Origin of the sequence: Kitasatospora sp. NPDC056327 (assembly GCF_042261735.1) — a bacterium.
Taxonomy (GTDB): Bacteria; Actinomycetota; Actinomycetes; order Streptomycetales; family Streptomycetaceae; genus Kitasatospora.
Genome location: NZ_JBHJRC010000003.1, coordinates 1 through 57671, shown reverse-complemented (window position 1 = coordinate 57671; position 57671 = coordinate 1). Strand labels below are relative to the sequence as shown.

General features: G+C 76.6%; 26 protein-coding genes (1 of these 26 running past the window's edge). 7 read left to right on the top strand and 19 right to left on the bottom strand.

Features of this window, described 5'->3' with window-relative positions; all coding sequences use genetic code 11:
* From ACFCX4_RS00780 to ACFCX4_RS00760, 5 genes are all read right to left on the bottom strand, one after another.
* Window positions 1–143 carry the 5' portion of a hypothetical protein gene (locus ACFCX4_RS00780; protein ID WP_376137706.1) on the bottom strand. It extends 451 nt beyond the left edge of the window, so only the first 143 of its 594 coding nucleotides appear in the window; its start codon is at window positions 141–143; its stop codon lies off the left edge, out of view.
* On the bottom strand, window positions 140–1462 hold the full coding sequence (locus ACFCX4_RS00775) for a hypothetical protein (protein ID WP_376137705.1): 1323 nt from the start codon (window positions 1460–1462) through the stop codon (window positions 140–142). Before ACFCX4_RS00775 ends, ACFCX4_RS00780 begins: the two co-directional genes overlap by 4 nt.
* Window positions 1463–1534: 72 nt before the next feature.
* The gene (locus ACFCX4_RS00770; protein ID WP_376137704.1) at window positions 1535–2347 is read right to left on the bottom strand and encodes an ATP-binding cassette domain-containing protein; all 813 of its coding nucleotides are present in this window, start codon (window positions 2345–2347) and stop codon (window positions 1535–1537) included.
* Between the two features lie 73 nt (window positions 2348–2420).
* Window positions 2421–3281: a zf-HC2 domain-containing protein gene (locus ACFCX4_RS00765; protein ID WP_376137703.1), complete on the bottom strand. Its 861-nt coding sequence runs from the start codon at window positions 3279–3281 to the stop codon at window positions 2421–2423.
* On the bottom strand, window positions 3278–3808 hold the full coding sequence (locus tag ACFCX4_RS00760; RefSeq protein WP_376137702.1) for an RNA polymerase sigma factor: 531 nt from the start codon (window positions 3806–3808) through the stop codon (window positions 3278–3280). The genes ACFCX4_RS00765 and ACFCX4_RS00760 overlap by 4 nt, the downstream gene beginning before the upstream one ends.
* Before the next feature lie 211 nt (window positions 3809–4019).
* On the opposite strand from ACFCX4_RS00760, the gene ACFCX4_RS00755 reads away from it, so the two are divergent.
* The 3 genes from ACFCX4_RS00755 (at window position 4020) to ACFCX4_RS00745 (ending at window position 7085) form a co-directional block, all read left to right on the top strand.
* A complete protein-coding gene (locus ACFCX4_RS00755) occupies window positions 4020–4598 on the top strand; it encodes a TetR/AcrR family transcriptional regulator (RefSeq protein ID WP_376137701.1) in 579 nt (192 codons plus the stop codon).
* A gap of 181 nt (window positions 4599–4779) precedes the next feature.
* Window positions 4780–5817, top strand: coding sequence for an agmatine/peptidylarginine deiminase (locus ACFCX4_RS00750; protein WP_376137700.1), 1038 nt, complete (start codon window positions 4780–4782; stop codon window positions 5815–5817).
* 53 nt (window positions 5818–5870) lie between these two features.
* Entirely contained in the window at window positions 5871–7085 is a 1215-nt protein-coding gene (locus tag ACFCX4_RS00745; protein WP_376137699.1) for an agmatine deiminase family protein, read from the top strand.
* 84 nt (window positions 7086–7169) lie between these two features.
* Here the strand turns inward: ACFCX4_RS00745 and ACFCX4_RS00740 are convergent, their stop codons facing one another.
* Entirely contained in the window at window positions 7170–8345 is a 1176-nt protein-coding gene (locus tag ACFCX4_RS00740) for an agmatine deiminase family protein (RefSeq protein WP_376137698.1), read from the bottom strand.
* A gap of 203 nt (window positions 8346–8548) precedes the next feature.
* Window positions 8549–9607, bottom strand: a complete 1059-nt coding sequence (locus tag ACFCX4_RS00735) for a LysR family transcriptional regulator (protein WP_376137697.1) — start codon at window positions 9605–9607, stop codon at window positions 8549–8551.
* A gap of 133 nt (window positions 9608–9740) precedes the next feature.
* On the opposite strand from ACFCX4_RS00735, the gene ACFCX4_RS00730 reads away from it, so the two are divergent.
* Together ACFCX4_RS00730 and ACFCX4_RS00725 are read left to right on the top strand one after the other, a co-directional pair.
* Window positions 9741–10901 (top strand): iron-containing alcohol dehydrogenase, encoded by a 1161-nt coding sequence (locus tag ACFCX4_RS00730; protein WP_376137696.1) that lies wholly within the window; start codon window positions 9741–9743, stop codon window positions 10899–10901.
* A 102-nt stretch (window positions 10902–11003) separates the two neighbouring features.
* The gene (locus ACFCX4_RS00725) at window positions 11004–13193 is read left to right on the top strand and encodes an HAD-IIB family hydrolase (RefSeq protein WP_376137694.1); all 2190 of its coding nucleotides are present in this window, start codon (window positions 11004–11006) and stop codon (window positions 13191–13193) included.
* 52 nt (window positions 13194–13245) lie between these two features.
* Here ACFCX4_RS00725 and ACFCX4_RS00720 read toward each other — a convergent pair whose 3' ends face one another.
* Window positions 13246–15945 carry an AAA family ATPase gene (locus ACFCX4_RS00720; protein ID WP_376137743.1) on the bottom strand — a complete coding sequence of 900 codons (2700 nt, stop codon included), beginning with the start codon at window positions 15943–15945 and terminating at the stop codon, window positions 13246–13248.
* Window positions 15946–16347: 402 nt separating this feature from the next.
* Here ACFCX4_RS00720 and ACFCX4_RS00715 point away from each other — a divergent pair, with 402 nt between their 5' ends.
* Window positions 16348–16650 carry a hypothetical protein gene (locus ACFCX4_RS00715; RefSeq protein ID WP_376137693.1) on the top strand — a complete coding sequence of 101 codons (303 nt, stop codon included), beginning with the start codon at window positions 16348–16350 and terminating at the stop codon, window positions 16648–16650.
* A gap of 129 nt (window positions 16651–16779) precedes the next feature.
* Here ACFCX4_RS00715 and ACFCX4_RS00710 read toward each other — a convergent pair whose 3' ends face one another.
* The 7 genes from ACFCX4_RS00710 to ACFCX4_RS00680 all read right to left on the bottom strand — a co-directional run bounded on the left by ACFCX4_RS00710 (window position 16780) and on the right by ACFCX4_RS00680 (window position 23157).
* On the bottom strand, window positions 16780–17466 hold the full coding sequence (locus ACFCX4_RS00710; RefSeq protein ID WP_376137692.1) for a hypothetical protein: 687 nt from the start codon (window positions 17464–17466) through the stop codon (window positions 16780–16782).
* A gap of 132 nt (window positions 17467–17598) precedes the next feature.
* Entirely contained in the window at window positions 17599–18384 is a 786-nt protein-coding gene (locus ACFCX4_RS00705; RefSeq protein WP_376137691.1) for an ABC transporter permease subunit, read from the bottom strand.
* Window positions 18374–19261 (bottom strand): ABC transporter ATP-binding protein, encoded by an 888-nt coding sequence (locus tag ACFCX4_RS00700; protein WP_376137690.1) that lies wholly within the window; start codon window positions 19259–19261, stop codon window positions 18374–18376. Before ACFCX4_RS00700 ends, ACFCX4_RS00705 begins: the two co-directional genes overlap by 11 nt.
* A 20-nt stretch (window positions 19262–19281) precedes the next feature.
* The gene (locus ACFCX4_RS00695; protein WP_376137688.1) at window positions 19282–19767 is read right to left on the bottom strand and encodes a GbsR/MarR family transcriptional regulator; all 486 of its coding nucleotides are present in this window, start codon (window positions 19765–19767) and stop codon (window positions 19282–19284) included.
* Between the two features lie 87 nt (window positions 19768–19854).
* Window positions 19855–20643, bottom strand: coding sequence for a thioesterase II family protein (locus tag ACFCX4_RS00690; RefSeq protein WP_376137687.1), 789 nt, complete (start codon window positions 20641–20643; stop codon window positions 19855–19857).
* Window positions 20644–20716: 73 nt separating this feature from the next.
* Window positions 20717–21208 carry a hypothetical protein gene (locus ACFCX4_RS00685; RefSeq protein WP_376137685.1) on the bottom strand — a complete coding sequence of 164 codons (492 nt, stop codon included), beginning with the start codon at window positions 21206–21208 and terminating at the stop codon, window positions 20717–20719.
* Window positions 21209–21270: 62 nt separating this feature from the next.
* The gene (locus ACFCX4_RS00680) at window positions 21271–23157 is read right to left on the bottom strand and encodes a non-ribosomal peptide synthetase (RefSeq protein WP_376137684.1); all 1887 of its coding nucleotides are present in this window, start codon (window positions 23155–23157) and stop codon (window positions 21271–21273) included.
* Window positions 23158–23349: 192 nt separating this feature from the next.
* Here ACFCX4_RS00680 and ACFCX4_RS00675 point away from each other — a divergent pair, with 192 nt between their 5' ends.
* Window positions 23350–24105 carry a thioesterase II family protein gene (locus ACFCX4_RS00675; protein ID WP_376137682.1) on the top strand — a complete coding sequence of 252 codons (756 nt, stop codon included), beginning with the start codon at window positions 23350–23352 and terminating at the stop codon, window positions 24103–24105.
* A 65-nt stretch (window positions 24106–24170) separates the two neighbouring features.
* Here ACFCX4_RS00675 and ACFCX4_RS00670 read toward each other — a convergent pair whose 3' ends face one another.
* From ACFCX4_RS00670 to ACFCX4_RS00655, 4 genes are all read right to left on the bottom strand, one after another.
* Window positions 24171–25271 (bottom strand): MupA/Atu3671 family FMN-dependent luciferase-like monooxygenase, encoded by a 1101-nt coding sequence (locus ACFCX4_RS00670; RefSeq protein WP_376137681.1) that lies wholly within the window; start codon window positions 25269–25271, stop codon window positions 24171–24173.
* 5 nt (window positions 25272–25276) lie between these two features.
* The gene (locus tag ACFCX4_RS00665) at window positions 25277–39472 is read right to left on the bottom strand and encodes an SDR family NAD(P)-dependent oxidoreductase (RefSeq protein WP_376137680.1); all 14196 of its coding nucleotides are present in this window, start codon (window positions 39470–39472) and stop codon (window positions 25277–25279) included.
* The gene (locus ACFCX4_RS00660; RefSeq protein ID WP_376137679.1) at window positions 39469–51876 is read right to left on the bottom strand and encodes an SDR family NAD(P)-dependent oxidoreductase; all 12408 of its coding nucleotides are present in this window, start codon (window positions 51874–51876) and stop codon (window positions 39469–39471) included. Before ACFCX4_RS00660 ends, ACFCX4_RS00665 begins: the two co-directional genes overlap by 4 nt.
* Window positions 51877–51878: 2 nt before the next feature.
* Window positions 51879–57671, bottom strand: a 5793-nt coding sequence (locus ACFCX4_RS00655) for a beta-ketoacyl synthase N-terminal-like domain-containing protein (protein ID WP_376137678.1), incomplete at its 5' end; no start/stop codon positions are given.

The following is a 57671-nucleotide window of genomic DNA, read 5'->3' as shown; positions in this document are numbered from 1 at the left end:
AGCCCGACCGCGTGCGCGGTCCCCGGGTCCTGCGCCCGGTAGCCGGCCGCGGTGAAGGCGGCGGCGGCCAGGAAGACCAGGCCGGTCGCCGGGATCGACCGGCTTCGCAGGTGCAGCACCACGCCGCGCAGGGCCGGGCTCATCGGGCGGCCCCCTCACCGGTCAGCGGGGCCATCGGGTCGCCGCAGGTCAGCCCCGCCCTGCGGGCCTCCCCGATCCGACGGTTGCGCTCCTCGGCGGGAAGCGCCCGCAGGGAGTCGTGCACCGCGCGGGCCTCGGGAGCCAGCCGGTCCACGGACCCGCCCAGGAGCAGCGCGGTCACCGCCTGGCCGGCCGCGTTCGCCCGGGGCTGCCCCTCCGCGCCCTCGGCATAGCAGCGGTCGTCGAGGAAGGCGGCCCGGGCCAGGATGTCGCGCACGGTGTCGGGCTCCCACCGGATGCCGCCCTCCTGGGTCCGGTAGGAGATCCCGAGCAGCACCGTGTCGGGGTCCCCCGTGCCGGGTGCGCCGCGGCCGTCGTCGAGCATCCAGCTCATCCGGTCCTCCTGCACCCGCTTGGGCCCGCCGGGCACCGCCGCGTAGGCGTCCAGCACCGTGCGGCCGGGGCCCAGGAGGTCGGGCAGGGCCCGGCGGTGCACCCGGGTGACGCAGACCCGGGCGTCCTCCGGCGCGCAGACCAGCGCGGTCGCCCCCGGGGCGGGGGCGATCCCGCCCGTCGGCGCCACCAGGAACCCGATCCCCAGTCCGGCCGCGGCCGGGATCGCGGCCAGCACCCTGGTCCGGGTGGTGGCCGCGACGGCCAGCAGCACCCCGGTCACGCCGAGACCGGCGAACCAGACGATCTGGGCGAAGGACAGCGAGGGCAGCACCCGGTGGAAGCCGTCCGTCACCGGCAGCATCGGCAGCACCAGGTCGACCAGGCGGTTCGCCGGCCGCCCGTTCCGGGCCTCGCTGACCACCAGGACCAGGAACAGCAGCACCGCGCCCAGCGGCGCCGCGACCGGCGCCGGCGCCAGCCGTCCGATGCCCAGACCGAGCAGGGCCACGGCGGCGAGGACGAGCAGGCCCACCGCGAGGCCCAGCGGCCACTGGCCGTCGTCGAACGTCGCCTTGCCGGAGACGCCGACCGCGGCCCACCCGGTCACAGCCGCCACGGCGAGCACCGCCGCACCGGCCAGCACCACGAAGGCGGGCAGCAGCCGGACCGGGCCGGACCGCGGGGTCGCGGCGAACAGCTCGCTGACGCCGCTGCGCCGCTCCCGGCCGCCGTGCCAGATCCCGGCGGCCAGCACCACCGGCAGGCCGGTCAGGGCGGTCGACCTCATCGAGTGGAGCAGGGGTGTCCAGGCGGCCGCCCACTCCTGGACGTCCATCCAGAGGAAGACCCTGGTCAGGGCGGCCAGCACCAGGAACAGCGCCAGGGCGACGGAGCGCTTCGCCTCCAGGCGCAGCATGCGGAACATTTCGACGTCTCCAGTGGTCGGGGAAGCGGGGTCGGGGAAGCGGGGTCGGGCGGGTCCCGGCGGGGCCGGGCCTCAGCGCCGGGCTCCGGCCTTCGCCTCGTGGTGCCGGCGCAGGACGGCGGAGTAACCGCGCTCGATCTCGCTGTCGCCCGGGTCGGTGTCGGTGCCCGCGGCCCGGAGCCGGTCGACGTGGCCGGCGAAGACAGCGGTGCCCTCGTCCATCAGCACCACGTTGGTGCAGGCCGCGGCGACGTCCTCGACCAGGTGGGTGGAGACCAGGACGCAGGCCTGTTCGCCGATGTCGCGCAGCAGGGCGCGCAGCTCCAGGCGCTGGGCGGGGTCGAGACCGACCGTGGGCTCGTCGAGCAGCAGGATGTCGGGGTCGTTGACGATCGCCTGGGCGATGCCCGCGCGGCGCAGCATGCCGCCGGAGAGCGAGCCCATCCGGTCGTCGGCCCGGCCGGTCAGGTCGACCCGGTCGATGGCGTGCTGCACCGCGTCGGCGGCCCGGCGGCCCGGCACGTCCTTGAGCCAGGCCATGTACTCGACGAACTCCCTTACCGTGAACCGCCGGTAGTGTCCGAACGCCTGCGGCAGATAGCCCAGCCGGCGGCGCAGTTCGCGCAGTTCGCCGCGGCTGCGGCGGGTGGTGCCCAGGAGTTCCAGCTCTCCGCCGTGCGGTTCGAGGACGGTGGCGAGGGTGCGGATCAGGGTGGTCTTGCCGGCCCCGTTGGGGCCGAGCAGGCCGTGCACGCCGGTGCCGAGGTCGAGGTCGACGCCGTCGACGGCGAGCCGGCGGCCGCGCCGGACGGTCAGTCCGCGGGCCCGGATGTGGTGGGCGTAGCCGGTGGGGGCGATGTCGCTCGCGGCGATGGTTGCGGGCATGGCGGATCTCCTCGCGGTGCGGGTGAAGGGAAGTACGGGTGGCAGGCGGGGCCGGCGCAGGACGGACCGGCCGTCAGCGGTGCCGTGCGCGGGCCTCGCGCGGGTGGAGGTAGGTGTCGCGGCACAGGACGACGGCGAGGCCGAGGGCGGCGGCCGCGACGGCCCAGCCCGGGGCGGCGGAGGCCTGGAGGTAGGCGGGCACGGTGTGGCCCTCCGTCGCGGGGACGACCACGATCGCGGCCCATCCGGCACCCAGCGCGGTGGCGGCGCGCTGGATGCCGATCCTGCTGCCCAGGGCCAGGGCGGCGCAGGTCAGGGCGAGGGCGGGCAGCACGACCAGGACGGGTGCGGTGCCGGTGAGCAGTCCGCCGACCGCCAGGGCGGGGACGACGAGGGACAGCACGGCCGCGGTCCTGCGCAGCAGGAGGCCGAGCCCCGCCCTGGGGGTGGTCGCGACCAGTTCGTGGACCGGGTCGGAGTGCGACCCCCAGCTGAGGGCCACGCCCAGCAGCGGCATCGCGGGGGCCAGCAGTTGCAGGGCCGGGGACTCGTGCGTGACGGCCGACGACAGGATCAGGGCCCCGAGCACGACCAGCACCAGCGCGGCGACCCACGGGCCGAGCGCCGGGGCCGCCCACCGGGCCAGTTCCGCGCGCAGCCGGTGCCACCGCCGCCGGCGGACCGGCACGGTCGGCAGCACCTCGGTGAGGCGGTCCCGGACCTGCCGCACCAGCGCGGTGTCGGCGGGGCTGTGCGCCCGGGAGACCTCGGCGAGCCCGGCCCGGCAGTGGGCGCACCCCTCCAGGTGCGCCTCCACCGCCCACAGCTCGCCGGCGGTCGGGGCGGCGGCTCCCGGCGCGGGAACCCCGTCGGCCGGAGTGTCCGGACCGAGGACGTAACGCAGCAGCAGCTCGCGCGACAGGTGCGCAGTCATGACAGGGCCTTTCGCAGGTCGAGGCGGGCACGGCGGGCGCGGGTCTTGACGGTTCCCTCGGGGATCCGCAGCAGGGCCGAGGTCTCCCGGACCGTCAGCCCGTCGAGCACCATCGCGGTGAGCACCTGGTGCAGCTCGGGGGCGAGCCGGTCCAGGGCGGCGCCCAGGTCGCCGCCGATCGCGGCGTCGAGCACCTCGTGCTCGGCCGACGGCACCGGGCCCGGGGCCATGGACAGCGGCGGGAGCGCGCCGTGCCGGCCGCGCACCCGGAAGGCGTCGACCAGCCGGCGGGCCGCGATCGTCCACAGCCAGCCGCCCGCCTCCTCCCCGCGCATGCTGTCGGCGTAGGAGCCGGCGGCCCGCCACACCGCCAGGTACGTCTCCTGGAGGACCTCCGCGATGATCTCGTCGTCCGCGCAGCGACGGCGCAGCCGTGCCGTCAGCCAGGGGGCGCTGCGGCGGTACAGCTCGTCGAAGGCCGCGGTGTCCCCCCGGGAGATCCGCCGGACCAGCTGGGCTTCGGTCATCGAGGCCGGTGAACGTTTCACGCCCTGGTCTGACGGCCGGCGGAGCGCCGTGGTTTTCCTTCGGGCCGTGATCCACGTCACACCGGCCGCGACGCCCCGTTTCGGACCCGGCCGGACCGGCCGGACCCGCTCCACCTGCCGGAACGTCACCCGATGGGCCTTTCGGCCCGGGGCCGGGCCGCCGATCGGGCCCCGGGTAGGGTGGTGCACCGTGGCCAGTCGTAAAACGTCGATCCTGGAGGCAGCCGCGCGGGTGATCGCCCGGCGCGGGGTGCGCGGACTGCGGGTGGAGGAGCTCGCGGCCGAGGCGGGCGTGTCCACCGCGCTGATCTACTACCACTTCAAGGACCGCACCGGGATCCTCCGCCAGACGCTGGAGTTCATCAACGACCGGGCGGAGCGCTACACCACCGACCGTGCCGCCGGCGCGCCGCCGGCCACCCCGCGCGAGGAGCTGGAGCAGACGCTGCTGCTGGAGCTCCAGGACAGCGTGACGGTGCGGGAGAACAGCACCGCCTGGGGCGAGCTGCGGGCGAGCGCGGTGTTCGACGAGACGCTGCGCGAGGACCTGTCGCGGGCCACCCGGGTCTGGGTGCAGGAGGTCGCCGAGCTGCTGGGCGACGTCCGGCCGATGTCCTCGGCGGTGGCGCTGTCCGGGGCGGCCGAGCGGCTGACCGCGCTGCTCGAAGGGCTGAGCATGCGCTGGCTCAGCGGCAGTCTGCCGCTGGCGGACGCCCGGACGCTGCTGACCGACGCCATCGGCGCCGAACTGGCCCGACTCGACGCCTGATCCCGCGGGCCCGATCCTGCGGGATCTTGGGGTTTCGTCACGCTCCGCAGCCGTTCACCGGCACGGAGTACGGATCCGCCGCCATATTTGACTGATTTTTCAGTCAGTGTGAGCCTGGACGAGCAGCGGGGCGCTCTTCCGGGCCCCCGCGCGGCACCCCTCGTTCGATCTGGAGACCCTCATGAGCCACTACCGCGACGACCGCTCCACCGGCCCGTACCCCCGGGTTCCGGCGGACGACGTCCCGCACGCGCGGACCTGGATGTCCTGGCCCGCCCGCCGGGGCGTGTGGGGGCTCCGGCTCGGCGGCATCCAGGAGGACATCGCACTGATCGCCCGGACGATCGCCGAGTTCGAGCCGGTGGTGATGTGCGCCCCCGACGACTGGACCGCGGGCAAGGCCCGGGCCCGGTGCGGCTCCGGGGTCGAGGTGATCACCGCCGTCCCGACCGACGACCTGTGGATGCGCGACATCGCGCCGGTGTTCCGCCGCGACGGCCGCGGCGGCCTGGACGCGGTGGTCCTCAACTTCAACGGCTGGGGCGACAAGCAGGTGCACCACGACGACGCCCGGGTCGCCGAACTGCTCGCCGTCCACCGGGGCCTGCGCCACACCTTCGCGGACTTCGTCGGCGAGGGCGGCGCGATCGAGACCGACGGCGACGGCACCGTGATGGCCACCGAGAGCAGCCTGGTCAACAAGAACCGCAACCGCGGGATGAGCCGGGACGAGATCGAGGACGCCGTCCTGGACGCCTACGGCGCGGACACCATGATCTGGCTCCCCGGCATCAAGGGCCGGGACATCACCGACGACCACGTCGACGTCACCTCCCGCTTCGTGCGCCCGGGCGTGGTGATGGTCCAGCTGCCGCCCGCCGACCGCGACGACGTCTGGGCGCGCGACGCCCGCGAGCAGTTCGCGATCCTCTCCGCCGCCACCGACGCCAGGGGCCGCCGGCTGCGGGTGATCCCCGTGCACGGGCCGGACACCGTCCGCTCGCGCAGCTCGAAGTTCGTCGACTCCTACCTCAACTTCCACGTCGTCAACGGCGGGGTCGTCACCGCGCAGTTCGGCGACCGGTACAGGGACGCCGCGGCGAAGGAGGCGCTCGCCGCCGCGTTCCCCGGCCGCGAGGTGGTGCAGATCGACGTCGACCGCCTGATGACCGGCGGCGGCGGGATCCACTGCTCGACCATGCAGGAACCGCTGCCGTAGCCGCCTCCCGCCGCCCGCTGCCCGCACCGCCACCCTCACCCTGGAGCACCCGGATGACCGCCGCCCCGTCCCGCCGTACCGTGATCCGTTCCCTCGCCGCCGCCGGAGCCGGCGCCGGCGCCCTGACGCTCGGCCTCACCGCCTGCGGCCCCGCCGGCACCGGGGAGACCGGCGCCACCGTGCCGCCCCCGCCGCCGGGCACGGCGGGAACGACCCCCGACGGCACCGCACCCACCGGCACCCCGGCCGGTGGCGCCCCGGGCGGGCGCCGGTTCCCGGCCGAGTGGGAGACGCACCTGCGCACGGTGATGTCCTGGCCCGCCTCCGAGGCCGTCTGGGCCGAGGACCTGCCGGCCGTCCGCCGGGACGTCGCGGGCCTCGCCAAGGCCATCGCCGACCGCGAACCGGTCGTGCTGATGGCCCGGCCCGAGCACCAGGAGGCCGCCCGGAAGGCCTGCGGACCGGCCGTCGAGGTCGTCCCGATCGCCGTCGACGACCTGTGGGCCCGGGACACCGTGCCGGTCTTCGTCGAGGAGGGCGGAAAGGTCAAGGGCGTCGACTTCAACTTCAACGGCTGGGGCGGCAAGCAGCGGCACGGCAACGACGGCAAGGTCGCGAGGACGGTACTGGCCCGGTACGGCTTCGAGCGGATCGGGACCCGGCTGGTCGCCGAGGGCGGCTCCTTCGAGACCGACGGCCAGGGCACCCTCCTCGTCACCGAGAGCTCCGTCGTCAACGACAACCGCAACCCGGGCATGAGCCGGGACCAGGTCGAGGCGGAACTGAAGCAGGCCCTCGGCGTCACCAAGGTGATCTGGCTCGCGGGCGTCCGGGGCGAGGACATCACCGACGCCCACGTCGACTGCCTGGCCCGCTTCGCCGCCCCCGGCGTCGTCCTCCTCGACCGGGCCTTCCCCGGCAGCCCGGCCGACGTCTGGTCCCGCTCCGCCGACCAGGCCCGCACCGTCCTCGCGGAGGCCACCGACGCCACCGGCCGCAGGCTGCAGGTGGTCGAGCTCCAGCAGCCGGACCCGGACCGGATCACCGGACACGGCGACGCCTTCGTCTCCTCCTACATGAACTTCTACATCGGCGGGAAGGGCGTCTACCTGCCGAGGTTCGGCGACGCCCGGGCCGACGAGCGGGCGCAGCAGATCATGAGGCAGTACTTCCCGGGCCGGGAGATCGTCCCCGTGCGGATCGACGCCGTCGCGGGCGGCGGCGGGGGCATCCACTGCGCCACCCACGACATCCCGGCACCGGCCTGACGGCGGCCCCACGGCACCCCGGGCACCCGGGCGCGCAGGGCGCGAGCGCGACGGCCGGAAGCGTGCACGGCGGAAGGGCGACGGTCACGCGCCGCCGGTGGCCGGCTGCTGCTGGGTGGCGCAGTGGATGCCCCCGCCGCCCGAGGCGATGTGGTTGATGTCGACCTGGACGACCTTGCGCCCGGGGTGCAGCCCTCCGATGATCCCGGCCGCGGCGTCGTCGGCCGCCGGGTCCCCGAAGCGCGGGACGAGAACGCCGCCGTTGCAGACGTAGTAGTTGATGTACGTGCCGAGGAAGTCCTTGCCCGCCCCCTCGATCAGCTCCAGGTCCGGTTCGGGGAGGTCGACCACCTTGAGGGTGCGTCCCCTGGCGTCCGTCGTGGACGCGAGGACCTGGAGGGCCTGCTCGGTGGCGGTGGTCCAGACGTCCGGCGGGGTACCGGGGGCGGGCCGGTGCAGGACGACGGTGCCGGGCTCGGCGAAGCGGGCGAGCGCGTCGATGTGGCAGTCGGTGATGTCCTGCCCGGCGACGCCCTCGAACCAGATCACCTTCTCGACGCCGAGCAGTTCCTTGAAGCCCGCCTCGATCCGGTCGCGCGGCACCCCGGGGTTGCGGTTCTCGTTGACCCAGGAGCTCTCGGTGGCCATCAGCGTGCCCTCGCCGTCCACCTCGATGCCGCCGCCCTCGCCGGTGATCGGTGCCTGGATCCGGGTGATGCCGTAGTGGGCGAGGAGGTTGCGGGCCACCTGGCCGTCGTCGGCGTGGGTCTGCTTGCCGCCCCAGCCGTTGAAGCCGAAGTCGACCCCGGCGAGCCCCTGCGGGCCGGTGACGAAGGTCGGGCCGGTGTCCCGGGCCCACAGGTCGTCGACCATCAGATCGAGCACCTCGACGGAGGGGCCGCAGGCCTGACGCGCCTGCTCGGCCTGGTCGGGGCGGGCCAGCAGCACGACCGGCTCGAAGCCGGCGACGGCGCGGGCGAGGCCCGCGATGTCCCGGCGGACACCGGGCAGCTGGTCGCCCCAGACCTCCTCCAGCGCCGGCCAGGCCATGAAGGTGCGGGTGTGCGGGCGGGACTCCGCGGGCATCGCCCGGCCGGCGGCGGAGGGGGCGGCCGACGTCACCGGGGCCGCCGGGGCCGTGCCGGCCGGGGCGGGGGTCCCGTCGCCGCCGGAGGAGGAGCACGCCTCGGTCATGGCCAGCGCGGCGAGCGCGGCACCGGAGCGCAGCAGCGTGCGGCGGGACGGCCGGGGGTGAGCCATGGGACCTCGTTCCGGTGGGCGCGGGGGCACGGGGTGCCGGAGTACGGATCCGCACGCTACGGAAGGAAAGGCCGCGAACCGGCGCACCGAGTACCCGCCAACGGGGTGAAACCGCGGCCCCGCGGGCCCCACCGCCCGCCGGGCCGGGGACGACAACGCCCTGTGCCGCCGTGCCCCGTGCACGGTCGGGCCGGGCGCCGGGGTCACCCGACGCTTCGGCCTCCCGGGGGGCCGGGCCGGGCCGGCCGTCGCGGGAGCAGGTCGCCCGACCGGTCGGCGACCTCCCGGTGCAGGGCGTCCCGGACGGCCCGGACGGCGGGCTCGGTCACCGCCTCCCGGCGGACGGCCAGGGTGATCGGGAGCCGGATGTCGACCTCCTCCGGCAGCAGGCGCCGCAGTCCGGCCCGCTCGGCGAGGAAGGCCGGCAGTACGCCGATCCCGGCCCCCAGCCTGGTCGCCTCGACCTGGGCGAAGACGTTGGTGGAGGAGAACGCGGGTGTGACGCCCGGCAGATGGCGCTCGATGTCGAGGTCGCCGACCTGGAGCATCGACTCGATGTAGAAGACCAGCGGATGCTCCCGCAGGTCGGCCGCCGACCCCGGGGACCCGCACCGCGTGAGGTACTCGTCGGCGGCGTACAGCCCCAGGGCGTAGTCGGTGAGGTGCTCGGTCACCAGTCGGCTGCGCGGCGGCCGGCCGATCGCCAGGGCCAGGTCGAAGCCGGCCGGGTGGAGGGTCAACTGGCGTGTCGCGGTGATGAGTTCGGCGCGCAGCCGGGGGTGCTGCCGACGCACCCGGGCCAGCGCGGGGGTGGCGAAGGCGGTGCCGAAGCCGTCCGGGGCGCTCACCCGGACGGTCCCGTGCAGCGACGGCTCGTCCTGCCCGGAGACCGCCTCGACCACCCGGACCAGCGCGTCCTCGACCGAACGGGCGCTCTCGGCGACGGCCTTCCCGGCGTCCGTCAGGGCCCAGCCCTCCGTGCCCCGTTCGATCAGCCGCACGCCGAGTCCCCGCTCCAGCGCGGCGATCCGGCGGGACACCGTGGTGTGGTCCACGCCGAGCGCGTCGGCCGCGGTGACCAGCCGCCCGGTGCGGGCGACCGCGAGCAGATAGCGGAGGTCGTCCGCGCGCAGCCGGCGCGGGTCCGGCCCGCCGGGGCCGGCCGCCCCGGCGGGCCCCGGCTCCCCCGCACCCGCACCCGCACCCGCACGGGCAGGCGCGCGGGAACCGGACCGGGGGCGGGAACGGGGGCGGGGCGGCATCCCGTCAGCGTATCTGCGTTCGCGCACATCCCGTCTGCACGTTTGGCGCTTGAACGCACGGCCCCGCGGGCGGCAGAGTCGGACCGCCCCGCCGCAACCGCGGGCCCGTCCTCCCACCGCCGAGGGGTTCCCCATGGTCACCAGCCTGTCCCTGCCCCGGATCCTGCGCGTCGGGCGGGGCGCCGCCGAGGAGTTGGGTACGGTCGTCGCCGGTCTCGGGCTGAGCCGCCCGCTGCTCGTCACGGACGCGTTCCTGGTCGGCAACGGCGCGGCGGAGCGCCTGACCGCGACCCTGCGCGCGGCCGGAGTGCAGCCGCGGCTGTTCGCCGACACGGTGCCCGATCCGACGACCGACTCGCTGACCGCGGGCCTGGCGGCGCTGCACGAGCACGGGGCTGACTCCGTGATCGGGTTCGGCGGCGGCAGCCCGATGGACACCGCCAAGGCCCTCGCCCTGCTGGGCGTGCAGGGCGGCCGGATGCGCGACTACCGGGCGCCGCGGATCAACCTCGGTCCGGCACTGCCGGTGATCGCGGTCCCGACCACCGCCGGCAGCGGGTCGGAGGCGACCCAGTTCACCGTGATCACCGACAGCGGGACGGACGAGAAGATGCTCTGTCCGGGCCCCGCGTTCCTGCCGGTCGCGGCCGTGGTCGACGCGGCCCTGACGATGTCGATGCCGCCCCGCCTGACCGCCGACACCGGCATCGACGCCCTCACCCACGCCGTCGAGGCGTACGTCAGCCGCAGGGCCAACCCCTTCTCCGACGGGCTCGCCCTCACCGCGATCGCCACCATCGGACGCCACCTGCGCCGCGCCTACGCGGACGGGTCGGACGAAGAGGCCCGCGAGGCCATGATGCTCGCCGCGACCCAGGCCGGCATCGCCTTCTCGAACTCCAGCGTCGCCCTGGTGCACGGCATGAGCCGCCCGATCGGCGCCCACTTCCACGTCGCCCACGGCCTCTCCAACGCGATGCTGTTCCCCGCCGTGACCGCCTTCTCCGTCCACGCGGCACCCGACCGGTACGCCGACTGCGCCCGCGCCCTGGGGGCCGCGACCACCGCCGACTCCGACGCCACCGCGTCCGCCGGGCTCGTCGACGCGCTCCGCGGGCTCTGCCACGACCTGGCCGTCCCCACCCCGCACGCCTACGGCATCGACCGGGCCGACTGGACCCGGCTCACCCCCCTGATGGCCGAACAGGCCCTGGCCTCCGGCTCCCCGGCCAACAACCCCGCCGTCCCCACCGCCGGGCAGATCGAGGAGCTCTACACCCTCGTCTACGCCTGATCCCGGGCCGCCGCGCCGCACACCGGCCCGCCCCGCGTCCGGCGGACATCAGCCTGAAGTGAACACTTCACTACGCGACGTGATCGTGTTAGCGTCCCTCGGATGTCGAGGATTCTGGTCACCGATCTGGACGGCACGTTACTCGGCGGGACCCCGGAGGACCGACGCCGGCTGCGGGACGCCCTGGCCCGCCACCCCGGCGTCACACCGGTGTTCGCCACCGGACGCGGGCCGGCCTCGGTCCGGGACCTCCTGCGGGACCCGCTCCTCCCGCGGCCCCGGTGGATCATCGCCGACGTCGGCGCCACCGTGGTGGACGGCACGGACCTCACCCCCGTCGACCCGATCCAGGACCACCTGCGGACCGGCTGGCCGGGCCGGGAACGCGTGCGCGCCGCCCTGCACCGCTTCCCCGCCCTCACCGACCAGCACGGCGTCGTCCAGGACGGCCGCTGCTCCTACTTCCTCCCGCCCGACGGCCTGACCGCCGAACTCACCGCCGCCGTCGAGGCGCTGGGCTGCCGCTGGGAGTACTCGGCGGACCGCTACTTCGACGTCCTGCCCCCAGGAGCCTCCAAGGGCAACGCCGTTCGGGCGCTGGCCGCCAAACTGGGCTGGCGACCGGAGGAGATCCTGGTCGCCGGGGACTCGCTCAACGACCTCTCGCTGTTCCGGCTCGGCACCCATGCCGTGATCGTCGGCGGCGCCGAACCCGCCCTGCTCACCGCCCTCGCCGGGGACCCCCTCGTGCACCGCCCCGACGCGCGGGGCGCGGCCGGCATCCACTCGGCGCTGCGGGAACTCGGCTGGCTCCGCCCGGCGCCGGCCGCCGGATCCGGACGCGCGGGCGGCGGGTCGCAAGCGGGTCCCGGGCCGGACCCCGGGCCGCCCCGCGGCTCGGACCGCGGTGAACCGCCGGTGGGCCGGCACGCCCTCGTCGTGGCCTACCACCGCCCGCCCCTGCGCTGGAACGGCGACAGCTGGCAGCCGCCCGGCAGCCCCAACGGCATCCTGCCCGCGCTGACCAGCGTCTTCTCCGACCGGCTGCCGGGTATCTGGGTCACCGCCGAGACCGGGCTCGACCACCGGGCCACCCGGCCCCGCCCGGCCTCACCGCCGCTCGCCGCCGTCCCGGTGGATCCGGCCACCTGGAGCGGCTACTTCCACCGGGCCTGCAAGGAGACCCTGTGGCCGGTGCTGATGTCCGAGCCCGAACGCTCGGTCTTCGACGAGGCCTCCTGGGCCGACTACCGCATGGTCAACGCGCGGTTCGCCCGGCACATCGCCGGACAGGCCGCGCCCGGCGCCACCGTCTGGCTCCACGACTACAACCTCTGGCTCGTCCCCGGCCTGCTGCGCCGGATCCGGCCCGACCTCAGGACCGGCCTGTTCCACCACACCCCGTTCCCGGCCCCGGACACCTTCGCCACGCTTCCGGTCGCCGCCGAACTGCGCTCCTCGCTCGCCCGGCTCGACTGGGCCGGCTTCCACACCGACGCCTTCGCCGAACGGTTCCGGCAGACCCTGGCCGGCGGGCCCGGCACGCCCCGCACCGCCGTCCACCCGCTCGGGATCGACCGGCCCGCCGTCGAACGGCTCGCCCGGCTCCGCACCCCGCACCGGCGCCCGGCGCCCGGACGCGTCGTGCTCTCGGTCGAACGCCTCGACTACGCCAAGGCCCCGATCCAGAAGGTCGACGCCGTCGACCTTCTGCTCACCGGCCGGCCCGCGCTGCGCGGCCGGCTCACCTTCCGCCTCGTCTGCCCGCCGCCGGAACCCGGGATCACCGCGTACGACGCCACCGGCCGCCTCCTCGCCCGGCGCGTCGACGAGGTCAACTCCCGCTGGCGGACGGACGGGTGGCAGCCGATCGACTACCGGCCGCACCGCCTGTCCCCCACCGGGGTGGTGGACGCCTACCTGGCGGCCGACGTGCTCTGGGTGACCTCCCTCCAGGACGGGATGAACCTCACCGCCAAGGAGTTCGTCGCCGCCCGGACGGCGCTCCCCCGGCACCGGGGCGACCCGGGCGTGCTGGTGCTCTCCCGCCACGCCGGTGCCGCCGCCGAACTGGGCGGGGCGGCACTGCTCACCGACCCCCGCTCGCCGGAGGACCTCGCCCTCGTCCTCGGGCGCGCCCTCGCCCTCCCGCCCGCCGAACGGCGGAGCCGGATGAAGCGGCTCTCCGAACTCCTCGGCCACGAGCGGCCCGCCGACTGGGCGGCCCGGATCGTCCACGCGATCCGGACGGCGGACGACGGGGAAACGGGCGGCGGGGACACGCCGCCCTGATCCCCCCGCACGCCGGAGCGCCCCGACCGCACCGGGGCGCTCCCACCGCCCCTCACCCCGGCGCGCCCGCGCGAAGGAGGGCTCCCGCGCGGGTGGCGAGGCCGTCGGCGCCGCAGTGGGCGGCCAGTTCGAGCCCCCGGGCGAGCGCGGTGCGGGCCGCCGGGGCGGTGCCCAGGACCTCACCCAGGTCGACCAGGGCGAGGGCGTGCTCGTAACGGGCGGGCGAGCGTTCCAGGTGGCGGACCGCCTGGCCGAGCAGTTCGGTGGCGCGCGGGCGGTCGTGCACGGTGGCGCTGAGCCGCAGGGCGGTGCCGATGGCCGAGTCCGTCCCGGACTCCCGGGCCCGGCGGACGCCCTCCTCGGCGAGGTCGCGGGCCCGGTCCGGCGCGTCGGCGGCGACCGCGCGGGCCAGGTGGCCGAGCCACGGCGCCCACACCGTGTTGCGCCACCCCCGGGCGTCCAGGGCGGCGCCGGCGGCGGTGAGCGTCTCGGCGGCGGCGGGCGCGTCGCCCCGCGCCAGCAGCAGCCGCCCGTACAGGGTGGGGGCGTCGGGCAGCACCATCACGGTCGGGTACGGCGGGCCGAAACCGTGGGCGCGCGCCAGCTCCAGGGCCTCGGCCACCCGGCCGCGCGCGGCCAGGGTCTCGGCGAGCGCCCCGACCGCGTCCCAGTGCAACGGGGTGGCCGGGCCGATCCGTTCGGCCAGGCGCAGCGCCCGGCGCAGGTAGTCCTCGGCCTCCGCCAGGGCGCCGCAGCGGAACCGGAGCATGCCGGTCAGCAGGTACGCGAACCCGAGGTGGCCGCCGCTCCATCCGGCGACCTCGTAGGCGCGGACCGCTTCGGTGAACAGTTCCTCCGCCCGGTCGACGCGGTCGGCGTAGAGGTAGCTGATGCCGAGGATCCCGGGCAGTTCGAAGCCCCAGACGGTGTTGGTCCAGCCGAGGCTGTGCGGGAGCCGGCCGCCCGGCAGGGCGGACTCGGCGAGGGCTATCGCCTCCGCGCGGTCCGCCCCGCGCAGGGTGAGGTCCCAGCAGCGCAGCACGGCGACCGCGTGGATCAGGCCGTCGTGGGTGAAGGCGGCGCCGGGGGCCGGGGCGGCCGGGCCGTCCTCGCGGAGGTCGCCGAAGGCCATGCCGACCGTCTCCAGCATCCGGTCGAACTCTTCGAGCCGCCGGGAGCGGCCCGGCCCGTCCGCGTCCTCCGACTGGAAGGCGGCGAACATGAAGTGGGCGACCTCCAGCCGCAGGCGGCCCGGACCGGGCAGGGTGCGGGCCGCCTCCTCGGCGCAGACGGCGGCGGCCTCGCCCAGCCGGTTGCTGTGGGCGAGGGCCTGGGCGAGCCGGAAGGTCGCGTCGATCCGGAGTCCGGGGTCCAGCCCGTGGGGGTCCGCGAGCGCCAGCCGGAGCTGGTTGACCGTGGTCGCCGGGTCGGTGAGGAGGGCGGAGCAGCCGAGTTCGTAGAGCAGCGCGGCCCGTTCCTCGTCGGCGGGCGGTTCGCTGAGGGCCCGGCGCAGACAGCGCTGGGCCGCCTCGGGCGCGCCGATGGCCAGGTGCTCGCGGGCGGCCGCGCGCAGTTTGCCCACGGTGGCGCCGTCCCCGTCGGGCAGGGTCTCCAGCAGGTGCCGGGAGGCGGTCAGCAGCCCGAGCCCGGCGTTCTCGGTCTCGACGGCGGCGACGCCGTGCATCCCGGTGCGGGTGGCGGGCGGCATCGACTGGTAGATCGAGGTGGCGACCAGCGGGTGGACGAACTCCAGCCGGTCCCCCGGGGCGCTGATCAGGACTCCGTGCCGGCGCAGTTGGCGGACGGATCCGGCGGCGGTCTCCGGGCCCTGGGCGCAGATGACGGCGGCGAGGTCCGGGCGGATGTCGGTACCGAGCATGGCCGCGGCCCAGGCGTAGCGCACCGCGGTGGGGCCGAGCTTCGCCAGCCAGTGCCGCAGGGTCATCCCCTTGGCGGTGGCGGCGAGTTCGCGCAGCTGGCCGGTGCTCTCCTCGACGGGCTCCAGGCGCTGGTCGCGGACCTCGCGCAGCAGGGCGGTGGTCTCGTACGGGTTGCCGGCGGTGACCGCCCAGACGTGCCGGCAGAAGGCGTCCTCGGCCCCCGCGCCCAGGGCGGCGCGGACCAGCCGGGCGACCGAGGCCGGCTGGAGCGGGCGCAGGTCGTGCCGGCGGTCGGCCTTGCGCAGGAGGTCGTGCTGCAGGGTGAGGGCGTCGTCGGGGAACTCGTCCCGGCAGGCGAGGACGAGCAGGGCCGGCAGTTCGCGTGCGCGGAGCGCGAAGCCCGCGAGCCAGCCGAGCGACTCGGGGTCGGACCAGTGCAGGTCGTCGACGATCACGGCCACCGGCGGGCGGCGCTGCACGAGCCGGGTGAGGACGAAGTCCAGTCCGTCCCGCACGCCCTGCGGGTCGAGCTGCCCGCCGGGCGGCAGCAGTCCCACGGCCGGGCCGACGATGTCCTCCCAGGGGCCGAACACCTGTGCCCGTTCCGCGTCGGGCAGGGCCGCCAGCACGGGCTGCACCAGCTGGCGCACCACGTGGAAGGGCTCGTGGCGCCGGCGTTCCCCGCCCCGGGCGGACAGCACGGTGCAGCCGGCGCGGCGTGCCTCCCGGCGTGCCTCGGTCAGCAGCGCGGTCTTGCCCAGCCCGGCCGCGCCGGTGTAGACGAGCAGTTCCCCGAGGCCCGCGCCGCCGGGCCGGGTGAGCATCCCGACCGCCTCGCCGGCGGAGCGCAGCTCGGCCTCCCGTTCGTGCAGCGACCCCGCGGTGCCGCCGGACCCGCCGGACCCGTCGGCTCCGCCGACCTCGCCGCCGCCCCGGACCGCGGCCTCCCCTTCGACCACCGCCGCCTCCAATTCGCTTCTCCACGGCCGTCGTTGCCATCGCAGAGGCTACTGCCGAACGGGCGGATCCGGTGCCGCCTTGACAATCCGTCCGACCAGGGGGAGGCCGGTCGGCCCGGGGGCGGGGAGGCTAACCGGCCGTGTCGCGCTTGACAAGTCGTACGGGAACAGTTGCTCCGCACCGGCGACTTGTGCTCTAAACCCGGACCGGCCCGGGCAACTCCCCCTCGGTCCCAGGTGGGACGACGGCCCGGACGTCCCGGCGCCCCGGCCCACGGGCGGGCGCCGGCGGCCGTAGAGCGAGAGGCGGAGACCATGAGCATCATCCAGACCGGCAAGCTGCAGCTGAACTCCACCAGCCGATCGGCCACCACCGGCGGCGACACGTCCACCTTCACCGACGTCACCTTCCCCTCGCCGTTCCCCGACGGCTCGGACGTGATCGTGGTGCCGTTCGTCCAGACCTTCAACGGCCCGGACACCCCGGGCCTGCGGATCGCCGACGTGACCACCACCGGCTTCCGGATCCGGCTCAACGAGCTGGTCGGCCGCGGCACGGTGCTCTCCGACGGCCCGCACACCTACGAGAGCATCGGCTGGATCGCCACCACGGTGTAGACCGGAGGTCCGGAGGGAACGGCGGCCCGGACGGCGGTGGCCCGGGCCGCCGCCGTCCGGCGGACGGGCAGGGACAGGGGCAGGGCCGGGCGGGACGGCAGGGGCGGCCGACGCGGGAGCCGCCGGGCGTCAGACCGCGGCGCGGGAGGTGCTGAGACCGGGGAGGCCCGCGTTGCGCAGGCCGAGGAGGGTGCCGTTGAGCCGCATCAGGGGCTGGATCAGCAGGTCGACGACCACCAGGAAGGCGACGGTACCGACGCCGACCGGGCCGCCGAGCAGGTAGCCGCCGACCAGCAGGACCAGTTCGAGGCTGCACTTGGCGGCCCAGAACGGCCACCGCCAGCGTTCGGTCATGCTGATCCCGACGAGGTCCATGGCCCGGATGCCGATGCCGCTCATGATGATCAGCGAGGATCCGTAGGCGCAGAGCAGGCTGCCGAGGAGCATCAGCAGCGGGTCGGGCAGCGGGACCAGTCCGGCCGTGCCGCCGGCCCGCATCAGGTCGATCAGGCTGCCGCAGAAGAGGAAGGTCACGAACGGGGAGAGCACCGGGCGGCGGCGGTTCCAGCCCGCCCAGACCGCGACGCAGACGGCGGCGACCAGGGCCTGGGCGATGCCGATGGTGAGGCCGACGTGCTCCAGCAGGCCCAGCGCGAAGACGTCGAGCGGGTCGGTGCCCAGGTCGGCCTCGATGAAGCAGGCCGCGCCGAACGCGAAGACCGCGCAGCCGGCCAGGTAGGCGACGTACTGGGAGCGTTCGACACGGGGCAGTCGGGCGCGGAGCCGTATGAGAAAGCCGGAGTCGATGGACTTCATGGCGGGACCTCCTGGGCGGAACGGCGGACTGCGGACACGGCGAAGCACCCGCCGGAGCCGTGGGCCCACGGCTCCGGCGGGGTGGTTCGGGCAGTACGGGCGGTGCGCAGGGGTGCCGGGCGGTGGTGCGGGTCAGGCGTTGATGTCCCGGCGGGCGAAGGCGCGCAGGCCGATCGCGAGCACGGCGGCGGTGGCCAGCAGCAGCAGGATCACGCCGACCGGGTCGAAGCCGTCGCGCAGCGGCCGGGTGCCCTGCGCCCAGTAGAACGGGGTGAGCCGCTGCAGGAAGTGCGCGGCGTCGATCTGCGAGGCCACCGCGTTGATCACGTAGGTGCCGACCGCGATGGCACTGGTGAGGCCCAGCGTGGTCGCCCGGCTTCCGGTGACCGCGCCGACGGAGACCGCGAGCGCGCCGAAGAACAGGGCCAGCAGGCCGAGTTGGACGGCACCGGCGATGATGTTGCCGGCCGGGACGTCCATCTTCTGGGAGGACGCGAGGCCGGTGATCTCCACCGCGATCAGCAGGGTGAACAGCAGCACGGCCGCGAGCAGCGAGCCGAACCGCTCCAGGGCGAAGCGCCGGCGCTGCACCGGGTAGGAGAGGTAGAGGTCGAGCACGCCGGACTGTTCCTGCGCCGCGATGGCCCGGGTGCCGGTGGAGATCGCGAAGATCAGCAGCAGCAACGGGCCGAGCAGGCCGAACACCGTGCCCTCCAGGAAGCCGGCGCCGCTCTGCAGGTCGTCGAAGTGCATGGCGCTGGCCATGCCGTCGGGGACCGAGCTGAGGTCGGAGTCCTTCACCTGGGAGTAGGAGGAGGTGTAGATGGCGATCACCGCGGCGATGCCGACCGCCCACAGGAGCAGTCCGCGGCGCTGGTCACGGATCGCCTTGGAGAACACCGGGAGTTCAGTGGACAACGGTGGCGCCTTCCTTGACGTACTCGTCCATGAAGATGGATTCGAGATCGGGCTTGTGGCAGAAGAACTTCTCGACCCGGTAGCGGGCCGCGGTCTTGACCAGGCCGTCGGCCGGGCCGTCGACCGTGCAGAACAGGGTGGCCCCGTCGACCCGGGCGCCGGAGACGCCCGGCAGCCGGAGGAACTCGTCGGGGTCGAACGGCCCGCCGAAGGTGATCTCGACGTGGCTGACGGCCTGCTGCTGGAGCGACTGGACGGTGCCGGTGGTCACCAGCCGTCCGTCCTTGATGATGGCGACCCGGTCCGCGACCTCCTGCACCTCGCTGAGGATGTGGGAGGACATGAAGACCGTCTGTCCGGCCTCCTTGGCCTCGGTCACCAGCGACAGGAACACCTGCTGCATCAGCGGGTCGAGGCCGCTGGTGGGCTCGTCGAGGACGAGCAGCGCGGGCCGGTGCATGAAGGCCTGGACGATGCCGACCTTCTGCTTGTTGCCCTTGGACAGGTTCTTGACCTTGCGGTTGCGGTCCAGCCCGAGCCGGTCCGCGAGTTCGGCGACCCAGGCCTGGTCCACCCGCCCGTGCTGGAGCCGGGCGAAGAAGCCCAGCAGCTCGCCGACGTTCTCCGCCCCGTCGAGCACCAACTCTCCGGGGAGGTAACCGATCTGGGCGCGCAGCTCGGAGCCCTGGGACACCGGGTCGAGCCCCAGGACGCGGATCTTCCCGGAGGTCGGGCGGATCAGGTCGAGGATCATCTTCATGGTCGTCGTCTTGCCGGCCCCGTTGGGGCCCAGGAAGCCGAAGACCTCACCGCGGTCCACCGTGAGATCGAGATCATGGACGCCGCGGTTACCGGGATACCGCTTCGTCAGACCCACTGTCTCGATCGCCGATACGTTCACTTTCCGTCCTCCGTCGAGCCGCGCTGCGCCCGGTGCCGGGCGAGCAGCGGCGGCAGCTCTCGTTGCATCCAGCGGTAGAGGTCGGCGACGTTCTCCAGGCGTGCCCGGCGCGCGGGGGTGTCCCCCGCCATGAGCGCGGTGCCCTTGTCGAGCACACCGAGGAAGTTGGTCACCGCGGCGAGCCGCTCGAAGACCGAGTCGGCCCAGCCGTTGTCGTTGATCCGGAAGTACGTACGCCGATCACCTGGCCTGGACACCTTCTCGATCAGCCCGGCCACCATCAACTGCCTGGTGGAGGTGGAGATCGAGGCCTTGCTGGCCTGCAGTGACTCGGCCAGCTGACCCGCCGTCTGCTCCGGGGGGTCGCAGATCAGCAGCCACCCGATGAGCCTGCCGGACATCTTGGGCAGGCCGGCGTCCTGCTCGAAGTACAGCGCCACGTCCTCCGCGAAGCGCAGAGCCTCGTCGTGTGTGATTGCCATGGTGTTCAGCGTGTACTGAACATACTGCATTTGCAAGACACTGAAAACCCGTGTCACCCGCTGGAGTGACGGGGCGTCAGTGGAGCGTCACGGCACCAGCGTCCGGGCCAAGTCCCCCTCCAGCCGGGCCAGTACGGCCTCCCGGTGCGGCCGGAGGAAGAAGTGGCCGCCCTCGTGGACGACGTGGTCGAACCCGCCGGTGCCGTGCCGGCCCCAGGCCAGCAGGTCGGACGGCGTCGCCTCGTCGTCCGCGCTGCCCGCGAGGGCGGTGATCGGGCAGCACAGCGGAGCCGCCGGCCGGTACCGGTAGGTCTCCAGCATGGTGATGTCGCCGCGCAGCATCGGCAGGTAGAGCGCGCGCATCTCCGGGTCGGTCCGCAGCTCCGGCGGCACCGCGCCGAAGCGCCGGTCCAGCACCTCCAGGAACTCCTCGTCGGAGAGCAGCCGGGACATCCGGCCCGGCTGGGGCACCTCCGGCGCGGTCCGGGCGGAGACCGTCAGGTGCGCGGCCTCCAGCCCGTACCGGGCCCGGAGTTCGCGGGCCAGTTCGAACGAGATCAGCGCGCCCAGGCTGTGCCCGAACAGTGCGAACGGCCGGTCCAGGGCGGGGGCCAGTGCCGCCGCCAGCTCGCGGACCAGCTCCAGCAGGTCGGTGCGCGGCCGCTCCCGCAGCCGCACCTCCCGGCCCGGCAGCCGCACCAGCCAGACGTCGATCCAGTCGGGCAGTCCGGCCGCCCACGCGTGGTAGACCGCCGTCCCGCCGCCGGCGTACGGGACGCACAGCAGTCGGAGTGCCGCGCGGTCCCGCGGCTCGGGCCGCAGCACCCACACCGGATCGGCCGGTACGGACGCGACGGCCGGACTCGGCCCCTGCATCGGATCGACTCCCTTGCTCGTACGACGGGTTCCGGGCGGCGGTTCAGGAGGCGGCGGTTCAGGAGGCGGCGGTTCAGGAGGCGGCGGCCGCGCGGGCGGCGCTCTCCTCCTCGTAGCGGCCCCAGAGCGCCGGCATCTCGACGGCGAGGTAGCGGAAGAGCTTCTCCATGTTGCGCAGCCGGGCCAGCCGCTCGTCGGAGGTGCCCTCGGCCTCCATCGCCTTGAGACCGCGCTCCAGGGTCTCGTGGAAGCCCGGCCAGCTGAGGAAGGTGTGCTGGATGACCCGCGGCCAGGTGGCGTCCTGGAGGGTCAGGTAGTAGTCGCCGTCCTCGGCCTCGTCACGGACGAAGAAGCCGGCCGGCACGAGCTGGTCGGACATCTTGTCGACGGCGTCGCGGTCGATGCCGAGGGTGGCGCAGATGTCGGTGGCGCGCTGCCGGGCCGGCTCGGAGATCAGCAGGTGGCCGATCACCTCGCCGCGGTCGGCGGCCATGCCGTCCTTCTCGTAGTACCGGCCGATCCGGGTGACGATGTCGCGCTCGGCGGCGGGGAGGCTGGTGGTCATCCGACTTCTCTCCTTGGTGGCAGTGGTGACAACGCTTGTTTCCGGTGGATGGTGACGGCTCGTCAGGCAAAGGGGGCGACGGCTCCGGCGGCGCGCAGGTGGGCCGCGTAGCGGGCGGGGGTCGAGTGGTCGAGGAAGGCCGCGAGCGAGGTCCGGGCGCCCCAGCCCTCGCGGATCCGGCCGACGATCTCCATCGCGGCCAGCGACTGGCCGCCCAGCTCGCTGAACTCGTCGTGGGCGCCGACCCCCGGCCGCCCCAGGACCTCCTCCCAGATGCCCACGACGGCGGCCAGGATCCCGTCGCCGGCCGCGGCCTGCGGCTGCTCCGGCCCGGCCGCCGGCTCCTCGGGGTACGGCAGGGCGCCCCGGTCGACCTTGCCGCTGGGCAGCAGCGGCAGCCCGGACAGGAAGTAGAACTCGCCGGGGACCGAGTGGGCGGGCACCGTCCTGGCCAGGTGGTCGCGGCACTGCGCCGCGGAGAGCAGCCGGCCGGCCTCGGGCACCACGTACCCGACCAGGACGCCCTCGCCGACCCGCGGGTGACGGGCCACCACGACGGCCTCCCTGATCAGCGGGTGCTGCTCCAGGGCGGTCTCCAGCTCGCCGGTCTCCACCCGGACGCCGCGGATCTTCACCTGGCCGTCCAGCCGGCCGAAGAAGTCGATGCCGCCGTCGGCACGGAACGCCGCCAGGTCGCCGGTCCGGTAGTAGGTGGCGCCGTCCCGGCCGTCGAACGGGTCCGGCAGGAACCGCTCCTCGGTCAGCTCGGGCCGGTTCCAGTAGCCCTGGCCCACGCCGACGCCGCCGATGTACAGCTCGCCCGGCTCCCCCTCGGGCACCGGACGGCCGGCCTCGTCCAGGATGTGCACCGTGTGCCCCGGCAGGGTGCGGCCCCACGGGACGGCGTCCAGTCCGGCGTCCTCCGGGCGGACCCGGTGCACGAGGCTGCAGCAGGACACCTCGGTCATGCCGGCCACGTTGTGGGCGACCGCGCCCGGGGCGAGAGCGGCGAGCGTGGCGACCATCGCGGGCGGGAAGCGGTCCCCGGCCAGCACCACGGTGCGCAGCGAGGCGGGCAGGCCGCCGCCGCGCCGCCGGGCGGTGTCGGTGACCGGGCGCAGCAGCGCCGGGGCGGATGACCAGACGGTGACCGACTCGGCGGCCAGCAGGTCCAGCAGGGCGCCGGGGTCGGTCCGGTCGGCGGCCTCGGGGACGACCACGGTGCCGCCCACCGCGAGGGTGGCGAAGATCTCGATCACCGAGAGGTCGAAGTTGAGCGAGGACACCTGGAGGACCCGGTCGCCGGCGTCCAGACCGAGGGCGGCGGCCAGACCCACCATGGTCGCGGCCACGCCGCCGTGGTGGTTCATGGCGCCCTTGGGGCGGCCGGTGGAGCCCGAGGTGTAGATCAGGTAGGGCAGGTCCGCCGGGCCGGCCTCCGGCAGCGGGGCCGGGTCGGCGGCTTCGGCCGGTGCCGTGCCGGGCGCCGGTGCCCCGTCCGCCGGTGCCGCGTCCGCCGGGGCGGGCCGGTCCGCCCGGACGGCCTCCAGGCCGGCCAGGCCGGGGACCCAGGCCGACGCGGCGTCGGTCAGCACGGTGCGGGCGCCGCTGTCCTCCAGGACGAGGCGGATCCGCTCCACGGGGTAGGCCGGGTCGACCGCGACGTAGGCCGCGCCGGCCCGCATCACGGCGACGACCGCCACCACCAGCTCGGCCGCCGGGGCCATCGACACCCCGACCAGGTCCCCGGGGCGCACGCCCCGGCCGATCAGTTCCCGGGCCAGCCCCGCGCTGCGGGTGTCCAGCTCCCGGTAGGTCAGGTCGCGCCCGGCGTGCCGCACCGCGACGGCCTCGGGCCGCGCCGCCGCCCGGGCCAGCGCGAGGCCGTGCAGGGTGTGCCCCGTCACGGCGGTCCCCCCGGTCGGGTCGTCTGCTCTGTCAACGCGCATCAGGTGACTCCTCGTCCTGCCGCGGAATTCCGTCGGACCGGGATTCCGCAAGGTTTCCGGCAACCCCGACGACGATCGATCGTAGCGAGCCGACGGGGTTCCGGAAAGGGTCGGCGGAGAATTGACGATCCCTTGACGCGATGTTTTCCCCGGGGTACCCCGACCGCCCGCGCTGCCCTATCGTTGCGGCCCATGACCGATTCTCAGCTGGACCCGGACCGCTGGTTTCTCCGCGCCGGCCGCAGGCGGAATCCGCGGCTGACGGTGCTGGCCGTGCCGTGGGCGGGCGGCGGCACCGCCTCCTACCACGGCCTGGCGGACCTGCTGCCGCCGGACGTCGACCTCTGGATGCTGCGACTGCCCGGGCGCGAGGTGCGCCGGGCCGAACCCCTCGCGACCTCGATGGCCGGGCTCGCACCGGCCGCGGCAGCGGCCTGCACACAGGCCCTGACCGGCCCGTTCGTCCTGTTCGGACACAGTTCCGGGGCACTGATCGCGTTCGAGGTGGCACGCCGCCTCCGGGACGGACGCGGCCCGGAGCCCGCCCTGCTCGCGATCTCCGCCCAGCCCGCGCCCCACCTGCCGCCGCGCTACGCGCCGATCCACGACCTGCCGATGGACCGGTTCCTGGACGCGCTGGACGAGCGCTGCCACGGCGTGCCGGCGGCGCTGCGCGCGGACCGGGAAATGCAGGAGGTGTACGTTCCGGCCATGCGCGCCGACGTCGCCGTCGAGGAAACGTACCGGTACCTTCCCGAGGCTCCGCTGGAATGCCCGGTGTCGGCATTCGGCGGGGAATTGGACACCGAATGCCGGAAAGCCGATCTGCAGGCATGGCAGGTCCACACCTCGGCGCAATTCACGGTGAATGTGCTACCCGGTGACCACTTCTTCTTCCAGACCTCCGCCGCGTCGTTGATGAAACTCCTGGTGGAACAGGCCGGCTGATTTCCGGCGCCGCCCCGCCGCCCCGCCGCCGTGCCCGGCGGCGGGGCGCGGTGCCGTCCGGAGCGCTACTGGTCGTAGTAGCCGGCCAGCAGGCGGCGGGCCGGCGGGGACTGCGCGGACTGCGCGGACTGCGGCGCCGTCCCGGCCGGCCCCGCGTACCCGTGGCGCAGCGCGTCCAGGGCGGGCAGCCCGGCGAGCACCTCCTCGAACGGCAGGCCGAAGTCGACCAGGCAGGCCACCTCGTCCACCCCGATCGCGGCCAGCCGGTCCAGCACCGCGGTGCACTTGGCCGGGGTGCCGAGCAGCGAGCGCCGGTCGTAGTAGTCGCGGGCGACCAGGGCCGCCAGCTGTGCCTGCTCCTCGTCCGACATCGCGGCCGCGGCCCGGTCCCCGCGCTTCTGGGTGAGGAAGGAGGAGAGGTAGCGGCCGACCGGCTCGCGCACCAGCCGCCACACCCGCTCCTCGTCCTCGCCGACGTAGGTGTGCATGCCGACGGTGACCACCCCCGCGGCCGGGTCCAGTCCGGCCTCGGCGCGCGCCCTGCGGTAGGCGCCGACGTTCTCCGCCAGCCGTTCCCAGCTGTCGAGCAGGGTCAGGACGTTGAGGTCGCGCCGGCCGGCCTCCAGCCAGGTCGCCGGGTTGGCGGTGTGCACCATCCAGAGCGGGAGCTCCGGCTGGCGCGGGCGCGGGAAGGTCCGCACCGGCAGGGTGCCGCCGTCCGGGCCGGGGAACGACAGCGACTCGCCCCGCCAGAGCGCGCGCAGGGTGTCGACGGTGGCGAGGGTGTACTCCCGCCGGTCGGCGAAGTGCTCCGGCTGGAAGACGAAGTCGCCGCTGTGCCAGCCGGTCGCCAGGCAGAGCCCCACCCGGCCGCCGGAGAGCTGGTCCACCAGGGACCACTCCTCGACGATCCGCACCGGGTGGTGGTGCGGCACGACCACGCTGCCGGCCCGCAGCTCGACCCGCTCGGTCACCGCGGCGATCGCGGCGGCCAGCACCGAGGGGTTGGGGAAGCTCCCGCCGAACTCCTGGAAGTGGCGCTCGGGGGTCCAGATCGCCCGGAACCCCCGGGAGTCGATGAAGCGGGCCACGTCCAGGACGAAGCGGTAGCGCTCGCCGGCCTCGTGCCGGTCGTCGGCGGCGAAGAAGTAGACGCTGAATTCCATCGGTCTCACTCCCGGTCCAGCGAGGGCCGCAGCAGCCCGGCGATGCGCCGGAGGTTCTCCTCCAGCACGATGGTGAAGTGGTCGGCGTCCAGCACGTGGACGGTCAGGTTCTCCCGGCCCACCAGCTCGGCCAGGCCGTTGCCGGTGTCGCCGTCGGTGCGCGGGATGACCGGCATGCCGAACGGGTTGCCGGGCGCGGAGAAGCCCTTCGCCGCGTGGAAGACGGTGGTGTCGACCGCGCTCGCCAGCGGCTCCGCCGTGTAGCCGTCCAGCAGTTCGCCGTTGAGCTGGAGCACGTCCCACTTGCTGCGCATCAGCTTCAGCACGTGCTCGGTGGCGAGGGTGGCCGGCGAGTTGGCGACGATGTGTGCCGCCATCGCGTCGAACTGCTCGTCCAGGCCGAGGCCGCGCAGCTTCTCGACGGCGATCTGCTCGTCGACCCGCCAGAGCTGGCAGGCCGAGTTGCCGATCAGCATCAGGGCCAGGTTCTCCCCCTCGCCCTCGGTGATGCCGCTGGCGTCCACGCCGTTCCAGGCGCCGGTGCCGGGCATCAGCGGGTCGACCAGGTAGAGGTGCGAGACCGTCTCCCCCGCCGCCAGCAGCTGACGCGCCATCTCGTACGCGACCACGCCGCCGAACGAGCAGCCGCCGATCCGGTAGGGGCCGTTCGGCCGGCGCCGGCGCAGCGCGGCGAGATAGGTGGCCGACATCTGGCGGATGTCGTCGAAACGGCGGAAGTCCAGCTCGTAGTCGACCTGTTCGAGGGCGAAGACCGGGTAGTCGGCTCCCAGGTGGCGGGAGAGGTAGACGCAGTAGCTGACGTCGCCGAACAGGTGGTGCGTCCAGAAGGTGGCCGGGCGGGCGCCGGCGCCGTTCACCGGGACGAGGAAGGCGCCCTCCTTGCCGGTGGCCGGGTCGACTGCCGCCGGTTCGGGGACGGCGGGCGGTGTCGCGGGCCGGGCGGCGGTGGCGCCGGTGGACTCGGGAGTGGCCGACTCGGGGGTGGCGGGCTGTTCGGTCGCCGCCGGGTCCACGCCCGCGACCGCCCTGCGGAGTTGCTCGGCGGCCAGCGGGTCCCCCAGCAGCCGCAGACCGGCGGGCAGTCCGGCCAGGTGCGGCGGCGGGACGATCACCCGCTGCCACCCGGCGGCCGGGGCGTCGGCCGGGGATTCGGCCGGGGTCAGGACGACGACGCGGACGGCCGGGGTGAAGGGCCGGGGCGCGTACCCGGCGACCGCCTCGGCGAGCGCGCCGTGCCAGGCGGCGGACGTCTCCAGCCAGCCGGCCAGCCGCTCCGCCGGGAACGGCGGTGCGGCGTGTCCGGTGAGCAGCCGGGCCGCCGCCTCCGCCGTGGCCGCGGCGGAGGCGCCCGCCGGCAGCAGACCGGCCAGGGGCTCGCGCGCACCCCACACCTCGCCGAACAGCCCGGTGCAGGCGCGGACGTGGGCCGCCGCGCCCTCGGGGGCCGCCGCGCCGGGCAGTGCGGGGGCCACCAGCGTCAGCTGCTCGACCTCGTGCCCCCGCTCGGCGAGCTCGCGGGCGGTCTCCAGGGCGACCAGCGCCCCCGCCCCGTGACCGGCCAGCCGGAACGGCCCGGCCGGGTGCCGCTCCAGGACCGCCCCGGCGCACTCGTGGGCGAGTCCGGCGATCGACGGGTTCCCGGGGGCGCGGCCGGGCTCGGCGAAACCGGGCGCCTGGACGCCGAGGACGGCGCCCTCCCCCGCCAGGCCCTCGGCGAGGTGGACCAGCCAGCTCAGTTCGCCGGTCGCGCCGAACAGTGCGAACACCGGTGCGGCGCCGGGCTCCTCGGCGGGCAGCAGGTCGAAGATCCTGGGGACGGCGGGGGCGGGGGCGGGGGCCTCGACGACGGGGTCGGGAAGGGGGGCGGGGGCCGGGCCGGGGACGGGGGACTCGGTGGGACCGGCCAGGTCGGCCAGGTGCGCCGCCAGCCGCCGGACGGTCGCGTGCTCGAAGATGGCCGCCATCGGGACGCCCTCGCCGAACCGGGCCTGCACCCGCTGCATGATGCGCAGCGCGGCGAGCGAGTCGATGCCGTAGCCGGCGAAGTCCCGGTCCACGTCGAGGTCGTCGGCGGGGATGCCGACGCCCTCGGCGATCACGGCCCGCAACTCCTCCACCGGCCCTGCGGCCGGACGCGGGGCCGGTTCCTCGACGGCGACGGCGACGGCGACGGGGGCGGGCACGGGCACGGGCACGGGTGCAGGTGCGGGCGCCGGAACCGGAGCCACGGCGGCGACCGGCGCCGGGGCGGGAGCGGGAACCGGGGCTGCGGCAGGGGTCGGCACGGGAGCCGGGGCCGGGGCGGGCACGACCACCGGCGTGACCGGGGCCGGCGGTGCCGGCCGGACCGGCTCCGCCGTCGCCGGCCGCACGGACGGCACGGCCGCCGGGGCGGCGGCCGGGACCGCCCCCGACTCCTCGGCGAGCCAGTAACTCCCCTGCGCGAACGGATAGGTGGGCAGGTGCAGCCGGCCCGGCCGGGGGCCGCCGGCGTACAGGCCCGACCAGGCCACCCTGGCCCCCCGCACCCAGCGCGCGCCGAGCCGGCGCAGCCCGGCGACCGCGTCGGCCGGGTCGCCCGTCAGCAGCCGGGCCGGGTCGGGCTCGTCGAACTGCTCGCCGTCGGAGGGTTCCGCCACCCGGCCGAGTGCGACCGTCTCCCCCGCCGTGCCGTCCAGCACGGCCCGCAGGGCCTCGGCCAGCTCCGCCGTGTCCTGCGCCACCACCGCCAGCCGGTGCGGCAGTTCGGGCCGCCCGGTCTGCAGGGTGTGGGCCAGGTCGGCGAACCTGGTGTCGAGCCCGCCGCCGCGTGCGCGGTCCCGCTCGACGTGGGCCAGCAGCCGGGCCGCACAGGCGGTCAGCCGTTCCCGGTCGGTGGCGCTGAGCACCACCAGCCGCGGACCGCCGACCGCCGGGCCGGAAGGCCGGGGGACGTACTCCTCCAGCACGACGTGGGCGTTGGCCCCGCCGAAGCCGAAGGAACTGACCCCGGCCCGACGCGGCAGCTCGCCCCCGGCGGTGGCCAGGCGGTCCCAGGGCCGGGCCGAGTCGACCAGGTGGAAGGGGCTGCGGTCCAGCGTGAGCAACGGGTTCGGCCGCTCCAGGTGGAGCAGCGGCGGCAGCATCCGGTGCCGCATCGCCAGCACCGTCTTGACCACGCCCGCGATGCCGGCGGCGGTCTCCAGGTGCCCGACGTTGGTCTTCACGGTGCCGAGCCCGGTGTGCCGCCCGCTGCCGGACCAGCCGGCCCGCCGGAAGGCCAGGGTCAGGCCCTCGACCTCGATCGGGTCGCCGAGCGAGGTGCCGGTGCCGTGGGCCTCCACGTAGCCGATGGTGTCGGCGCCGACGCCGGCCCGGCCCAGTGCCCGGCCGATCACGGCGGCCTGCGCGGCCGGGTTGGGGGCGGTGAGCGAGGTGGCCCGGCCGCCGTGGTTGACGGCGCTGCCGAGGATCACCGCGTGCACCGGGTCGCCGTCCGCCTCCGCCCGGGAGAGCGGCTTGAGGAAGAGCGCGCCGACGCCCTCGCCGCGCACGTAGCCGTCGGCGCGGTGGTCGAAGCTCTTGCAGCGGCTGTCGGCGGCCAGCATGCCGGAGGTGCCGAAGGCCTCGAAGCCGTTGGCGTTGAGGATGATGTTGACGCCGCCGGCGATCGCGGCCGGGCAGTCGCCGTCCTGGATCGCCCGGACCGCGCGGTGGAGGGCCACCAGGCTGCTGGAGCAGGCGGTGTCGACGGGCTCGCTGGGACCGTGCAGGTCGAGCAGGAAGGAGATCCGGTTGACCAGGACGCTGTGCTCGTTGCCGGTGGCCATCTGCCCGTCGACCGGCACCCCCCGGGACAGCAGCAGCTGCGAGTACTCGGAGGAGGCGACGCCGACGAAGACGCCGGTGTCGCTGCCGGCGAGCGAGTGCGGGTCGTGCCCGGCGTCCTCGACCGCCTGCCAGGCAGCCTGGAGGAAGAGCCGGTGCTGCGGGTCCATCAGCCGGGCCTCGCGGGGCGAGATCCGGAAGAACTCGGGGTCGAAGCGGTCGATGCCGTCGAGGTAGCCGGCCGTGGAGCCGGGCCTGCCGGTGGCGGGACGGCCGTCCGGGGCGGCGCCGATCAGGTCGCGGCCGGCGATCAGGTTGGCCCAGAAGGCCTCCAGGTCCGGGCTGCCGGGGAAGGCGCCCGCCATGCCGACGATCGCGACCGGCTCCGGCCCGCCGGGCGCCCCGGCCGGGGCCGGGCCGGGGATCGCGGCGGCGGCCGGGAGCGGGACGGGGAGCGGACGCGGTTCGGCGACGGCTCCGGCCGGCGCGGGCACGGCCGACGCGACCGGAGCCGCCGGGGCGGCCCGGACCGCCGCTCCGGTGCCGGGTGCGGCCGGCAGGCCCTCGGCGAGCAGGCCGACCAGACCGGCGAGGTCCGGCGCGGCGTAGAGCGCCGTCGGGCTGACCGGGATCCCGAGGTCGCTCTCCAGGCGGGCGGCCAGGGTCAGGACGCTCACCGAGTCGAAGCCGTAGTCGCTCAGGTGGTCGTCGAGGTCGAGGTCGGCGGCGCGCACGCCCAGCACGGCGCCGATCCCGGTGGTCACCGCGGTCCGCACCCGCTCCCAGCCGGGACGGGCGGCGTCCGGCGCGGCGTCCGGCGCGGCGGGCGCGAAGGCGGCCACGACGGCGGGCAGTACCGGGGCGGCGGTCACGGCCGGGGCGACGGTCTCCGGCGCCTCCGGCAGCCAGAACCGCTCCTCCGCGAAGGGGTGCTGCGGCAGTGTCACGACCCGGCGTTCCTGGTCGCGATCCTGCTCGGTCCAGTCCACACGTGCTCCTGAGGTCCAGGCCGCGGCGATGCCCGCGGGGTCGTCGGCGGGGTGGGGGTCCGGCGCGGTCCGGCCGGCCCGGCCCGTGTGCACCGGCGGACCGCCGTCCCCGCCCTCCAGGTGGCCGGCCAGGGCTGCCGCGGCCTCCGCCGTGGAACCGGCCACGAAGGCCAGGCGGCAGGGCAGTTCGGCGCGCCCGAGCTGCAGGGTGCGGGCGACGTCGGGCAGCGCGAGGCCGCTGCCCGGGCCGGCCAGCAGGTCGCGCAGCCGGACGGCGGCGGTGCGCAGCTGGTCCTCCCGGCGGGCCGATAGCACCACGATCTGCGGCTGCCGCGGCGCGGGGCGGCGCGGCCGGACCTCCGGTGCCTCCTCGACGATCACATGGGCGTTGGCACCGCCCGCGCCGAAGGCGCTGACCGCCGCCCGGCGCGGCCCGCCGCCCGCCGGGGCCGGCCACGGCGCCTCCTCCCGCACCGGGTCGAGCCCGGCGGCGGCGACCGCCGGGTGGAGCGGTTCGACGTCCAGGGTGGGGGCGAACCGCCCGTGCCGCAGCTGGAGCAGCACCTTGGTGAGCTGCGCCATGCCGGAGGCCGCCTCCAGGTGGCCGATGTTGGGCTTGAGCGAGCCGATCCGCCGTACCCCGGCCGATTCGGACGGGCCGGACGGGCCGGACGGGTCCGGTGGGCCGGGCACGCGGCCCGGCCCGTAGGCGTCGGCCAGGGCCCGGGCCTCCAGCGGGTCGGCCAGTGACGAGCCGGCCGCGGCGGCCTCCACGTACCCGATGTCCCCCGGCCGCAGGCCCGCCCGGTCCAGGACCGTGCGCACCAGTTCCGCCTGGGCCCGCCGGTCCGGCGTGGCGTAGGCACCGGCCGGTCCGTTGGTGTTGATCCCGGACGCGGCGATCACGCCGTGCACCCGGTCGCCGTCGCGCAGCGCGGCGTCGAGCGGCTTGAGCACCACGGCCCCGACGCCCTCACCCGTGACGAAGCCGTCGCCGGAGGCCGAGAAGGCCCTGCTGCGGCCGTCGGAGGAGAGCATGGTGGCCGCCGCCAGCGCGAGGTGGTGCGAGGGGTGCAGCATCAGGCTGACCCCGCCCACGACGGCCGCCCCGCACTCGCCGCCGCGCAGGGACTCGCAGGCGAGGTGCAGCGCGGTGAGCGAGGACGAGCAGACCGTGTCGACGGCCAGGCTCGGTCCGCGCAGTCCGAACACGTGCGAGACCCGGTTGGCCACCGACCAGGCGCCGGGCGGCGGGGCCTCCTCCCGGCCGCGGCCCCAGCGTTCCAGCACCAGTTGCTGGTAGGGCGTGCCGGAGACCCCGACGAAGACGCCGACCGGTCCGCCGGTCCGCGCCGCGAGGTGCTCGGCGGTGCTGCCGGAGTCCTCCAGAGCCTCCAGGACGCACCGCAGGAACAGCCGCTCCTGCGGGTCCATCCGCTCCGCCTCGCGCGGCGAGATCCGGAACAGCAGCGGGTCGAAGCGGTCGACGCCGTCCAGGAAGCCGCCCCAGCGGTGCGGGCTGCGGCCGGCCGGGTCGTGGTGCTCGGCCGCGGACCAGCGCTCGGCCGGCACCTCGGTGATCGACCGGCGCCCGGCGCGCAGGTTCTCCCAGAACGCGTCCGGGGTGTCGGCGCCCGGGTAGCGGCCGGCCAGGCCGACGACGGCGATGGGCGCCGGGCGGCTCGCCCCGGCCGCCGGCCGGGCGGGCGCGCGCACCTCGGCGGGCCGGACGGGCTCCACGGACGGTGCGGGCCCGGCGGGCGGAGCGGGCTCCACGAGCGGCATCGCTACCGGCTCCGGTGCCGATGCCGATGCCGATGCCGCAAGCGGAGCCGGAGCCGGTGCCACCGCCGCCGCCGCCGCGGGGCCGGACGGCAGCGGCCCGTCCTGCGCGAAGCTGCCGGCCAGCAGGTCCGCGACGCTGCCGATGGTGCCGCCGACGAACGGCGAGCGGCCGGTCACGGTGCCCAGCTCGCGCTCGATCCGGTCGGCGACCTCCATGGTGATCAGCGAGTCCGCGCCGTACGTCTCCAGCGGCGCGGCCGGGTCCAGTTCGTCCGGCGCGATCCGCAGGACGTCCGCGAACACCGCGGTCAGCCACCCCACCGCCCGCGTCCGGGCGCCGGCGCCGCCCGGCGCCGGCGCGACCGGCTCCTCCGCCGGCCGCGCCCCGGGCAGGGCCGCGGGCCAGGCGGCGGGCACCGGCGCGACCGGGGCCGCGGGCACGGGCGCCGGCTCGTCGTCCCACCCGTCGCGCTCGGCGACCAGCAGGTGCTGCCCCGACTCGCCGTCCGCCGCGCCCGGCACCCCGAGCGCCCGGACGTCCCGGAAGCCGGACCCGGCGAGCACCGCCCGCCAGGTGGCGGCACCCAGCAACGGCGAGTGCGGAAGCCGCAGTTCACCGTCCCGGTAGAGCCACCAGCCGTCCGTCAGCCCGAACACCACGGTCACCGAGTCCAGCACCCGGGTGGCCTCGTTGAGCACCAGGACGCCGCCCGGCCGGAGCAGCCGGCGGGCGTTCGCCAGGGTGCGGCGCAGGTCGGGGGTGGCGTGCAGGACGTTGGCGGCGAGCACCACGTCCCAGCCGCCGGCCGGGAAGCCCTGCGGCTCCGGGTCGGCGGAGACGTCGAGCACCCGGAACCGGGCGCAGGGGTGGTCCGGGCCGAAGCGCTGCCCGGCGCGGCGGACCAGACCGGTGGCGAGGTCGGTGAAGTCGTACACCACCCGGTCCCCGTACGGCGCCAGGGCCTCCAGCACCGGACGGCTGGTGCCGCCGGTCCCCGCCCCGATCTCCAGGACCGAGACCGTCGCACCCGGCCGTCCCTCCAGGGCCCGGGCGACGGCGGCCCGGACGGCGCCCGCGCAGCCCGCGTTGAAGTACGCCGAGCGCGGGTCGTCGGCGTAGAGCGGGGCGAGCCGCCGGTCGGAGCCGCCGGGGAAGAGCAGTTCGAGACCGCTGCGCCGGCCGGCCAGCACGTCGGGCAGGGCCGCCGCGCAGTCGGCGATCAGCTCCAGGGCGCCCGCGCCGTGCGGGTGGTCGGCGGCGAGGGCGTCGCGCAGCGCCCCGGGGTCGGGCGTTCCGGCGCCCACCTCGCCGTCGGCGCCGAGCTGCCCGCCGTCGCGCAGCGCGGTGAGCACGGCGGCCAGCAGCCGGCGCTGTGCCGGTACGGTCCCGAGGCGTTCGGCGAGCGCGGCCTCGGTGACGCGTTCGCCGGTCCGCAGGCCGGCCGGGCCGCGCAGCGCGGCCAGGATCCACTCCCGGGCGAGCCGTTCGATCCGGTCGAAGTAGTCCCGGCCGGGCAGGGCGGCGGCGGTCGCGGCGTCGCCCAGGGCCTCGGCGGCGCCGCCGGCGGCGGCCCCGAGCAGGGCGGGACCGCCGGCGGGGAGCAGCCGTCCGGCCGCGGGTGCCGGGTCGGCGAGCCGGATCGGCGCCACCTGGACGACGGGGGCGGCGAGCACCCGGCGGAAGGCGGCCAGGCCCTCCTCGTCGGTCATCGGTTCGACGCCGGTGCGGCTGATCCGGGCCCGGTACTCCGCGGTGGCGACCGAGCCGCTCTCGCCCCAGAAGCCCCAGTTGTAGACCCGCACGTTGCGGCCCAGCCGGGTGGCGAGGTGGCGGCCGAAGGCGTCCTGGAAGGTGGAGCCGGCCGCGTAGTTGGCCTGGCCGGCGTTGGCGGTGTGGGAGATGGCGGAGGAGAACAGGGCGACGAAGTCGAGGTCCTGGTCGGCCAGGACCTGCTCCAGCACCACGGTGCCGCGCACCTTGGGGTCGAGCGCGGCGCGGAAGGTCTCCTCGTCCATCCGTTCCAGCGTCCGGTCGGCCAGCACGAAGGCGGAGTGGACGACGCCGTCGAGCCCGTCGAAGCGTTCCCGGGCGGCCTTGACCACCTCGCGCATCCGCTCGGGGTGGGTGAGGTCGGCGGACTCGTAGACCACCTCGGCGCCGGCCGACCGGAGGCCGTCGAGGAAGCCGGCCGGCAGGTCGTGGGCGGGCCGGCGGCCGACCAGCACCAGCCGGGCGGCACAGGCCTCGGCGAGGTGGCGGGCGATCACGCTCCCGAGGCCGCCGGCCCCGCCGAGCACCAGGTAGCGGCCGCCCCGGCGCAGCGGCAGGGCGGACTCGTCGGTGGGCGGGAGTTCCGCCCCGGTCAGGCGGCGCTCCAGCAGCACGCCGCCGCGAAGCGCGTACTCGGCCACCGGGCCCGCGGCCGCGGCGGCCTCCACGGCGGCCAGCAACGGCTCGGTGGGGGCTGCCAGTTCGCCGGGGTCGAGGTCGAGCAGCCCGACCCGGAGGAAGCCGCACTCCCGGGCCAGCGAGCGGGTCAGCCCGATCAGCGAGGCGGCGAAGGGGTTCTCCGCCGCCGACGCCGGGTCGGGCTGCTGGACGCCGCCGGTGACGACGGCGAGCCGGGCGTCCCGGGGGCGGGCCGCGAGCAGCGCGCGGGCGAGGTGGAACAGCGCGACGGCGCCGTGGTCCTGGCTGCGCGCCAGCTGGTCGAGGTCCTCGTGGCTGTAGCGGGTGGTGTCGACGCCGCCGAGGAAGTAGACGTCCGGCGCGGGGCCGGTCTCGGCGAGCAGCCGGGGCAGGTCGGCGGCGGGGTCGAGGCGGGTCAGGTCGACGAGCAGCGCGCCGGGGCGGCGCGCGGCGATCCGGGCGCCGAGCCCCCGGTCGTGGGGGGTGGTGAGGACCAGGGCGCGACCGCGGTCGGCGTCGCCGGGCTCCGTCGCGGGGCGGGGTCCGGCGACGGACCAGTGCGTCCGCAGGTAGCGGACCCGGTCCGGGGCCGCCTGCCCGGCCACGGTGAAGTCGTCCAGGACGAGCACGGGCCGGCCGTGCTCGTCGGTGACGGTGATCCGGCAGCGGGCGGTGGTGGCCTCGGCGTGCAGCAGTTCGGCGTGGGCGTACCGGGCGGTGGCCGGGTCGCCGAGCAGCCGGACGGCGCCGACGGCGGCCGGCAGCGGGGTGCGGGCGGCCAGGCCGGACGGCAGGACGCCCTGGACGGCGTGCAGGGCGCTGTCGACCAGGCCCGCCGGGAGGTGCCCGGGGGCGGTCGCGGCGCCGGCCGGGGCCGGGTCGGCCGGGGTGAGCTCGGCCAGCGCCTCGCCCGTCCCGAGCCGCAGGGCGGCGACCCGGCGGTAGGCGGGGCCGTAGGCGAGGCCGGCGGCGGCCGCCCGGCGGTACAGCTCCGCCCCGGGGACGGTCCCGGGGCAGCGGGCGCGCAGCGCGTCGAGGTCGAGCCGGCCGTCCGGGTTGTCCTGGCCGCCGGTCAGCACGGTGCCGGTGCTGTGCACGGTGCGGGCGGTGCCGTCGCCGGTGCTCAGTTCGTAGCCGAACCCGGCTCCGGCGGGGCCGGTGCCGCCGGCGCGGCGCAGGGTGACCCGGACCTCGGTCCCGTCCGGGCCGACCACCAGCGGCGTCCGCCAGCGGACGCCGGCCAGGGCGACCGGGCGGTGGGCGGAGGCGGCGGCGCGGGCCAGCTCCAGCTGGAGCACCCCGGCGGCGAGCCGGCGCCCGCCGACCAGGTGGTCGGCGACCAGCGGGTCCGCCGGGTCCAGGCGGAGGACGGTCACGGTCTCCCCGGGCTCCGCCGGACCGGCCGCCGCCGCGCCGAGCGGCGGGCCGGGCGGCGGGCCCGGCTCGGCGGCGGCCCCGACGGGGCCGGGGGCGGTGGTCCGCAGCCAGTGCCGGCCGCCCGCGAAGGGGTAGGTCGGCAGGGCGGTCCGCCGCGCGCCCGCGGGGGCGACGCGCTCCCACGGCAGTTCGGCCCCGGCGGTGAAGGCGCGGGCCAGCTCGGCGGGGTCGTTCCGTTCGACGAGGCCGAGCAGCCTCGCCGGGTCCTCCTCGGGCGGTCCGGCGGCTCCGGCCCGCCCGGTCAGCAGCCCCGGGACGTCCCGGCCGGCCAGGTGGGCCCGCAGGGCGGGGGCGATCTCGGCGGTCGAACGGACGGTCAGGGCGAGGCGGGTGTCCAGCTGGTCGCGGCCCAGCCGGAGGGTGGCGGCGACGGCGTCCAGCGGCAGCTCCGCCGCGCCGGGCCGCTCCAGGCGTTCGGCCAGGCGGCCCGCGACGGCGCGCAGCTGCTCCTCCCCGCGGCCGGAGAGCACGATCAGCTCCGGACGGCCCGGCACGGGCCCGGCGGGGGCCGGGACGGGCGGCCGGTACTCCTCGACGATCACGTGCGCGTTGGAGCCGCCCGCGCCGAACGAGCTCAGCGCCGCCAGCCGCGGCGCGCCGCCGCGGGCGGGCCACGGGCGGGCGGTGCGCGGCAGGGTGAACGGCGTGCGGGCGAGGCCGAGCGCGTGGTTCTCCTCGGCGCTGTGCAGGGTGGGCACGATCGTCCCGTGCTCCAGCTGGAGCAGGATCTTGGTGAGGCCGGCGATCCCGGCCGCCGACTCGGTGTGCCCGATGTTGGACTTCACCGAGCCGAGGGCGCAGAAGCCGGTGTCGTCGGTGTACTCGGCGAACGCCCGGCGCAGCCCCTCGACCTCGATCGGGTCGCCGAGCGCGGTGCCGGTGCCGTGCGCCTCCACGTAGCCGACGTCGCGGGCGTCGACGCCCGCGGCGCGCAGCGCGTCCGCGACCACCCAGCCCTGGGCCTGCGGGCTGGGCACGGTGTAACCGTTGGTCCGGCCGCCGTGGTTGACCGCGGTGGCGCGGAGGACGCCGCGGACCGGGTCGCCGTCGGCGATCGCCGCCGACAGCGGCTTGAGCACGACCGCGCCGACGCCCTCGCCGGGCACGAAGCCGTCCCCGCCCGCCCCGAAGGCGCGGCAGCGCCCGCCCGGGGCGAGCATCCGCAGCTCGGAGAGCACCACCCACTTGCTGGCGTGGACGTTGATGCAGACACCGCCGGCCACGGCGATCCGGCTCTCCCCGGAGCGCAGGCTCGCGCAGGCCAGGTGCAGGGCGGTCAGCGAGGCGGAGCAGGCCGTGTCGACGACCATGCTGGGGCCGTGCGCGTCCAGCCAGTAGGAGACCCGGTTGGCGGCCGAGAAGTCCATCGCCGGGGCGATCACCCGGTTGCCGCGGCCCCACTCCTCCGCGCCGAGCAGCCCGTAGGAGGAGCCGGTGACGCCGACGAAGACGCCGATCGCGTGCCGGCCGCGCTCGTCGCGGGTGCGGTGCCGGAGCAGCCGCCGCGAGTAGCCGGCGTCCTGCAGCGCGCCGGCCGCGACCTCCAGGAAGAGGCGTTCCTTGGGGTCGCTGCGCTCGGCCTCGCGGGGCGAGACGTTGAAGTAGCCGGCGTCGAACCGGGCGACGTCGCGCAGGAAGCCGCCCTCGTCGCCGTAGGCCATGCCGGGCCGGCGCGGGCCGGGGGCGAAGTAGCCGGAGTTGTCCCAGCGGTCGTCGGGGATCCGGCCGACGCAGTCCCGGCCCTCGACGAGGGAACGCCAGAACTCGTCGAGATCCTCGCCGCCGGGATAGCGGCCGGCCAGGCCGATGATCGCGATCGGCTCCCCCGCGGGGGGCTGCGGGGCGGGCTCCGCGGCGGCGGGCACCGCGGGAGCCGGAGCCGCTGCGACGGGGGCGGCGGGCACCGCGGCGGTCCCGGCGCCGAGCAGGCCCGCCAGCGCACCGCGGTGGGTGCGCAGCAGCTCGGCGGCGAGTTCGGCGACGTTGCGGTGCTCGAAGAACAGCGTGACGGGCTGCGGGCCGAGCCGGTCCTCCAGCACGACGGTGAGCTTGCGGATCAGGATCGAGTCGACCCCGATGGTGGAGAACTCCTGTTCCCGGCCGAGCCGGTCGGCCGGCAGGCCCACGGTGTCCGCGACCAGGCGCAGCAGCCACTTCTCGACGGCGGCGCCCAGGTCGGCGCCAAGGCCCGGGCCGGCCGCCGGCCGCTCCGCCGCCCCGTCCTCCGCCGTCCCCTCCGCGTCCGCCGCCGCCCCGGAGCGGACGGCCGTGCGGGAGGCGATGAACGCGGCGGCCCTCGCCTGGTCCCCGTGGACGACCAGCCACTCGGCGCCCTCGCCGCGGACCGCCGCCTCCAGCGCGTCGAGCCCCGCCTCGGGCGGCATCGCGACCATGCCCTGGAGTTCGGCCAGGACGCGCTTGTCGCCCTGTTCCAGGTCCATGCCGCCGCCGCTCCACAGCGGCCAGCAGACCGAGACCGTCCGGCCGCTGCGCCGCCCGGCCCGGACCTCCTCCTCGCGGGCCTCGGCGAAGCCGCCCAGGCCCCGGTTGGCGGCCGCGTAGTCGCTCTGGCCGGCCATGCAGAGGTAGGCGGCGGTGGAGGAGAACAGGGCGAGGAAGTCCAGCTCCCGGTCCGCCGTGGCCAGGTCGAGGTTGCGGGCCCCGGCCAGCTTGGGCGCGGTCACCCGCAGCACCTCGCGCGGGTCCTTGTTGACGATGTAGGTGTCGTTGTTGATCCCGGCGGAGTGCAGGACGCCGTGCAGCGCGCCGTACTCCCGCTCGGCCAGCTCGACGGCGGCCCGGACGTCCCCGAGCCGGGTCACGTCGCCGCTGAGGTAGCGGGCCGCGCCGCCGAGGCCGGCGATCCGCTCGCAGGCGGCCCGGTGGGTGTCGTTCGCGGCGGAGCGCCCCAGCAGGACGAACCGGGCGCCGTGCCGTTCGGCCAGCAGTTCGGCGAGCCGCAGCGCGATGCCGCCCGCACCGCCGGTGACCAGGTAGCTGCCGCCGGTCCGGAAGACCGGGGCGACGGCGGGCGGCGCGGCGGCGGGACGCACGGTGCGCACCCAGCGGGTGCCGCCCTCGTAGCGGACCTGGGCGGCGCCGGGCCGGTCCTGGCCGAGTTCGGCGAGGGCCAGCCGGACGGCCACCGGGGCCCCGGCCGGGCCGGCGGGCACGCCGGGGGCCTCGACCGCGACGGCGCGGATCCGGCGGTCCTCGAAGCCGGCGATCTGGCAGAAGCCGCCGAGGGCGGCACCGACGGCGGCCCAGCCCGGCCCGCCGACCACGCAGGCGAGGTCCACCGGTCCGGCCCCGCGGTCGGCGATCAGCGCCCGGACGGCCGCGAAGACCGGGGTCAGGGCGTGCTCGGTGCTCCGCCCGTCGGTGTCGACCAGGAACACCGCACGGCGCGGCGCGGTGCCGGCCCGGCGGCCGGCGGCCCAGAGCGCGGCCCAGGCGGCGGTGTCGGAGGGGTCGGCGATCCGGGCGCCGCCGGCCGGGACGGCGCCGGCCGGGCCGAGCAGCACCGGGACGGCGCCGGGCGGGAGGGCGGTGAGCGAGCCGGGGTCGCCGGCCGCCACCAGCAACGGGCCCGCCGGAGGGGTGCCCGGGCCCGCGGGGGCGGGCACCCAGTGCGGGCGGAACAGGGCCGGCCCGGGCGCCCGCAGGAGCGACAGCGCCTCGGCCGGGGTGAGTTCACCGGAACCGACCCGGGCCAGGACGTCCCGGCGGTAGGAAGCCGCATCGGTGGTCATGCGCGTGATCCGTTCTCGTTCGTCGTCATCAGCCGGTCGACCTCGTCGACCGACACCTCGCCGCGCTGCAGGGCCTCCAGCAGGGTCTGCCAGGCCGGCTCGTCCGCCGTCGGCTCCCCGGCCGCGGGGGCCGGGGCGAGGACGGGGACGGCGGCCGGGGCGGCGCCGGGGGCGGGCCGTGCCCAGTGGCGCTCGGGGGCGAAGGGGTAGCCGGGCAGGGAGATCCGGCGCGGCCGCTCCCGGCCCGTCCGGAGCCGCTCCCAGGGCAGTTCGGCACCGGCCGTCCAGGCCCGGCCCCAGTCGAGCAGCTCGGCCGGCACCTCCCCGGAGGGCCGGGGGGCGTCCGGGGCCGCCGTGCCGGCGACCCAGCGTCCCGGCCGGCCGGCCAGGTGGGCGGCCAGCTGCTCGCGCAGCCCCGCGGTGTCGTCCGCGACCAGGGCCAGCCTGGCCGGCATCGCGTCACGCCCCTCCTGGAGGGTGAACGCCAGCTCGTCCAGCCGGACCCGATGTGACGCCAGGAAGTCGAGCAGCCGGACGGCGGACGCCCGCAGCCGTTCGCCGTCCCGGGCGGAGAGCACCACCAGCCGGGGCCCGGCGGACTCCGGCCCGGCGGGCCGGACCGGCGGCTCCTCCAGCAGGACGTGCGCGTTGCCGCCGCCGAAGCCCATCGAGCTGACCCCGGCCAGGCGCGGCACCTCCCGGCCCCCGGCGTCGCGCAGCCGGCTCCACGGCCGGGTCGCGGCGACCACCTCGAACGGGCTGCCCTCCAGCTCCAGCAGCGGGTTGGGCCGCCGGTAGTGCAGGCTCGCGGGCAGGGTCGCGTGCCGCAGCGCGAGCACCACCTTCACGACGCCCGCGATGCCGGCCGCCGCCTCCAGGTGGCCCATGTTGGACTTGACGGTCCCGAGACCGCACCAGGGGCTCCCCGCCTCACCCTGCTCGCCGGTGAGTTCGGCGAAGGCCAGGCGCAGGCCGCGGACCTCGATCGGATCGCCGACCACCGTGCCGGTGCCGTGCGCCTCGATGTAGCCCACCGTCCGCGGGTCGACGCCCGCCCGGCGGTGGACGGACGCGATCAGATCGGCCTGGGCGGCCGGGCTGGGCACGGTCAGCGACTGCACGTGGCCGCCGTGGGCGGTGCCGCTGCCCCGGACGACCGCGTGCACGGTGTCGCCGTCCGCCAGTGCCCGGCTGAGCGGCTTGAGCAGCACCGCCGCGACGCCCTCGCCCCGGACGAAGCCGTCGGCGGACGCGTCGAAGGTGCGGCAGCGGCCGGTCGGCGAGAGCATCCCGGTCTGCCCGAGCGCCACGTACAGCGGCGGGGTGAGCAGCAGGTGGACGCCGCCCGCGATGGCCTGGTCGCAGTCGCCGTCGCGGATCGCCCGGACGGCCGCGTGCAGGGCGAACAGCGAGCTGGAGCAGGCGGTGTCGACCGACTGGCTCGGTCCGCGCAGGTCCATCAGGTAGGAGACCCGGTTGGCGATGATGCAGTGCGCCAGGCCGCTGCTGGAGTGCGGTTCGCGGTCGCGGCCGATCGCGGTGAGGTGGCCGTCGTAGTCGTGCGAGGTGGCGCCGACGAACACCCCGGTGCGGCTGCCGCGCAGCTCGGCCGGACGGTGGCCGGCGTCCTCCACCGCGGACCAGGCGGCCTGGAGGAACAGCCGCTGCTGCGGGTCCATCAGGTCGGCCTCCACCGGGGAGATGCCGAAGAAGGCCGCGTCGAACTCGTCGACGCCGTCGATGAAGGCGCCCCACCGGCTGTTGGTGGTGCCGGGGGTGCGGGCCGGGTCGCCGTAGACCGTCCGCCAGTCGAAGCGTTCGGCGGGGATCTCGGTGACCAGGTCGACGCCCTCGCTCAGGTTGCGCCACAGGGCGTCCAGGTCGGGTGACCCGGGCAGCCGGGCGGCCAGGCCGACGATCACGACCGGGTCGTCCTCGGCGGCCGGCCCCGGCGCGGGCCGGGGTGCGGATACGGGCGCGGGCGCCGGTAGGGGTGCGGGCGCGGGTGCCGCCGCCTCGGCGGGCGCGGGCGCAGGGACCGGTTCCGGCGCCGGAACCGGCTCCGGCGAGGGCCGCGGCGTGCCGAACCGGGCGCAGGCGTCCGGCGCGTGCTCGGCGAGGTACGCGGTCAGCGCGTCGAGCGTCGTGCACTCGTACAGCAGCACCTTCGGCAGCCGGCCGAAGTCCTCCTCCAGCCGGCGCACCAGCTGGATCGCGGCGAGCGAGTCCAGCCCGTAGCGGTCGAAGGTCGCGGCGCCCTCCATCTCGTCGAGCGGCACCCGCAGGAAGTCGGCGAACACCTCCGCGAGGTGGGCGGCGAGGCCGTCGGTCGCGGACCGGGCCGGGTCCACGGGCTCCGGTGCCGCCACCGGCCCGGCGACCGGCCCGGCCGACGGTGCCGCGGCCGCGCGCGGTGCCCCGGGCGCCGCCGCGGGCGGGCGCGGCGGGCCGGACGCGGTGGCCAGCAGCACCGCCTGGTCGAGCCCGTCCTCGGCCAGGCCGGCCGCGCCGAACGCCCGCACCCCGGTGAACCCGGCCCCCGCCAGCACGGTCCGCCAGCGCGGGACGTCCAGCAGCGGCGCGCCCGGCAGCCGCTCGGCGGGCTCCTCGAACGCCCACCAGCCGGGGATCATGCCGAACATCAGGGCCAGGTAGTCGAGGTTGCAGGTGACCTCGTTGAGCACCAGCAGGCCGTCGTCGGCCAGCAGCGCGCGCAGCCGGTCCACGCTGCGGGAGACCAGCCGGGTGGCGTGCACGACGTTGGCGGCCAGGACCAGGTCCGCGGAGCCGGGGGCGAAGCCCTGTGCCGCCGGGTCGCCCTCCAGGTCGAGCACCTCGAAGCGCAGCGGCACGCCGCGCCCGCCGAACTCCCGTTCCGCGGAGCGGAAGAACGAGGCGGAGACGTCGGTGTAGCGGTAGTCGATCCGGCGCGCGTCCGGGCCGAGCCCGGCGAGCAGCTGGAGCACCCGGTCCGTGGTGCCGCCGGTGCCGGCGCCGACCTCGACGATCCGCACCGGGCGGTCCGGCGCGGCCGCCAGCCGGGCCCCGGCGAAGGCGTGGACGGCGCGGGCCACCAGCTCGTTGTAGTGGTCCGCGATCGCGTTGCCCCGGTAGATGTCGGCCAGCACGTCCGGGTTGTCGCCGGAGAAGTAGAGCTCCAACGCGTCCACCCGGCCGGCCAGCACCTCGGGCAGTGCGGGCAGGCACTCCGCCACCAGCCTTACGTGGGCCGAGAGTTCGGGGTGACGGGCGAGCAGGCCGGCCAGTTCGCCGGGGGCGAAGGGGCCGGGGTCGGCGGCCCGGCTGCGCCGCAGGACGCCCTGGATCACCTCGATCAGCCGGGTGTGGGAGGGGTGCGAGCCGAGACCGGCCATCGCCCCCGGGGCCAGCGGGTCGGCGGCGAGGCGGGCCCGCAGGTCGGCGTCGAGCATCCGCCCGGCGACCGTGCCCAGTCGGCGCAGGCCCTCGGCGACCCGCCGACCGTCGTACCCGCCCGAGGCGAGGTGCGCCCCGGCGGCCCGCTCGGCGGCGGACGGCGCGGGCGGTCCGGCCTGGGCGGCCGGAGGCGCGGGCGGGGCCGAGCCCGCGGGCGGGGTGGGCGGAACCGCGGGCACGGCGGGCACGGCGGGCGCCGCCTCCGCCGTGAGCCAGTAGCGCTCGCGGGCGAACGGGTACGTCGGCAGCGCCAGCCGCGCGGCGGAGGACTCCGGCCGCGCCGACCAGTCCGTCTCCGCGCCGTCCACCCAGCCGCGCGCGGTCCGCGCCGCGTCCGCCGCCGGGTCCGTGCCGACCAGCCGCAGCCGGTCGCCGGTGAGCGCGGCGGCGAGCAGTTCGTCGAGGCCGCGCACCAGCGCGTCACGGTCGGCCGCGACCACCGCCGCGCGGGCGGCCAGGGCGAACCGGCCGCGCTGGAGGGTGGCGGCGACCGAGTCCAGCGGCGCCGCCGACTCCACCAGGAAGGCCCGCTGGCGGGCGATCAGCTCGGTGAGCCGGGCGGGGTCGGCCGCCGAGAACGGGAACACCAGCGGTCCGCCGGGCGCGGCCGGACCGGCCGGCCGCGCCGGCGCCTGTTCGACCACGGCGTGCGCGTAGGCACCGCCGAAGCCGAAGGAGCTGACGCCCGCCCGGCGGGGCAGGCCCGGTGCGCTCCGCCACTGCTCGGTGGTGCGGTTGATCCGCAGCGCCCCGCCGTCGAGGGCGCAGTACGGGTTGGCCGCGGCGAAGCCCGGCATCGCGGGGACGATCCCGTGCCGGACCGTCAGCACCGCCTTGACCAGGCCGGTGATGCCGGCCGCCGCCTCGGTGTGGCCGAGGTGGGCCTTGGCGGTCCCGAGGACGCAGAAGCCGGTGTCCGCCGTGTGCCGCCCGAAGGCGGCGTTCAGGCCGTCGACCTCGACCGGGTCCCCCAGCCTGGTGCCGGTGCCGTGCGCCTCCAGGTAGCCGATGGTGTCGGGGCGGACGCCTGCGTCCGCCCAGGCGGCCTCCAGCAGTTCGGTCTGCCGGGCCGGGTTCGGCGCGGTGACCGCCCCGGCCCGGCCGCCGTGGTTGGCCGCGGTGCCGCGGATCACCGCGTGCACCGGGTCGCCGTCGCGCAGCGCGTCGGCCAGCGGCTTGAGCAGCACCGCGGCCACCGCCTCGGCGGGCACGTAGCCGTCGGCCCGCTCGTCGAAGGCGTGACAGGCCCCGCTCGGCGACAGCGCCCCGATGGCGGAGAGCTGCACGTAGTGCCCGGGCGTCAGGATCAGGTTGGCCCCGGCCGCGAAGGCCGTCCGGCACTCGCCGCGCCGCAGCGCCGCCACCGCCAGGTGCACGGCGTACAGGGAGCCGGAGCAGGCCGTGTCGACGGTGAGGCTCGGGCCGGTGAGGTCGAAGAAGTGCGACGGGCGGTTGGCGGACATCGAGACCGCGGTGCCGACCGGCTCGTAGGCCCCGACCGGGCGGCCGCGGCGGATCATCTCCTCCTCGTAGTCGCGGAAGGAGCGGCCGACGAAGACCCCGGTGTCGGAGCCGGGCAGCGAGCCGGCCACCGCGCCGTCCTCGGCGGCCTCCCACAGCACCTCCAGCAGCAGCCGGGTCTGCGGGTCCATCGCCTCGGCCTCGGCCGGGAGCAGCCGGAAGAGTGCGGCGTCGAACCGGTCGGCGTCGGCCAGGAAGCCGCCGCGCGGGCAGTCGGTGCGGCCCTCGCCGCCCTGCGGGTCGTACACCGCGCGGTGGTCCCAGCGGTCGGCCGGGACCTCGGCGACCAGGTCCGCGCCGCCGAGCAGGGCCTGCCAGAGTTCGGCGGTGCTCCGGGCTCCGGGGAAGCGGCCCGCCATGCCGATCACGGCGATGTCCCCGCCGCCCGCGCCGCCCCCGCCGTTCGACGGGAGCGCACCGGCGGGCGCCGGGTCGGGGCCGGTGACCGGGCCGGCGGTCGGGCCGGCGTCCGGGCCGGTCACCGGTTCGGCGGTCGGGCCGGCGGCCACCAGGGCGGCGGTCTCCTCCGGGTACTCCGCGCACAGGTGGGCGGCCAGCCGGGCGACGTCGGGGTGGCGGAAGAACACCGTGGGCAGGACCGGCCGGCCGAGGTCGGCCTCGATCCGGTCGTTGAGCGCCATCAGGTCGGCGGAGGTCAGTCCGAGTTCGAGGAAGCCGCCGGGGTCGGGGGCCTCGGGCGTGCCGAGCCGTTCCCGGACGAGCTCTCCCAGGTGCGCGGTGACGGCCTCCAGGACGTCCCCGGTCGACGCCGCCGGGGGCGGTGCGGCCACGGTGCCCGGCTCCGCGACCGGCTCCGCGGGCCGCCGAACGGACTGCCGGGCGGGCGCCTGCGCGGCGGCGTTCCACGGCGGGGCCGGCGGCCGGCCGCCGCGGCCGGGGTCCAGGGTCGGCGGCAGGTCGCTGCCGGGCAGCCCGGCACCGGCGGTGAGCCACCGGCGGCGCCGGTCGAAGGCGGTCAGCGCGAGCGGCTCCCGGCGCGGCCGGTGACCGGCCGGAGCCTGCTCCACCACCACGTGGCAGTTGGTCCCGCCGAAGCCGAACGAGGACACCGCCGCCCGGCGCGGACCGTCCGTCGCCGGCCAGGGACGGCCGGCGGTGACGGGGTAGAACGGGGTGCGGTCGAAGCCGAGCCTGGGGTGCGGGTCGTCGCAGTGCAGGGTGGCCGGCAGGTAGCCGTGCTGGACCGCGAGCACCGTCTTCACCAGCGAGGCGATGCCGCCGGCGTGCAGCAGGCCACCGAGGTTGGACTTCACCGAGCCGACGCCGCAGTACTGGGTACCGCCGCCGAGGCTGCGGTAGACCTCGGCCGCCGCGTGGATCTCGATCGGGTCGCCGAAGCCGCTGGCGGAGCCGTTGACCTCCAGATAGCCGATGGTGTCGGCGCCGACGCCGGCCGCGGTCATGGCGGTGCGCAGCAGTTCGGTCTGGGCCTCGTGGCTGGGCGCGGTGAGGCCCAGCGTCCGGCCGTCGTTGTTGGCGGCGGTGGCCAGCAGGGTGGCGAGGATCCGGTCGCCGTCGCGCAGGGCCTGCTCCTCGGTCTTGAGCAGCACCATGCCGAGGCCCTCGCCGGGGGCCGTGCCGGTGGCCTCCCGGTCGAAGACCCGGCTGCGGCCGTCCTTGGAGAGCACGCCGGCCCGGCCGAGGCCGAGGTAGACGAAGGGGTCGAGGAGCAGCTCGCAGCCGCCGGCGACGGCCTGGTCGCACTCGCCGGCGAGCAGGCTGCGGACCGCCTGGTGGACGGCGACCAGGGAGGAGGAGCAGGCGGTGTCGACGGCGAGCGAGGGCCCGCGGAAGTCGAAGACGTGGCTGATCTGGGTGGCGGCCATGTTCGGCAGCGCGCTGACCAGCAGCTGCGGCGTGGTCGGCGGGCCGCCGATCGAGTTGCGCCGCACGTAGTCGTTGGCGCCGACGCCCAGGAAGACGCCGACCCGCTCGCCCGCGAGCTCCTGGCGCCGGTAGCCGGACCGGTCCAGCAGCTCCTGGGCCAGCTCCAGGCAGAGCCGCTGCTGCGGGTCCATCCAGGCGGCGTCCTCCTCGCTGATGCCGAAGAAGGCCGCGTCGAAGCGGTCGATGCCGTCGATGAAGCCGCCCCAGCGGGCCGCCTCGACCACGTCCGGGTCGGCGCCGCGCAGCCAGTCCGGGGACCAGCGCTCAGCCGGGGTCCCGGAGATCGAGTGCAGGCCGTGGACGAGGTTCTGCCAGAACGCCTCGACGGTGGGAGCGCCGGGGACCCGGACGGCGGCGGCGACGACGGCGATCCGGCCGGACGGCGCGGACGGCCCGGCGGACGCGGCCGGGGCGGGGGCGGCCGCCGGGGTCTCGACCGGGGCGGGAGCCGGAACTGCGGACGGGTCGGCGGACGTCGCCCGGGGGGCGCTGCCCGCCTGCGGCCGGGCGGCACCGGCGGCGGCCGCGACCGGCTGCCGGGCGGGCAGTTCCTCCGCCAGGTACTCGGCCAGCGCCCGCAGGGTGCGCCGCCGGGCCACCACCGAGGGGACCACCGAGGTGCGGTAGCGCTCCTCGATCACCTCCAGGGCCCGCATGGCGGCGATCGAGTCCACGCCGTAGTCGGCGAGGTCGTCGTCCGGGTCGAGTTCGGCCTCGGGCACCTTCAGCACCTCGGCGAAGATCGCCGTCAGCTCGGCCCGCAGCGCCCCGGTGTCCGCCGCGGACACCGCGGACGACGCAGCTGCCGGGGCCGGCACACCGGGCACCGGCACCGCGGGCTCGCTCGCGGCGGCCGACGGGAACGGGGCCGGCACCGGGACCGGCGGGACGGCGGCCGGCCGGGCCCCGGCCGGGGCCTCCCCGTGGAGCGTCAGCCGCCGTTCCAGCCGCTCGCGGTCCCCGCGGAAGACGGCGAGCTGCGCCGCCGGGTGCCGCAGGGCGAACTCCAGCGCGGCCAGCCCGTCCGCCGTGCCCAGCGGCTCCAGCCCGTTGACCTCCAGCACCGGGCCCTCGACCGCCGGGTTGATCCGCATGCCGCCCTCGGCCCAGAGCGGCCAGTTGACGGAGCGGGTCCGGCCGCCGCGCCCGCCCCGGGCCCGCAGCGCCTCGCGCCGGTGGGCGAAGGAGTCCAGGTAACGGTTGCCGACCGTGTAGTCGGTGGTGCCGACCGTGCCGAGCACCGAGGTGGTGGAGGAGAACAGCACGAAGTAGTCGAGGCCGGCCGCCGCGGTCGCCTCGTCGAGCCAGCGGGTGCCGTCGGTCTTCGGGGCGGTGACCCGGCGGACGGCGGTGTCCTCCTTGTTGAGCAGCAAGCCGTCCTCGACCACCCCGGCGGCGTGCAGCACTCCGGTCAGCGGCCCGAGGTCCCGTTCGACGGCGGCCACCGTACCGGCCACGGCGCGGCGGTCGGCGACGTCGCACGGGTAGTACCGGGCCTGCGCGCCGAGCGCGGTCAGCTCGGCGAGCGCCGCCGACTGCGCGGCGCCCTGCGGCGAGCGGCCGAGCAGCGCGATCCGCACGGCGGCCCGGCCGGCCAGGTGACGGGCGACCAGTCGGCCGATGCCGCCGGCGCCGCCGGTGATCAGGTAGGTGCCGCCGTCCCGGGCGAGCGGCACGGCGGGACCCTCCGCCTCGCGGACCCGGCGGAAGCCGAGCACCTCGCGGGTGCCGCGCCCGGCCCGGACCTCGATGTCCTGGTGGGCGGCCGCCTCGGCGAGGAGCGTGTCGCACTGCTCGGCCGGCGTCAGGGCCGGGTCCAGCCGGACGGTCTTCAGCGCCAGCTTGGGCTGCTCCCGGCGGACCCCGCGGGCCAGACCGCCGACGGCGGCGTGCGCCGGGTCCTCCTCGCCGGCCGTGTACGCGTAGACCATCGGCAGGGTGCCCTGGCAGGCGGTCAGCCAGGCGCGGGCGGCGGCGAAAGCGAGGTCGCGGCCGGCCGCGCCGTCCGCGCCCGCCGGCGGGAGCAGCAGGACGGCGTCCGGCCGGACGCCGTCGGCGGCGAGTTCGCGCACCAGTGCCCGGTGGTCGGCACCGGCCGACGGGTCGACGGTGAACGCGTCCGTCCCGGTGCGGGCGAAGCCGGAGCCGGAGCGGACCGTGATCACCCGGCGGGCGGCGGATCGCAGCCCGGCGGCCCGCCCGGCGTCGTCGTCCAGCACCAGCAGGACGTCCGGGCGGCGGCCGCCGGCGGCGGGCGCGGGGGCCCAGTGCGGCTCGTAGATCAGCAGGCCGGCGGGCGCCCCGACCCGGGCGGGCGCCTCCTCGGGGACCACGGACCCCACGGGCACGGGCGCCGGGCCGGTGGTCGGCGGCGGTGCGGCGGCCGGCAGGGGGCCGGCGGCCGGGGCCGTCGACGGGATCCAGCACCGCCGGCGCTCGAACGGGTAGGTCGGCAGCGGGATCCGCCGCCCGGTCTCCGCCGCCCAGCCGGCGTCCGTACCGGTCACCCAGGCCGCGGCGGCCGAGGCCGGATCCGCACCGGGCGGTGCGCCGTCCCCGCCGCTGCGCCCGGCCCGGCCGGTGAACAGCCGGCCCGGCTCCTCCCGGCCCGCCTCGTACGCGGCGAGCAGCCCGGTGAGTTCGGCGGCGTCCCGGGCGACGACCGCCAGCCGGTGCTCCATCGCCCGCCGGCCGGTCCGCAGCGTGTACCCGAGGTCGTCGAACGGCAGTTCCGGGCGGTCGGCGAGGAAGTCCCGCAGCCGCCCGGCCTGCGCCCGCAGCGCCTCCGGCGTCCGGCCGGAGAGCGGGACCACCTGCGGACCGGCCGACGGCCGGGCGGCCCGCCCGCCGCCGAGGTACTCCTCGACCACGAGGTGGACGTTGGCGCCGCCGAAGCCGAAGGCGCTGATGCCGGCCCGGCGCGGGGTGGTCTCCCCGGTGCGCGGGTCGGTGACGCGCCGCCACTCCTGGCGCTCGCGGGCGACCCGGAACGGGCTGTCCTCGAACGGGATCTCCCGGTTCAGCCGCTCGGTGTGCAGGGTGGGCACGATGGTGCCGTGCCGCATCGAGAGCAGCACCTTGGTGAGCGCGGCGATGCCGGCCGCCGCCTCCAGGTGGCCCACGTTGGACTTCAGCGAGCCGATCGCGGCGAAGCCCCGCCGGTCGGTGAAGCGGCGGTAGGCCTTGGTGAGCGAGGCGATCTCGATCTGGTCGCCCAGCGTGGTGCCGGCGCCGTGCGCCTCCACGCAGGTGATGGTCTCGACGTCGACGTCGGCCCGGCGCAGCGCCTCCAGCACGACCCGGCCCTGCGCGTCCGGGCTGGGCACCGCGAAGCCGCTGGTCCGGCCGGAGTGGTGGACGGCCGAGCCGCGGATCACGCCGTGGATGTGGTCGCCGGCCGCCTCGGCGTCGGCCAGCGGGCGCAGCAGGACGGCGCCGACGCCCTCACCGGGCACGTAACCGTCGGCGCCCTCGCCGAAGACGCGGCACCGGCCGTCGGTGGAGAGCAGGTTGTTGTCGGCCAGCCGCAGGTACTTGTACGGGTGCAGGGAGAGGTTGACGCCGCCCGCCAGCGCGGCCCGGCACTCGCCGCGCCGGATCGCCTCGCAGGCCAGGTGGACGGTGGTGAGCGAGGAGGAGCAGGCGGTGTCCAGCGAGACGCTGGGCCCCCGGAAGTCGAAGGCGTAGGAGACCCGGTTGGTGATCAGCGAGAAGGTGGAGGCGACGATCTGCGGGTTCTCCCGGGCGAGTTCCTCCAGGGCGTGCAGCTGGTAGTCGCTCCACATCACGCCGGCGAACACGCCGACCGCGCCGCCGGTCAGCCGGCCCAGTTCCTCGGGGGTGTAGCCGGCGTCCTCGACGGTCTGCCAGGCGGTCTCCAGGAAGAGCCGCTCGTGCGGGTCCATCAGTTCGGCCTGGCGCGGCGAGATGTTGAAGAACAGCGGGTCGAAGGCGTCGACGCGGTCCAGGAAGCCGCCCCACTTGCCGTGGGTGCGGCCGGCCTGGTGGCGGCCGGGCGAGTACCAGCGGCCGTGGTCCCAGCGGTCGGCGGGCACCTCGGTGACGCAGTCCCGGCCGTCCCGCAGGACCTTCCAGAACTCGCCGACGTCGGCCGCGCCGGGATAGCGGCCGGCCAGGCCGACGATCGCGATGTCCTGGCGCTCCCCGGCGGGCAGGGGCGGTGCGGACGGTCCGGCGGGCCCGGGGCGGGGCTCGGTGCGGGCCGTCCCGGCCGGGGCCGCGGGGCCGGCGGTCGGCGCGGACGGCTGCGGGTCCGGCCCGCCCTGCTCCTCGGGGGCCGCGTCCAGCCGGTGGCCCTCGCCGTGCAGGTGGGCGGCGAGGCTGCTCACCGTCGGGTACTCGAACAGCAGGGTGGGGTAGAGCTCGGTGCCGAGCAGCTTCTCCAGGGAGACGGCGATGGTCAGCAGGTTCACCGAGTCCAGACCGAGGTCGTAGAAGCCCCGGTCCGGGTCGATCGCGGTGTCCCCGCCGCCCAGGGCGACGGCGACCAGCTCGCTGATCGCGTCTGCCAGGCCGCGCCGGCCGCGGGCCGGCCGCTCGGTGGCCGGCAGCGGGCGCGGCGCCGGCGGATTGGGGCGCGGCGCGGGCGGGTTGGGCGCGGCGCCGGCGGTGCCCTCGGCGAGCCGGGTGATGAGGTCCGCGGTCCGGACCCGCTTGGCGCGGAAGCCGGTGATCCGGGCGACCACGCTGCCGTCCGGGTGGCAGATGTCGAGGTCGGCGGTGACCGTCTCGGCGTCCAGCTCGCGCTGGCCGACCCGCGGGACGTGCACCTGCGCCGCCGCGCCGAGGTGCCCGTAGGCCCGGAAGGACTCGATGTAGATGGGGATGAACGGCCGGGCCGCCCGGTCCCGCTGACCGGACTCGAACTGGAGGAAGGGGACCAGCGTGGAGAAGTCCAGGGTGACCGGGTGGATGTGGAAGTGGTCCAGGTACTCCTGGGCGTCGGGGCCGAGCACGACGTCGCCGAGCGAGTAGCCCTCGCCCCGGTAGACGGTGCCGTCCACCTTCATGAAGTCCCGGTGGTGGATGTCCACCTGGCGGGCGAAGGCGTACAACTCGTCGGCGTCGCAGACCTGCTGGGCCTCGTGCTTGAGCCGTTCGGTGTCCACCCGGCCGGCCGGGCCGGGCTCGGAGAGCCGGATCTCGGCCTGGAAGTTGGTCTCCCAGGCCTCGTCGAGGACGACGCCGTTGCTGATCGGGCGGCTGCGCACGGTCACCGGCAGGACGCCCTGCGGGGACGGCGGGTCCACCGCGATCTGCAGCTGCCGGTCGCGGTCGCCGGCGGCGACCACGGGGGCGATGAACAGGCAGCGGCGCAGCTCGGCGGTGGCCGGGTCGACGCCGACGTGGCGCAGCAGGCGGAGCACCAGGTCGAGAAAGAAGACGCCGGGCAGGACGGGCGTGCCGTGCACGAGGTGGCCGCGCACGATCTCGTCCTGGGCGGTGACGCTGGTGACCAGGTGGCGGCCGGCCAGGCGGTGCTGATCGGCCTCGAAGCGGGGATCGACCGTGGTCGACATCGTCAGGTCAGCTCCTCGTGGAGTTCGAGCATGGGGCGGCGGGTCACGCCGCCGGGCCGGGGGCCGTGCTCGGGGGCAGGGTCGGGGACCGGGACGCCGGCGTGGGCGGCGGCCGGAGTGGCGGGGCGGGCGGTGGGACGGGACGGGGGGCGGGCGTCCGGCCCGGCCGGGCCGGAGGGCTCCGGGGCCGGGACGCCGGGATCGGCCTCCAGGGCGAGCAGTGGCCGGGCGGGCCCGGAGCGGGCCCCGGCGGCGGGTGCGGGCGGTCCGGCGGAGGCCGGCGCCCCGGTGGCCGCCGCGAGCCGGTCCGGCCGGTCGAGCCAGTGGCGGTCACGCCGGTACCCGGCCGGCGGGAGCGGGGACCGGTGCGGCCGGTGGGCCTCGCGCTCGGAGGGCAGCAGCTCGCGCAGCAGCACGTGCGCGTTGGTGCCGCCGAAGCCGAAGGCGCTCAGGCCCGCCCGCCGGACGCCGCCGGCCGGGTCCCACGGCTCGGCCGCCAGGGCCGGGCGGAACGGCGAGGTGTCGAAGGCGAAGCGCGGGTTGGGCCGTTCGCAGTGCAGGGTGGGCGGGATCGTGCGGTGTTCCAGGGCCAGCATCGTCTTGTGCAGGCCCGCGATCCCGGCCGCCATCAGCAGGTGGCCGATGTTGGACTTGACGCTGCCCACCGCGCAGTGGCCGACGGCGTCGCTGGTGCGCCGGAACGCCCGGGTGAGCGCCTGGAGCTCCATCGGGTCGCCGATCATCGTGCCGGTGCCGTGCGCCTCGACCAGGCCGACCGTGTCGGCGGTGACCCCGGCGGCGGCCAGGGCGTCGGCCACCAGCTGCTCCTGGGCCTGCGGGTTGGGGGTCGTCAGGCCCATGGTGCGGCCGTCGTTGTTGACCAGGCAGGCCTCGATCACGGCCCGGACCCGGTCGCCGTCGGCGAGCGCCCGGTCCAGCGGCTTGAGCAGCACGGCGCCGGCGCCCTCGCCGAGCACGATGCCGTTGGCGGACGCGTCGAAGACGTGGCAGGTGCCGTCCGGCGAGAGCGCTCCCGAGGCGCTGAGCTTGAGGAACGGCGCCTCGTCCAGCAGCAGGTCCGCACCGCCGACGAGGGCCGCCTCGCAGTCCCCGGCGCGCAGCGCGAGCAGGGCGAGGTAGAGCGCGGTCAGCGAGGAGGAGCAGGCGCTGTCCACGGTCAGGTGCGGCCCGCGCAGGTCGTAGACGTGGGCGGCGTGGGCGGCGATGAAGTTCTGGTTGAGGCCGGTGACCGTGTTGCGGTGCGGGACGGCGACCCGGCTGCCGTAGCTGCTGGTGCCGGAGCCCATGAAGAACCCGACCCGGCGGCCGCCGATGTCCTCGCGGGTGTAGCCGGCGTCGCGCAGGGTCTGCTCGACGGCCTCCAGCGAGAGCCGCACCAGCGGGTCGACGTGTGCCGCGTCCGCCGGGTCGATGCCGAAGAACGCCGGGTCGAACTCCTCGACACCGTCCAGGAATCCGCCCCACTTGCCGGTGCTGCGGCCGGGCTCGCGCCGGGGGGACCAGAGGGTGCGGTGGTCCCAGCGGGAGACCGGCACCTCGGTGACGCCGCTGCGGCCCTCGCGCAGCAGGTCCCAGTAGGCGTCGAGGTCGGGCGCGCCGGGATAGCGTCCGGCGGCGCCGATGATCGCGACCAACTGGCGTCCTGAAGGCGGGAGTTCGGACGAAGCGGACGGGAAACCGGTCGGGGCCGGGGCCGGGGCGTCCGTCGGCGGGGTGGGCGGCGGGACGGGCCCGGCGGGCGGGGACCCGGCGGCGGCCGTCCAGCGGGCGACCCCGGCCGGGTGCGCCTCGATCAGGTACCCGGTGAGCAGACCGACGGTCGGGTACTCCAGCACCAGCGAGGGCGACAGCGGCTCGCCGACCAGTTCCTCCAGGTCCGTCACGATGCCGGCCACCATGATGGAGTCGACGCCGAGCTGGGAGAAGTGGGTGTCGGCCGCGATCCGCTCGGCGGGCATCAGCAGCGTGCGGGCCATCAGACCGGTGACGGCCCGGGCGACGGCGCCGTACGGGGAGGGCACCGGTGGGTGCTCGGTCATCGGGAGGCCCTCCTCAGGCCTGACGGACACGGACGGGGTGACGGATGCGGACGGAGTGACGGATGCGGACGGGGTGACGGGCCCGGACGGGGCGGGCCCGGACGGGACGGCGGGCGCGGCCGGTGCCGGCCAGACGGACGGGTCGACGGCCGCCGCGACGACCCTCGGGTGTCCGGCGGTGAGCGCCGCCCCCAACAGGTCCAGGCCCTGCTCCGGACCGTGCGGGGCGAACCCCTGCTCGGTGTAGCGGGGACTGCGGACCTCCCCCATCCCGGCTCCGGCCCAGCTCCCCCACGCCACCGAGACCCAGCGGGTGGCCCCGCCCCGGCCGAAGCGCTCGGCCACGGCGTCCAGCACGGCGTTGCCCGCCGCGTAGTCGGACAGGCCGACCGCGAGCGGCGGCAGGACCGCCGACAGCGAGGAGTAGAGGACGACGAACCCGGGTTCGTCCGGGCGCAGTTCCTCCAGCAGCGCGAACAACCCCTCGCCCTTGGGGCGCCAGGTGTCCCGCACGCTCTCGATCCGCTTGCGGACGAAGGCCGGCACCTTCCGCTCGACCGAACCGGCACAGTGCAGCACCCCGGCGATCGGTCCGGCCTCGGCGCGGACGCCTGCCAGGAACCTGCCCAGCGCCTCCCGGTCGGTCAACTCACCCGTGTGGACGTGGAGTTCGATGCCCTGGCCGGCCAGCTCGTGCAGCGCGGCGACCCGCGGGTCGGCGGTGTCCGCCGCGACGGCCGCCGCCCAGCCCTCCCGGGGCGGCAGCGCCCGCCGGCCCAGCAGCGCGAACCTCCGGGCGCCCCGCGCGGCCAGCCACCGGGCCGCCGCCAGGCCGAGCCCGCCGGTGCCGCCCGTGATCAGGTACACCCCGGTGGGGTCCGCCGACCACGGGGCGGGCCCGGACACGGCCGTCCGCACCAGCCGGGGCACCAGGCGTTCGCCCCGGCCGATCCGGACCTCCGGCACGGCGCCGGCGGCCGGCAGTTCGGCCTCGACCAGCCGGAGCAGCGCCTCGCCGTCCTGGACCGGGAGGTCGCACTCCACGGTCGTGGCCGACACCGCCCCGTACTCCGCGGCCACGGCCCGCGCCAGCGACGCCATCCGCGCGGCCGCCGGCCAGGGCGAGCCGTCGGCGGCGCCGGGCCCGGCTGCCAGGTGCAGCAGCCGCAGCCCCGGCCCCCGGCGCTCTCCCTCTCCCCGCCCCGTGGCACCGGGGACCAGTGCCTGGAGCAGCGCCACCCGGGCGAGCTCCCGGCCGAACCCGGGCGGACCGGCCAGGTCCACCAGGTCCACCACCGCGTCCAGCCCCGGGTGCTCGGCCCGCAGCCGCTCGCCGAGTGCCCGGCCGGCCGCCGCGTCGTCGAGGTCCAGCTCGTACTCCTCCCGCCCCAGCCTGGGCAGTTCCGAACGCTCACGGACCACCAACCAGCGGGCACCGTCGACGCCGGGCAGCGCGGCGGTGACCGGCAGGGTGGTCTCCCGCCCGAGCAACAGCACCCGGACCCGCGGTCCGGACCCGGACCCGGCCGCGGTGGCCTCCCCGGCGGGCGCCGCGGGCTGCCAGCCACGGACCAGGAGGGCGGGCTCGTACGTCGGCCCGTTCCCGGCGGCGGTGTCACCGGCCGACTCGGCGGGCCGGAGAGCGGCAGAGCCCACGCCGTCGGCCGGGGCACCACCGATCAGGACCGCCGCGGACCCCACGGCCGAAGAACCCGCGCCACCGGCCGGACTCTGGACAGCAGCCGCACCCTCCGGCGCCACCGTGCCAGCGGCCGGAGCCCCGCCCGGCACGGTCCCGGCCGTGCCGGGCGGGCCGTAGCGGTGGGCGGTGTCGAAGGGGTAGTGCGGCAGCCGTACCCGGCGCGCCGCGGGGAAGAGAACCGCCCAGTCCACCCGGCCGCCCCTCACCCAGCCACCGGCGGCGGCCCGGAGGGCAGCCACCCGGTCGGCGTCGTCGGCAGTCGGCGGGCGGAGCGGCCCGACGCGCTCGGCGCGCTCAAGGCTCGACGCAGCACCGAACCCAGCTCGCCCCGCACCCGGCCCACCGGTCGACCCGGCGTGCCCGGCAACGGCACCGGTGCCCGAACCAGCGGGCGAACCAACGCGGTCGGGGACCTCACCACCCGGCACAGAGCCGGCGCCCTGACCGGGACGCACTCCCGACGGCCCGACTCCCGCCACCACCGGCCCGCCGAAGGCCCCGCCCGGGACGGTGAGCAGATCCGGGTGTGTCCGGCCGGCCAGGTGGTCGTCCAGGCGGGCCCGCAGTTCGCCGAGGTCGCGGCAGATCACGGCGATCCGGTGGGGCAGCGGGGTCCGTGCGGTCCGGGAGGTGTGGGCGAGGTCGGCGAGCGGCGGCGCCTCCGTCCCGGCCAGGAAGGCCCGCAGCCTCCGCGCGTACGCCCGCAGCCGTTCCTCGTCCGTCGCCGACAGCGTCACCACCTGCGGCCGCCCCTCGGCGGAACCCCCGGACCCTCCGGAGTCCGCAGGGCCGGCGGCCGACGGAGGGGCCTCCTCCAGCACGACGTGCGCGTTGGTCCCCCCGAAGCCGAAGGAGCTGACGCCCGCCCGCCTGGGTTCCTGCGGGGCCGACCGCTCCCACGGCTCGGGCCGCACCGCCAGCCGCAGCACGCCGTCGCTCAGGTCGACGGCCGGGTTGACCTCCCGCAGATGGGGCGTGCCCGGCAGGACGCGGTGCCGCACGGCCTGGACGACGGTGATCAGCCCGGCGATCCCGGAGGCGGACTCCAGGTGGCCGATGGCCGACTTCAGCGCGCCCAGCACGGTTCCGGCGGCCGGCCGGTCGCCCGTGCCGAGCGCCAGCCGAAGCCCCTCGATCTCGATCGGGTCGCCGAGCGCCGTTCCGGTGCCGTGGGTCTCGACGTAGCCCAGCGAGGCCGCCGACACCCCCGCGTCCCGCAGCGCCTCCGTGACCACCGCGGCCTGCGCGGAGGGTCGGGGCGCGGTCAGCGAGTGGGCCCGCCCGCCGTGGTTGACGGCGGTGCCGCGGATCACCGCGAGCACCGGGTCGCCGTCGGCCAGGGCCCGGGCGAGCGGCTTCAGCAGGACGGCGCCGACGCCCTCGCCGCGCACGAAGCCGTCGGCGGCGCGGTCGAAGGCGTGGCAGCGGCCGGTCGGGGAGAGCATGCCGGCGTTGCCCAGCGCGTCGAAGTAGGTGGATGCGAGCAGGACGTTGACACCGCCGGCCAGGGCCAGTTCGCAGCCGCCGGAGCGCAGTGCCGCCACCGCGTGGTGCAGGGCGACGAGGGAGCTGGAACAGGCCGTGTCCACCGCCTCGCTGGGGCCGCGCAGGTCGAGCTGGTGGGAGACCCGGTTGGCGATCAGGCTGTGCACGTTGCCGGTGGCCAGGTGGCCGTGGGCGGTGTCGCCGCTGCGGGTGAGCAGTTCGGTGTAGTCGCTGAGGGTGGCTCCGACGAACACCCCGGTGCGGGAGCCCGCGAGGGTGCGCGGGTCGATCGCGGCGTCCTCGACGGCGTGCCAGCAGGCCTCCAGGAAGAGCCGCTGCTGCGGGTCCATCAGGGCGGCCTCGCGCGGGGAGATCCCGAAGAACGGCGCGTCGAAGGCGTCCACGGCGTCGAGGAAGCCGCCGTCCGGGCCCGCGCCGTCGGCCCAGCGGCGGACCGGTCCGCCGACCCCGCCGTCCGGCGCGGCCCCCGGGCCCGCCCCCCCCGGGCCCGCGGGGGGGGGGCCGGCCCCCCCGGGAACGCCCCCAAG

What these genes read in the sequence shown, in the direction of transcription:
- ACFCX4_RS00775 (WP_376137705.1), bottom strand. Translation starts at nt 1,462, where the DNA reads ATGTTCCGCATGCTGCGCCTGGAGGCGAAGCGCTCCGTCGCCCTGGCG.
- ACFCX4_RS00770 (WP_376137704.1), bottom strand. Translation starts at nt 2,347, where the DNA reads ATGCCCGCAACCATCGCCGCGAGCGACATCGCCCCCACCGGCTACGCC.
- ACFCX4_RS00765 (WP_376137703.1), bottom strand. Translation starts at nt 3,281, where the DNA reads ATGACTGCGCACCTGTCGCGCGAGCTGCTGCTGCGTTACGTCCTCGGT.
- ACFCX4_RS00760 (WP_376137702.1), bottom strand. Translation starts at nt 3,808, where the DNA reads ATGACCGAAGCCCAGCTGGTCCGGCGGATCTCCCGGGGGGACACCGCG.
- ACFCX4_RS00750 (WP_376137700.1), top strand. Translation starts at nt 4,780, where the DNA reads ATGAGCCACTACCGCGACGACCGCTCCACCGGCCCGTACCCCCGGGTT.
- ACFCX4_RS00745 (WP_376137699.1), top strand. Translation starts at nt 5,871, where the DNA reads ATGACCGCCGCCCCGTCCCGCCGTACCGTGATCCGTTCCCTCGCCGCC.
- ACFCX4_RS00740 (WP_376137698.1), bottom strand. Translation starts at nt 8,345, where the DNA reads ATGGCTCACCCCCGGCCGTCCCGCCGCACGCTGCTGCGCTCCGGTGCC.
- ACFCX4_RS00735 (WP_376137697.1), bottom strand. Translation starts at nt 9,607, where the DNA reads ATGCCGCCCCGCCCCCGTTCCCGCCCCCGGTCCGGTTCCCGCGCGCCT.
- ACFCX4_RS00730 (WP_376137696.1), top strand. Translation starts at nt 9,741, where the DNA reads ATGGTCACCAGCCTGTCCCTGCCCCGGATCCTGCGCGTCGGGCGGGGC.
- ACFCX4_RS00725 (WP_376137694.1), top strand. Translation starts at nt 11,004, where the DNA reads ATGTCGAGGATTCTGGTCACCGATCTGGACGGCACGTTACTCGGCGGG.
- ACFCX4_RS00715 (WP_376137693.1), top strand. Translation starts at nt 16,348, where the DNA reads ATGAGCATCATCCAGACCGGCAAGCTGCAGCTGAACTCCACCAGCCGA.
- ACFCX4_RS00710 (WP_376137692.1), bottom strand. Translation starts at nt 17,466, where the DNA reads ATGAAGTCCATCGACTCCGGCTTTCTCATACGGCTCCGCGCCCGACTG.
- ACFCX4_RS00695 (WP_376137688.1), bottom strand. Translation starts at nt 19,767, where the DNA reads ATGGCAATCACACACGACGAGGCTCTGCGCTTCGCGGAGGACGTGGCG.
- ACFCX4_RS00690 (WP_376137687.1), bottom strand. Translation starts at nt 20,643, where the DNA reads ATGCAGGGGCCGAGTCCGGCCGTCGCGTCCGTACCGGCCGATCCGGTG.
- ACFCX4_RS00685 (WP_376137685.1), bottom strand. Translation starts at nt 21,208, where the DNA reads ATGACCACCAGCCTCCCCGCCGCCGAGCGCGACATCGTCACCCGGATC.
- ACFCX4_RS00680 (WP_376137684.1), bottom strand. Translation starts at nt 23,157, where the DNA reads ATGCGCGTTGACAGAGCAGACGACCCGACCGGGGGGACCGCCGTGACG.
- ACFCX4_RS00675 (WP_376137682.1), top strand. Translation starts at nt 23,350, where the DNA reads ATGACCGATTCTCAGCTGGACCCGGACCGCTGGTTTCTCCGCGCCGGC.
- ACFCX4_RS00670 (WP_376137681.1), bottom strand. Translation starts at nt 25,271, where the DNA reads ATGGAATTCAGCGTCTACTTCTTCGCCGCCGACGACCGGCACGAGGCC.
- ACFCX4_RS00665 (WP_376137680.1), bottom strand. Translation starts at nt 39,472, where the DNA reads ATGACCACCGATGCGGCTTCCTACCGCCGGGACGTCCTGGCCCGGGTC.
- ACFCX4_RS00660 (WP_376137679.1), bottom strand. Translation starts at nt 51,876, where the DNA reads ATGTCGACCACGGTCGATCCCCGCTTCGAGGCCGATCAGCACCGCCTG.